The organism is Mesorhizobium tianshanense, assembly GCF_007830515.1.
GTDB lineage: Bacteria > Pseudomonadota > Alphaproteobacteria > Rhizobiales > Rhizobiaceae > Mesorhizobium > Mesorhizobium tianshanense.
Window position 1 is genome coordinate 56,168 of the sequence record NZ_VLKT01000016.1, and the last position, 56,133, is coordinate 112,300.

Here is a 56,133-nt window from a genome sequence, read left to right on the forward strand (position 1 = left end):
GTACGCGTGGGCTCGACGCATGGCAGATCGTGGGACGGGGTAGTGGTGATCTTGCTGAACTAAAAGCGGCCCTGCAGGCTAGGTTCGACGAGGCAGGCTCCCTTGGTCAATTCCTCAAGGACGCCACCGATGAGGACATTCGTGAATTGCTCCTGAAGCCAATACAATGGTCATGTGGGGAATTGGACTATGCCGACATTGTCGAACGAAATAGGGAAGACATAATAGAGGTCGGCCTAGCGCTTGGCGGCACCGTTGATCAGTCCGAGCGGGCCTTGGATACTCTCCTGCACGAGGTGCTTAACACAATCGTGCTAAATAAAGAGCGGAGGCTGACCTACGCGGGGCTAGCTAAGCTAGTTCAGGAAGCCAACACGATTCGGGTGCCAATAGCGCGTGCATTTAGCACGGGCGTAGATCTGGATATCACCGGCAGCTGGGTGCCGAGCGACTTAGCCTTGCCGGCAAAGCTGGCTCGCAGGTCCGCAAGCACCGCAGACGTGGCCGTGAACTTTCGCGAACGAAGGCGACTATGGCTACATGGCGCAAACGGAATGGGGAAGTCGACTTTGGCCGCACTGGTTGCCGGCGCACAAGGCGGCAATTGGCAAGCGCTTCGGCTTCGCGGAACTGCGGCAGGGGCGGCAGCCGAGCGCATCGCCGCAGCGCGTCAGGCGCTGGGGCGAATGCCAGATGTTTCGGGCCTGGTGCTTGACGACCTCACTGTTGATCACGAAACGCAGATCGTTGTGCCACTTCGCGCCCTAGGGACGACGCTCTCGCGCGAGGGATTGGCCTGCGTAATTTCGAGCAACAATCCGCCGGGTAGGGCGCTGAGAGAGGCGCTTGGCCTAGAAGCTATGGATGTCGTCGAAGCACCAGACTTCAGCGATGAGGACGCTGCCGAACTCGTTGCTCAATATGGTGGCAACCCGGCTACTTGGGCGAAGTTTGTGAAGTACGCCGGCGGCTTCGGTCATCCACAGCTGGTACACGTTGTCGTGGCCGGCATGGCAGCCCGTGGTTGGCCGGAAGACGAGCTGGAGACATGGCTTACAAAGGGTTTTGATAACCAAGATGTCGCGGCCGAGCGCCGAGCCACTCGGCGCCGGCTGCTTGAAGAACTCGGGGGCCAGGAGGTGGCGCTCCTTAGCCGCTTGGCAAAGGTCGGCGGCGCGTTTGACAGACAAGTCGTCGAAGCAATCGCATCCGTCGAGCCTGTGATTCAATCGGCCAAAATTACAGTCGAAAAGCTGTCGGGCTATTGGATTGAGCGAGTTGGTGACCACCGATTCCGCGTATCGCCTCTAGTCGCGGACTTGCCCAATCATCTTCTCGGAACCACGGAACAAAAGGCGCTTGATAGCGCTATCGGCAGGTCGATCATATTCCGCAACCCGCTTGCTGGCGACCTGCTGGACACAGGCTTCATGCACGCATTGGTGGCCAAGGACGACGCAGCCCTTAACCAGCTTGCGATCGCACTCACTCAGGCCCAAGGCGACGTGGTAAAGCTATTGTCCGGCGCAATGCCGTTCTTTCGAGATTACCTGTCTAGAATCGGGGAGGTAAGCTATCGGCCGCCCCCGATCATCGCTGCCTTACTTGGCATCGCTCGACATAGATTGCTGGTCACCCGTGGTGATCGCGGCGAACTCAATGAATCAGTCCGCTACATTCTTTCGCTTGTGGAACTTGCGGAAGCGGAAGCTGCAGGGGTACCATTGAAGTTCATGGCACTAAGCCAAATCCTGCACCCACAGGAGAGCCTTGGGTTGATTGATGGCTGGTTTAACCTGCTGCGTCAGATGGACAGCGAGCCCGCCGGAAGAATTGATCTCCAGGGCATTTTCGGCAGTTCTACAGCGGCGCTCGGGATTGATCCTATTAGTTTCCTATTCATGGCCCATGCTCTTCACCTACCAGGCCTGTCGGAACTTGAAACACTTTTCAGCACGTTGTCTGAGCTAACGGCGGCGGAGCGTCAAAGGTGGCTAAGCGCGACTAAGCATGACAGGGCCTGGTCTATGCTTATTGTCGACAACGCGTGGCTAAAGCATTTACAAGCCGGCACCTTAGATTGGAGCGTCGGCGCGAATACCTATGCCAATCTTGCAGACATCGCCTTAGCGTGGGGTGAGGACGACATTGCTGCCCGATGTTATCGGAATCAGGCTGTCCTCATCGACGAGTATGGACACGACCATTCTGCAGCGTTGAAAGCGCTCGACGCAGCAGATGCCCGTTTACCCCAGAACCTGGACCTTGCCCGACAGCGGGCAAAAATAGCTTGGCGGGCTGGGGAGTACGAAGCTGCTCTTAAGGGTCTTGCGGCGATTGAAGATTGGCTAAAGGCAGGTGACGCTATCGAAGCGGCCTTCGCGTTTAGAGAGGCGGCCATGAGTGCTGGCGAGTTGGGCCTATGGCGAGATTCTGAGAGCTATTTCCTCAAAGCGCACGATGCATTGCTCAAGGTTCAGACTGATCAGGAGGCGTTCAAGCTCGGTCTGCTAATCGACGCGATAGGCGTTAGGTATAAGTCCGGCGACACTGAGGGCGCCGTAAGAGGGATGGTCGATTTAGTTGGGCAGCTCGCGGAGCGCGGTGCCGGAAAGAGTCCGAAGGATCATGCCGTCGCGGCCCTGGGGCGGCACTTTGTGCTCTGGCTCAGGTCACAGAAACAACGCGATATCCAAATTGACGATCAGCCTGTGGTCTATTTCATTGGGGCAATCAGCAATCCCGAGCCTCACTCCGACCTTGAAAAGTGGCCAATCCCAGAACCCGCGTCGCTTTGGTTCTTGTTTGGATTGGTGGCCCTCGAAGAAGGTATCCCTTGGACCGAAATTGCAGGTTGGCAGGGGATCAAAGACCTTGCTAGCTATGCTGATCTTTATGTTCAGCTGCCGATGGGGCGACTTGAGCGAGCGGTAGCAAATATCGACCTCGACGAATTCACGGACGCAGCTCCAGAAGCAGCGGCTGCCATTGCTTACTTCAGCGAGGCGCGAAAGACAGACCCACGGCCTGATCCGGTCGCGCCAGCCAAGGTGAGTATGCCGCCGTTTGGTGCACATGTTTTGGGGAGTGATGCCGCCCGGCCATATGTCCGGGATGCGGCAATAGCATTTGCGATCAACTTAGCGACAGTCTCGCCGTTTCAAACTACGGAGCTAGAGAGGATCGCGGGATTGCTACCGGGCCTTGAGAGTTCGAGCCTTGTCCCGGAGTGGTTCGACGGCTCAATAATTCGCGATGATCTGCGTAGCCACGTCGCTTCTCTCGCTCTTGAGATGGCATGCGGTAAAGACTGTAGCTTGGATGAGACATTGCTGGCTCACCTGCGGCTTTGGGAGTGGTTGCAAGCTTCCCATTTCAAGAGAGCGTGTCTTGACAACATTTGCCGCTACGCTCGCGATTTTTGGGCCGGTGCCGTGGTAGCCCGACGATTTGAGATGAAGACCCCATATCTAGCAGTGCCGGAAATTGAAAGAGCATTGGCCGGCTATGAAGTATCCAACAAATGGTTGGCCACTCTCTTGTTGGCGGCACATCAGTCGACCCGCGTCTCCCTTGCTGCAGAGTATCGCACCTTGCTGGTGGAAGCCAAGGATTAAGGATTAAGACAACGTATTACGTTGAGCGAACGGCGACCTTCCACCGATACTGTTGAAAAAGTACGCGTCGCGGCTGCCCATGGCATTTGCGTAGAATGGCGTTCCGAGAAGATCCCAAAAGTGAATCCAGCCATGCAATGCGCCGGGGTGGAACGGGATTCTATTATCGGTGGCGACTTTGCGGTGCGTCGGACTTTTTCAACAATATCCACCCTTAGCCGGAATTCAAGCTGGTGGTTGGGCCGGATCGGGCTCGGGGCAGATAGGTTGGGGTTCTCAGACGGGGTTCATCTGATCTGAGATGCATGGTTGGGAGATCAGGCGTCGTCGCTCTTATCCGCCGCCTCTGAGTCCGGCCCCCTGGCGTCTGATTTTTCCCTACCGGGGGCGCTCTCTACGGTCGCCGCGTCGTGATTGCGGAGATACTGGGTGAGGCTTGGCGTCACGTCCTTCATGACTCTTTCAAGTCCGACAGTGCGAAGCAGGTTGTGCAGCGTGGAGACTAGGTTGGAATAGGAGCCGACGCTAATGTCGACGCCATCCAGCCTTTCAGCTTCCATATGTTCGAGTAGCGCCCTGACGAATGCTGCTCGCTCCAAGAGAGTGCGGCGAGCAAGGCTGATGGCGCTAGGGCCGCCCAACTCATCTACCATCGTCTGTAACCAGTGCTTGGCCCGCTGACCGGCGAGGTTGCGCATGTCAAGGTCGTCTAGGGTGCGCAGGGTGAGCTTCTTGGCTGTTGGGCCTTTGTAGACGAAGCTTCGCTGCCGTAAGCCTCTTGGGTCATTGATCTCCATAGCAGTGATGGGATCGCCCTTTCGTCTGGGAATAACCATTGTGAAACCTTATTGCGCCTTATTCATTTTTGAACTTGATCAACGGCAAATGCGGATTGTATAGTTATGTCAGTCTGTTAGCAACAATACTGGGTTTAAGCGCAACTTATTACGGCAGATTAAAGCTTGGTTGAAGAATGCTTGGCCACCGTCACCGCTTCATCGCCACTCACAATCCGTAAACCAATAAATATCTTCGTGTAAACAATTAAATCGCACCGTGTTCCGCAGATATCTTCCTGTCGCGCTAGGTTTACGTCCGATGATCGTCAATAAACAAGCAAACAAGCAAAACAAGGAAAACTCTATTGTGAGCCTAAGTCTAACTCTCACCTATGATTCGCTATCAGAGACCCTATTAGTTAGACTCAGTACAAGAGTTTTCCTTGTTTTGCCTGTTTTTGCCTGTTGTCCCTGTTTAAATCGGCGAAAAATCCAGCAGCTTCACGCCTAAATAGGCTGTGACCGGCTTGCCCTTGTCATTCTTCATTCTTTCAGAACGGAGCTTCGGGAACACGGCTCGCAGCTTCTTGGCGAATGATGCATCGCTGCCGGCCTTCCGTCCCGTGTCCTCGCACCACTGATTCCAGTTGGCAAAAAGCGCCTGCAATGTTTCAAACGGCTCGCCATATCCGTAAGAGGCCATCCGCGTGGCAAAGTCTATTTCGCTTTCATTCGACTGCCTCTCAAGCTTGGGTCTAGCAAGCCGCTCCTCCCGTTCCTCGAGGGTTTCGAAACGAAGATTTTCAGTGGCCCAGGTCGCGACCGGCTCAGCAATGCGTTCCATATCGGCGATGGATTCAGTGCCACTTTTCGGTTGTTCAAAGCGACCGCGCTTGCTGAGCGTCGCATAGCCCTCTACCGCCCAGTTCAAGATGCCGGGCAATTCGCCCATCAACCTCCTTTCAAGGTCGTGGTCTTCTCGGCCTAGGAAGCTCTCCGTCAGCGGCAGGACGATAAACCTGTTCGGCAGGCCGCCGCTCTCGTCTGGCAGGCTGGGGATTTCGGTCGCAAGGATCATGAACCGTACCGTCAGACGGCCTGTCCAGGCTGAGAGGTACTTGCGCGGCAGCGTACGGGGATCCTCTCCTGATACCGCGAGCAGCATCTCTGTGATGGCGCTGGCATCACTTTTATTGGTTATGCGGGCATCGCTGATCACCGCGAGCGATTTGCCGATCAGTTCCTGCGGACCATACTGAGTGCCGAAACTATGGAGCGTCGGCCCGATCACGCTTTCAGCGCCGAGCAGAGCCTTGGCGACGCGGCCGATCGTCCCCTTGCCCCCGCGCTTCGGTCCAATGACCAGCAGGACCTTTTGCAGCTTGGTATCTTGGCTCAGGAAGTACCCGAACCACTCTTTCAGAGCCGTGCTGGAATATGGATCGTCGCTCCAGATCGAATTCAGAAATGCGGTCCATTCGGGGCAGGTCGCTTTTTCGTCATACCGTACGTCCGAACCCGACAGACAGAAGAAATTCGGTGTTACCGGCAGCAGGCGCTTCGTGCTCAGGTGCAGGAGGCCGTTGGCGCATATGAACAGTTCGTTTGGCGGCGGCTGGTCGTCTTGTTCTTTGATCCAGAACGGCGGATCGCGGTCAGCAACCATGCACACCGATTGCAGGGCTTCGCAGACGTTGGCGACGATGTGCTTATTGGGCTTGAATGGGAGCGCCTTGTTGGCTTTGGCGTCCCAGCATTGCGCCCGGCCCAGATAGCGCCAGACGCGGTTCCGGATTTCCTCGTCATTCACCTGGCGATAGAAATTATTGCGAAACTGGTAGAAGGCTCCCTTGTGCCGCTGCATGAGACGATCGCCGGCTTCGTCTGTCATGGAACCAGCAACCAGTTTCTTGGCGATGGTCAGGGGATCGCTGGGATCGAGTATCTTGCTGATTTCTGGGTGCGGGACGAGCTTGCCCCGCTTGATGCCAGAGATGATGGTCCGGTACATGCGGCGCCAGTCATCGCGGTCGAGATTCCAGAAGCCGCGGATCGCATCTCGCAAGCTGTTTTTGGCGTCGTCCTCGTCAATCCAACCTCGTCCAGCCATCTGCCCAAGCCAGAAGGCGCGCTCGTTCAGCTTGTTGTTGCGATCGCCTTTGACGACCTGACGCAGTTCCTTGATATAACTTTGAAGGCGCTCGGCGGCGAATGCCTGCCCCTCGGCAATGGTGGTCTTGGGGGCGGTTTCGTGTCTTGTTAGATGGATGACGGTCTTAGGCTCGGCTGGCTGGGTGGGTGGAGCGTCGGCACCGAACTGAGCGACAGCTTCATCGAACTCGTCACCGGAAAGCTGTTTCATGGCGAGGTGGTCAATAGCCTCGTCTAGCGGCAGCCCTCTGCGATTGACGATGGCATATCGAGTCGACCTATCGCCGGCGAAATACGGTATATTGATCCAAGACCCGAAATCGTCGGCTTCGCGGATTGTCTGTTTGGGAAAGATTTCGCAACCGGTGAAACCGAGATGCGCAGCCAATCCGTTGAGCAGCTTCTGCATGGCGGCAGCGGGACGGGGCACCGCAATACTGCAATGCAGATGCGCGCCGCCGCTCTTTGAGCGAAACAGTGTCAGCGGCAGGTCGGCGATCTTCTCCGATAGGTCTTTAAGATCGATTTTGTACTGGTCGACGTCGATCACACCGAAACGGATGTTCACATCGTCATCTAGCAGAATATGAATGCCGACGCCGATCTTGCCGGCGAGATGGTCGTCCCAATCATGCTGCGCTAAGGGGGTCTTATCAGTCCATGACTTGGCTATCGCTTTGCCGTCTTCGCGATGCTTCCCGGTGGGTTCAGAATGCCCATGCGCCGTTGAGTACCCAACAAAGAAATCTGCTAAGGTCCGAACCGTTACGTGGATATTTTGAGCGGTTCTTGCATCCATCGTTTTAAATCCTGTACCGCCGCCCCGGAGCTTTAGTACTTCCGCCGCAAGCGCATCCTGCCCGTGGCCAGCAGACCGGCCTCGCGAGCGTCCTCAACAACACTCGCCCAGCGCTGCTGGAAGATGGTCGGGGCACGGCGGCGGAGTAGGCCTAAACAGATATCGCTAAATTCGTCGAAGGTTCGTGGAAGGCGTGGCATGGCGAAGGAGCCCTCCGCACAAATCACGTAGATGCGATCGCCGGCGAATTGGATGAAAAATTGTGGCCCCTTATTGGATGGGCCGAGGAATTCTACTTCAACCCGGGCGGGTTCTTTGTTTTCCGGTTTACAACCACTGGTAGTGTTGCTAGATTTGCGTTGACGCATTTGCCGATCTCCGGTTGCGTTCATGTTGATGGCCTGTTGTGAGGCTGTCGCGCTTTCATTGGGTTTTCTGGTCTCCTTCCCAATGGCACCTAGATAATCGCGAGCAGGTTCAGCTGGTGGCGGGGCCTGCTCCCGATTTCAATCTACTCGTCCAATCGAATGCCATGTTCGGCGCAAGCTTTCCGATAGAGCTCGATATATTCGCGTGACTCGTGATAGGTCCGCCTCGCCCAATGCTGCGACTTAGTCGCTGCAACATCGAGCGTGAAGCGTTTGCTTCCGTTCCTGACCCAGACGTCGCCGCCTATGATGCCGCCCCGCCAAAGGACGCCATTGTCGAAGGGCTTGCCGACGTATTTGATGCGATTGATCGAACGCACGCGGGCGTCGTCCGGCGGAGCGCTGCACACCGCTCACTCCGCCGGAAGCAGATGCCGTTGTCTACGCACGAACTCTTCCAAGTCCGGCGTCCAGTAACGAACCTTTTTGCGGTCCAATCGGATGAACGGTGGGCTGATCTCGGGATTTTTGATCCGGCGCCAAGATAGCGCCTCGTACGTCAAGCCAAGCAGCCTCGCCGCCTCGTACGCATTGACCAAGCGCGGTTTGCCGAATGAGATTTCAGACATTGCAGGATCAACCTCCGTTCGCCGTGTTGCGATGTGTGACAGCATGTTAACGGAAGTTGTTCCGTGTCCACAACAGGTAAATTGTCCTGTCGCCGAACACGTTTTATTAATACTATACGGAGCTATCCAGCATAGATTCGGCATAGGTATCCAGATACTGAACGACGCGTAGAGTAAAAATTGCCATCTGCTTTACAATCCCACGACATTCTCGGTCCAGTCCTGCTTCACTCCGCACAGGTCGGATAAGTAGTCGCATGTCATCTGTGCGGCTTTGAGCAGGGCGGGCATGTCCACAATGTTGTAGCCAGCCGTCACGTCCCTGCCGCTGCTGTGGTTGAGCAGGGCCTTTTGGTGCCAGACATGAACCCCGGCATTCGTGCTTGCGGTCAAGAAAGTGCGGCGCAGGGCATGGGGCGTCAGGAGCCGATTGAGCTTCTTCTTTCCCGTTTTCTCATCCACGACCTCAGCGGACATGCCGCAGGCGTCTGACAGCCGCCAAAACAGGCGGTCGATATCTTTGACCGGTTCGCCTTTCCGCCATCCGGGGAAGACGAAATCGTTCTCGCGTATCTGTTTGCAGGCGATCAAAACGTTGCGGACTTCACGGCTCATGGGAAGCACAAAGGGGGTCTTGGTCCGGTTGCCTGACTTATGGCGCTCCGGGGGAATGGTGATGGTGCCGATTTTGCCGAGCCGCTTCCGGTCCAGTAGGTCCGCTGGCTCATGGTTGAAATTGATGTCAGCCCAGCGCAGCGTCCGTGCTTCGTTCTTTCTCATTCCAGTGAACATCAGGAACCGAACATAGGCGGCATTGCTCGGTGCCTCACCGTCGAGCGCCGTGTACAAAGTGGCAAGCTTGTCGTCGGGAACGATTGTCGTTCGGCGCGGGATATCATGCCAGCTATCAGCGAGAATGAAACACGGGTTGGATGGCAGCGGGCTTCGCTTCTCCATAAAGAGCCAGATAGCGCGCAGAGCCACGAATGTATCATTGGCGGTTGTGGGGCCACGCTCCTCGGTCATCGCCCAGAATTTGTCTTCAACCATCATGCGCGTGATCTCGCACATCGGCTTGTGGCCCCAGCCGAGGTATCTGACAGCGCGACGGTACTTGCTGATCGACCCATCGCGCAGCTTCGTCTTGGCTTTGAGATAGCGTTCCAATCCCTGCTCCAACGTGACAGGGGCCTCGTCTTTTTCCTCGGCGATTTTGCGTGGCTTGGGGTCAATCCCCTGCCGCATTTGCAGCAGCATCAATCCCGCGACTTCGCGTGCCTTGTCGAGCTTGAGTTCATTCACATGGGCGACAGTGCGACGCACGGTGCGGGCGAAGATGTCTTTTTGCACGATGTAGATTTTGCTGACTGTGAGGCCCGACAACTGAACCCCGAACCCAGGTAGGCTTTCGTCGAACAGAACCTTCTGCTTCCCATCCTCCGTTGGGGCGACCAGCTTGTCGATGAAACGCTGGGTGAAATGGTGGCGATTGGACTTTCTCTGGTTCACGATATGTTCTCCTTCTGAATAAGGTAATCCGGCCTTATTCGCACGTCGATTTCGTCAGCAGCCCGTTTTAGTTAAAACGGCTCAGCGGTAATTTGCAAGCCAGATCAGTCACTTACTATGACTAGCACGTCGTCGCACGTCACCGCACATTTCTACATAAAGTAACCCGCCCTTAAATCGCCGCATCTACTCTTCACCCCGAACGCCATAGGCATCGGGATAGACAGCACAGCGCATGGCGAACCGCAGAGACAACCGCATCGAACCCAGCTTCGAGGGGCCGCCACGGGCGAAATCCTCGGCCGGTTTTTCGGTGAGCGAGGAGGATCGCGTCGTGCCGAGCAACCGCAAGACCTCTGCAAAGCGCCAATCGGCCAAGACAAAATCATCGCGCCGTGGGCGTGGCAAAAGCCGGCGCGGCCTGTTTGGCGTGCTCGGCCGTTTGTTCTACTGGTGCTTCGTGCTGGCGATCTGGGGCGGAATCGCCACCGCCGGCATCGTCGTCTATTACGGCGCGAAAATGCCGGCGGCCACCACCTGGGCCATCCCCGACCGCGCGCCCAACATCAGGATCGTCTCCGTCGACGGAAAGCTGCTCGCCAATCGCGGCATGAGCGGTGGCGAAGCCGTCGGCCTGCATGAAATGTCGACCTATATTCCCGAGGCTGTCATCGCCATCGAGGATCGCCGCTTCTATTCTCATCTGGGCATCGATCCCATCGGTCTGTCCAGAGCCATGGTGGCCAACGTTCTCGGCGGCCGTTTTTCGCAGGGCGGCTCGACGCTGACCCAGCAATTGGCGAAAAACCTGTTCCTGACGCCAGATCGCACGCTGGAACGCAAGGTGCAGGAAGTGCTTCTGGCGCTGTGGCTCGAGCACAAGCACACCAAGGACCAGATCCTCGAAATGTATCTCAACCGGGTCTATTTCGGCTCCGGCGCCTATGGTGTCGAAGCGGCCTCGCGCCGCTATTTCGGCAAGCGCGCGCGCGATGTCACGCTGCCGGAGGCCGCACTCCTGGCTGGCCTGCTGAAGGCGCCGTCGCGACTGTCTCCTGCGCGTGACCCGAAGGCGGCCGAGCAGCGCTCGCAGCTTGTTCTCGCCGCCATGCGCGACGAAGGCATGGTCAGCGCCAAGGACCTGACCGCGGCGATGAGCGCGCCGGCAACGCGGGTGGCATCCTACTGGACGGGCTCGGAAAATTATGTCGCCGACACGATCATGGAAGAACTGCCCGACCTGATCGGCGACGTGCGCGGCGACATCATCGTCGACACCACCGTCGACCTCACGCTGCAGAAGCTCGCCGAGCAATCGATCCGGCGGCTGATCGACGGAAGCGGCAAAAAGCTCAATGCCAGCCAGGGCGTGCTGGTGTCGATCGACAATTCCGGCGCGGTACGTGCCATGGTCGGCGGCTATGACTATTCGACCAGCCAGTTCGACCGTGCCTCGGAGGCGCGCCGCCAGCCGGGCTCGGCGTTCAAGCCCTTTGTTTACATGGCGGCGCTGGAAGCCGGCCGCACGCCCGACAGCGTGCGCAATGACGCGCCGATCAGAATAGGCAAATGGACGCCGACCAATTACGGCGGCAAGTATTTCGGCAAGGTGACGCTTGCGACGGCGCTGGCGAAATCGCTGAACTCGGTGGCCGCCCAGCTGACCATGGAAGTCGGGCCTGACGCCGTCATCGAGGCGGCGCATCGCATGGGCATCCAAACCGACCTCACGGCCAACACCTCGATCGCGCTCGGCACCTCCGAAGTGACGCCGCTGGAATTGACGTCGGCCTATGTCCCCTTCGCCAATGGCGGCTACCGGCCGGAAGTCCATTTCATCCGCCGAGTGACGACAGCCAGCGGCAAGGTGCTCTACGCCAACAATGGCGGCGGCGCCCCGCGTGTCGTCAAACCCGACGTCGTCGGCATGATGAACTCGATGATGACCGGCACGGTCGAAATCGGCACTGCCAGGAAGGCGGCTTTTGCCTGGCCGGCCGCTGGCAAGACCGGCACCAGCCAGAATTCGCGCGATGCCTGGTTCATCGGCTATACAGCCAATCTCACCACCGGCGTCTGGTTCGGCAATGACGATGGCAGTCCGATGAAGAAGGTCACCGGCGGCGCGCTGCCGGCGCAAGCCTGGCATGAGTTCATGGTCGCCGCGCATGAAGGCGTGCCGGTGCGGCCGCTGCCGGGGACATGGAGGTCGACGCCTGCGGATACGATCGTCCAGGACGAAATTCCGTCCGCCGCAGCGCAGCCGGCGCCGCCCGCTTCGGTCGGCCAATCCGCGCCGTCCGCCCAAAAGGCGTCGCCGGCTCGCGCCGCGCGTCCCGCCGAAACGGTCGATGCCGGCGGCTTCGGCATGCCGGGCGGTGATGGAACCACCGCATCGATCAAGCATCCGGTGCCGCCCGGCGATGTCGGCGGGCCTGTCAAGAAGCGGCAGACCTCGATCCTCGACATCCTCACCGGCGGCTGACCCCTCGCCACCGCGACAGTGTTCCGCTACATCTCCAGTTTGGAGACCGCGACATGGCCGAGACCGACACCAGAAAGACCATCGTGCTGACCGGCGCCAGCCGCGGCATCGGCCATGCCACGGTCAAGCGCTTCTCGCGCGAAGGCTGGCGCGTCATCACCTGCTCGCGCCAGGCCTTTGCCGAGGACTGCCCGTGGCCGGCCGGTCCGGAGGACCACATCAAGGTCGATCTCGTCGACCAGGAGGATGTCGGCATCGCGATCTCGGAAATCCGCCATCGGCTGGAGGCGCATGGCGGCCAGCTTCATGCGCTGGTCAACAATGCCGGCATCTCGCCGAAGCTCGAGGGCGACAACAGCCGCATGAATTCGATCGATACGCCGATGCACGTCTGGCGCGACGTGTTCCAGGTCAATTTCTTCGCGCCGATCATGCTGGCGCGAGGGCTGTTCAGGGAACTGGCGTCTGCCAAAGGCTCGATCGTCAACGTCACCTCGATCGCCGGCACCCGCGTGCATCCCTTCGCCGGCACCGCCTATGCGACGTCGAAGGCGGCACTCGGTTCACTGACGCGCGAAATGGCGCATGATTTCGGCCCGCATGGCATTCGCGTCAACGCCATCGCACCCGGCGAGATCGACACGGCGATCCTGTCACCGGGCACGGAAAAGATCGTCGAGACTATCCCGCTGCGGCGGCTGGGCACCACGGCCGAAGTCGCCGACATCATCTTCTTCCTGTGCTCGCAGCAGGCGTCCTATGTGACCGGTTCGGAAATCCACATCAATGGCGGCCAGCACGTGTGAGCGAACGCTGGCGAGTTAAGTAACCGGCGCGTTCGGCTCTGCCCCGCCTTCCATCACCTCTTCCACAATCCCACGGGCGATCTCGCGCTCACCCATGATCACCGTATCGGCTCCGAGCCCCTTGAGATGCTCGACCTCGGCATCGGAATGGGCGCGGGCGATGACGTTGATCTTCGGGTTGGCGGTGCGGGCGCGCAGCACGATCTGCCCCGCCTCGAAGGCGTTGGGAATGGCCAGAATCAGCCGCTTGGCGCCCTCGGGATTGGCTGCGGCGAACACCTCGCCGTTCGCGGCGTTGCCGGACACGGTTTCGATTCCGTCGGCCTTGAGCTTCGCCAGCGTCTTGTCGGCATCCTCGATGACGAGGAAGGGCAGAGCGGCCTCCTTCAACGACGCGCCGACGAGGCTGCCGACACGGCCATAGCCGATCAGGATGGTGTGGCCGGTGAGCGTTGTCCTGGGAAGTGGGCCGTTCTCTTTCACTGGTGCCGCAACCGAAGCCAGTTGACCTGGCTCCGTCGCGGGGCCGATCGGCTTTGCCTCGTCGAGCGACGCCGTCTTGCCGGCGCGCCTTTCCAGCGGCGGTTTCATCCAGTCAACGGCAAAGAACATCAGCGGGTTGAGGACGATCGACAGGATAGCACCGGCGAGGATGAGGTCGCGTCCTTGTTCGGGCAGCAGCTTCAGCCCGACGCCGAGTTCGGCCAGGATGAACGAGAATTCGCCGATCTGGCGAGGCTTGCCGAAATCATCAACGCGGTCGCGATCGGATAGCGGAAGGCGACGACGATGACGAAGGGCGCCAGCGACTTGCCGATGACGATGATGGCCAGCGTCGCCAGGACCGGCCAACCATTGCTGATCAGGCTGAAGGGGTCGAACAGCATGCCAACCGAGACGAAGAACAGCACGGAAAAGGCGTTGCGCAGCGGCAGCGATTCCTCGGCCGCCCGGTGGCTGAGTTCGGATTCGCTCATGATCATGCCGGCGAAGAAAGCGCCCAGCGCCAGCGAGACGCCGAACAGCTTGGCCGCGCCGAAGGCGACGCCGAGCGCGATGGCGAGCACGGCCAGCCGGAACAATTCACGCGATCCAGTGTGGGCGACGTAGTGCAGGATCCAGGGGATGACACGGCGGCCGACCACCAGCATGACGACGACAAAGGCCGCGACCTTGGCTAGCGTGATGCCGATGACACCCCAAACGCCGTAGCTCGCCGGCAGCGACAACAGGCCGCTGGAGTGGCCTCCACCTGCTCCTGACCACCCAGCACACCGGCCAGGCCGGCAGCAATACCAGCGCCAGCACCATGGCCAGATCCTCGACGATCAGCCAGCCGACGGCGATGCGGCCACGCTCGGTTTCGATCAGCCGCCGCTTCTGCAGCGCGCGCAACAGCACCACGGTCGAGGCGACGGGAAGCGCCAGCCCGAACACCAGCCCCGCGCCCATCGACCAGCCGAGCATCCAGGCAAGGCCGGCGCCGAGCGCCGTTGCGAAGCCGATCTGCGCGACCGCGCCGGGCACGGCGATGGCGCGGACCGACAACAGATCCTTCAACGAGAAATGCAGGCCGACGCCGAACATCAGCAGGATCACGCCGATCTCGGCCAGTTCAGTGGCGAGGCCGGCATCGGCGACGAAGCCCGGCGTGTTCGGCGCGACCAGAACGCCGGCGATGAGGTAGCCGACCAGTGGCGGGATGCGGAAGCGATTGGCAATTGCGCCGAAGACGAAAGCCAGCCCCAAACCGGCGACGATGGTGGCGATAAGGGGCGTGTCGTGCGACATGGTCCATGGAGCGCCTTTCAAAATCACGATGTCGGATATGCGCCGCCAAAAGAGCCGTCGCGTTGGCAATGGGGGCTCGGGTAGCCGCGAGGCAACCCGCAATGCCAAGAAATCGATGACAAAGATGGCAGGAGGCGAGCCGCCTCGGGGCTGGCAATGGGTATTGCGCGCCTGGTGCGTGCTATCAGGCCGCCTGCAGCAAGTTTTCGATGTCGACGATGGTGTGGTTGGTCAGCGTCTTCGGAATTTCCAGGGTGATTTTCTCGGCAACTTCCTTGTGCAGTTTTCTGCGGATCTCGCCAAGCACTTGCGGTGGCGCGATCAGCACCATCTCCTTGAAGGCGCCGCGATGCGCGAGCTTGTACAGCCGCTCGGCAATTTCGTCGGCGAAACGCTCTTTGCCGAGACGATGCCAGTCAGTGTCCTCGACTGCGCTGCGGTGGATGGAAGGGCCGTCGCTGTAGCGGCCGGGGCGGTCCGAGCCTTGCTCTCGCGTCGCCGGGTTCACCTGCTCCATCTCCTGCACGACCTGAAGGTCGGGATATTGCGTGTCCCCACGGTTTTCGAGGAATAGCGCTTTCTCGCCGTCGGCCACCACGATCCACAGTCCACGTTTCAGCTTGAGATTGTTCACGGAGCGCTCCTTTTTCCTGATTTTCTTCATGGTTTCCGGGCCCATCCCAGGAGCCGTTGCCGCAGCCGAACAGCCAGGCTCGGGTTCGCATGGCAAACGCGCGCCGAGGCAGGAATGTTCCGGTGACGACAAGAACAGCGAGCAAGCCAGCCAACTAACCGGGGATGACGGTGTTCAGTGCATGGTAGCTTTAATCTACTAGATTAGTAGAATTTAGAAAAAAGTGTTTTGTGATACACCTCGATTGCCGCTAGAACGGCCGCAGATTAAGGCCCGCAACAGCGGCTTGGGTCCGCTCCACTCGTGGGTGTGGAATTTTTTTCTCCTGCCTCTGGTGCTTGGGGAAAAGCGATTGCTTCGCACGAAGCGATGCGCGAGTGCGTTCCTTCTGCTTTTTCGCGCTAGCGCGTAGAACCGACAGCGTACTTTAGGATTCCGCTCGCCCATGCCGCAGGCTACCTCCAAGCTCAACGCCTTTCCCGTCTTCATGCGGGTCGAGGGCGAAGCCGTGGCCATCGTCGGCGGCGGCCAGGAGGCACTGGCCAAGGCGCGGCTGATTGGCCAGTCGAGTGCTGTGCTGCGCATCATCACCGATGCCGCCGAGGCCGAGTTGCTGGCCTTCATCGCCGCGAATGGCGCCATTCACATCGCTGCCGCCTACGACGCCGCGCATCTCGAAGGTGCCGTAATGGTGTTTGCCGCCAGCGGCGATGAGGCGCTCGACCGCCGCGTTGCCGAGGATGCGCGTCGGCTGGGTATTCCGGTCAATGCCGTCGACCGGCCGGACCTGTGCGATTTCTTCACCCCGGCGCTGGTCAACCGCGCGCCGGTCGCCATTGCCGTCGGCACGGAAGGGGCCGGCCCGGTGCTTGCCCAGATGCTGCGCGGCAAGATCGACCGCATGCTGTCGCCGTCGCTCGGGCCGCTTGCTTCGCTTGCCGCGTCGTTGCGCGGTGCCGAGAGATTGCTGCCGAAAGGCAATGCCCGGCGACGCTTCTGGAGCGACTTCTTCGGCGGCGCACCGGCCCGCGCCATGGAGGCCGGCCAGCTTTCGCAGGCGCATGATGCCGCCGTCGACCTGTTGCTCTCGAATGCGCCGTCGTCGGGCCACATTGCCCTGGTGGGGGCAGGCCCGGGCGCCGAGGACCTGCTGACGCTGCGCGCCCACCGCCTGCTGATGGAAGCCGATGTCATCGTCCATGACGCGCTGGTGCCGGAGGCGATCGTCGCCATGGGCCGCCGCGACGCCGAGCGTCTGCCGGTCGGCAAGCGCAAGGGCTGCCACACCAAGAGCCAGGCCGAGATCAACGCGCTGCTGATCGAACTCGGCCGTGACGGCAAGCGCGTCGTGCGGCTGAAGTCCGGCGATCCGCTGGTGTTCGGGCGCGCGGGCGAGGAAATGGCAGCGCTCCGCGACGCCGGCATCGCTTATGAGGTGGTTCCGGGCGTCACTGCGGCCTTCGCCGCCGCCGCCGATTTCGAGCTGCCGCTGACGCTGCGCGGCGTGTCGTCGTCGATGGTGTTCACCACCGGGCACGACCTCAAGGGAAATTCGCTGCCCGACTGGGCCAAGCTCGCCATTTCCGGCGCCACGGTCGCCGTCTATATGGGCCGCTCGGTCGCGGCCGAGGTTGCCGGCCGGCTGATCGAGGCGGGCCTGTCGCCGGATACGGCGGTCGCCGTGGTCGAGAATGCCAGCCTTGCCAACCGCCGCCGTTTCCACGGCACGCTCGCCGACCTGCCGTCGCTGGAGGTCCGCGCCGACCTTGCCGGCCCGGTCATGACGATCATCGGCGATGCAGTCGCCGGCGCCAACTTTGAACGTTCCGAGCCGCTCGCGGCACACAGGCATGAAGGCGCGGCCCAAACAGCCGCCGAAGGAGCCAAACGATGAAAGTTCTGACCGCAAACCGCCTCGCCGACGGCGAAGCCGTCTGGTACGCCAATGGCGGCTGGGCCGAGATCATCGACAATGCCGATCTCGCCGACGACAAGGCGGCCGAAGACCGGCTGGAGGCGATCGGCGCCACGGCCCTTGCTAACAATGAAGTGGTCGACGTCAATCTGATCGACGTGACTGTCGCCAATGGTGTGGTCGTTCCGGTTCGTCTGCGTGAAAAGATCCGGGCCGCCGGCCCCACCAACCGCAACGACCTGGGCAAGCAGGCCCGCCCGGAAGCTGCCCGGGCGGCGTAGATCGCGACATTGATTTAAGCGGGGGGACGCGCCCGGAAAGACCAGACATGTACCGTTACGATGAGTTCGATCACGATTTTGTCCAGGCCCGCGTCGCCGAGTTCAGCGATCAGGTCGCGCGGCGGCTTGCCGGCGAGATCACCGAGGATCAGTTCCGGCCGCTGAGACTGATGAACGGCGTCTACCTGCAGCTCCACGCCTATATGCTGCGCATCGCGGTGCCTTACGGCACGCTGAACAGCAAGCAGTTGCGCATGCTCGGCCACATCGCCCGCAAATACGACAAGGGCTATGGCCATTTCACGACGCGCCAGAACATCCAGTTCAACTGGCCGGCGCTGTCGGATATCCCGGCGATCCTGGCCGACCTGGCAAGTGTGGAAATGCACGCCATCCAGACCAGCGGCAACTGCATCCGCAACGTCACCGCCGACCACTTTGCCGGTGCCGCCGCCGACGAGGTCGCCGACCCGCGCCCCTATGCGGAAATCCTGCGTCAATGGTCGTCGGTGCATCCGGAATTCTCGTTCCTGCCGAGAAAATTCAAAATCGCGGTGACCGGCGCCGAGCGCGACCGCGCCGCCATTCAGACGCATGACATCGGCCTGCACTTGAAGAAGAACGCGGCCGGCGAACTCGGTTTCGCCGTCTATGTCGGCGGCGGCCAGGGCCGTACGCCGATGATCGCCAAGAAGATACGCGACTTCCTGCCCGAGGCCGATCTTCTGTCCTACTGCACGGCGATCCTGCGCGTTTACAACCTCTACGGCCGCCGCGACAACAAATACAAGGCGCGCATCAAGATCCTCGTCCACGAGACCGGCGTCGAGGAGATCACTCGCCAGGTCGAGGCCGAATGGCAGGAACTGAAGGATGCGGATCTGAAGCTGCCGGAAGCCGACATCCGCGCCATCGATGCCTACTTCGCGCCGCCGGCGCTGGTCGAACGGCCGGAAGGCGACGAAGCGGTCAAGCTTGCCCGCCTCGATTCGAAGCGTTTTTCGGAATGGCTCGACCAGAACGTGGTGACCCATCGCCATCCCGATTATGCCGCCGTGACCATCTCGCTCAAGGGCATTGGCGAAGCGCCGGGCGATGCCTCCGACAGCCAGATGGAAGCAGTCGCCGACCTTGCCGAAAAATATGCCTTCGACGAGTTGCGCGTCAGCCATGAACAGAATCTGATCCTGCCGCATGTCGCGCGTGCCGACCTCAAGGCGGTCTATGACGCTCTGGTCGACATCGGATTGGCGACGGCCAATTCAAACCTGATCACCGACATCATCTCATGCCCCGGCCTCGACTATTGCGCGCTGGCCACGGCGCGCTCCATTCCGGTGGCGCAGGAAATCTCGAACCGCTTCGCTTCGCTCGAGCGCCAGCGCGAGATCGGCGAATTGAAGCTGAAGATCTCCGGCTGCATCAACGCCTGCGGCCATCACCACGTCGGCCATATCGGTATCCTCGGCGTCGAGAAGAAGGGCGCCGAACTCTATCAGGTCACGCTTGGCGGCTCGGCCGACGAGAACACCTCGGTCGGCGAGATCATCGGCCGCGGCTTCAGCTCGGAAGAGATCACCGATGCCATCGAGCAGATTGTCGAGACCTATCTCGGCCTTCGGCTCGACAGAAACGAAAAATTCATCGACGCCTACCGCCGTGTCGGTCCCGCGCCGTTCAAGGAGGCGCTCTATGCTGGCGAAACCAAGGCCGCTTGACCGTATCGTCGACGTCGAGGCCGGCGTTGCCGCCGAAGCGGCGGGGCTCGATGCGCTCTATGGTCATCTGAAGCCGCTGGAGATCATCGAGCGGTCGGCCCGGGAATTCTTTCACGATGAAATCGCCGCGGTTTCGTCCTTCGGCGCGGATTCGGCGGTGCTGCTGCACATGATCGCCAAGATCGACCGGACGCTGCCGGTAATCTTCCTTGACACCGGCAAGCATTTCGAGGAGACGCTCGGCTATCGCGACGCGCTCGTCGCCGATTTCGGGCTAACTGATATCCGGGTGATCACGCCCGACGAGGCGGCTCTCGAACGGATCGATCCGACCGGCAATCTGAACGAGACCGACACCGACGCCTGCTGCGATGTCCGCAAGGTCGAGCCGCTGGCGCGCGGCGTCGAGCCGTTCCGCGCCTGGTTTACCGGCCGCAAGCGCTTCCAGGCCTCGACGCGGGCAGCGCTCCCGGTGTTCGAGGCGGTCGGCTCGCGCATCCGCATCAATCCGCTGGCGCATTGGACGACCGCCGACCAGGCCAACTACATGCGCGCGCATGCGCTGCGTGAAAATCCGCTGGTCGCTTATGGCTATCTGTCGATCGGCTGCTTTCCGTGCACGCAGCCGGTGCAGCCGGGCGAGGACGCGCGCAGCGGCCGCTGGGCGGGGCATGCCAAGACCGAGTGCGGCATCCATCTGTCGGGACTGGAGAAGTCGCTGACCGACGCATCGCTTTAGGAATCTTTTTGATGACAGAACTGACGCCGGAGATTGCCACCCGCCTCTGGACCCCGACGGGCTTTCGCGAGGACGAGTGGACCCATGCCGAAAGTGCCGATGCGCTGTCCGGCAATGGCCGTTTCATCCTGCCGCTGCAGGCGTTTCTCGACCTCGACCCGGCGGTCCGCCGGTCGGCGAAGGAACGTCTTGGCGTGCTGCTTCAGCCCGGCGACCAGCTTGAAAAGATCGCAGACCTGCTCGACCAGGTATCGTTGGTGGCGTTGGCCTTCCCGGCCTTCAGTGACGGCCGTTCCTTCTCCAAGGGTGAACTGCTGCGCAGCCGCCATCATTTCGAAGGCGCGATCCGCGCCACCGGGCAGGTTCTGGTCGACCAGTTGCCGCATATGCTGCGTCTCGGCTTCGACGAGTTCGAAGTGTCGCATCCGGTGCTTTTGAGACGGCTCGAGGAAGGCCGCATCGGCGGTCTGCCGCTCTCCTATCAGCCGACCGTGAAGCCGGAGGCTAAGGGCCTCAAATATTCCTGGCGGCGGGTGCGCGCCAGCTGATCGCCTCCACGGAGCAGATCGCCGAATCTGGTCGGACCAATTTCCAGATTCGGTCTTTTATTTTCACCGTCCCGCCCTTAGGATAGGCGTATTATTTCGCGATCCGAAATAAATATCGCCACCAAGGGAGGAACCGGGAATGGCTGGTAAGAAGATATTGATGCTCGTTGGCGAGTTCAGCGAGGAATACGAGATTTTCGTCTTTGAACAGGCCATGCATGCGGTTGGTCACACTGTCCATGTCGTGTGTCCCGACAAGAAGGCGGGCGACATCCTGAGGACCTCGCTTCACGACTTCGAGGGCCACCAGACCTATACGGAAAAGCTTGGCCACGACTACATCCTCAACAAGACCTTTTCCGAGGTGAACCCGGCCGAGTACGATGCCGTCTATGCGGCGGGCGGACGCGGGCCGGAATACATCCGTATCGATAAGCGCGTGCAGGCGCTGGTGCGGCATTTCCACGAAACCGGCAAGCCGATCTTCACCATCTGCCACGGTGCGCAGATTCTGATCGCGGTCGACGGTGTCGTGCGTGGCAGGGAAGTCGCGGCGCTCCAGTATTGCGAGCCGGAAGTCACGCTGGCCGGCGGCACCTACATCGATGTCTCACCGACCGGCGCCCATGTCGACGGCAACCTGGTGTCGGCCAAGGGCTGGCCGGGCCTTGCCGCCTTCATGCGCGAATGCCTGAAAGTGCTCGGCACCGAGATCCAGCACGGCGAGATCCTGATGCGTGACGAACGCAAGGCGGCTTGAGCCACGCCTTGCAAGCACCGCCGCACCTGTGGTGCGGCGGGGTGTTTTTACGCAGCCATCCGCGCTTCGCGGAACGACACCAGTTTCCTGCGGTTCTCGTCCCACAGCGCCAGCCTGACGCAGCGCAGGCTCTCGACAAGCGTGACGCGGCCGATTTCGCGCAGTTCCGGGTAATCCCTCAGCACTTCCTGCAGCCGGTAGCATGGCACCTTGGCGGAGAGGTGGTGCACGTGGTGGACGCCGATATTGCCGGTGAACCAGTTCAGCACCGGCGGCAGGTCATAATATGAGGAACCGTGCAGCGCCGCATGCTGGAATTCCCACTCGGAATCCTTTGCCCACTCGGTCTCCTCGAACTGGTGCTGGACGTAGAACAGCCAGATGCCGGCCGAACCGGCGAGGATGACGATCGGCAAGTGCACGACCAGGAAGGCGCCAAGGCCGACGAACCAGATGAGGATCGCGGCGATAAGCGCGATGGCGAGATTGGTGGCCATGGATGACACCCAGGGCGTCAGGCCGCCCCGCATCATGCCGACCGGCAACCTCTGCTCGAAAATGAAGAGCCATATGGGGCCAAGTCCGAACATGACCAGGGGATGACGATAGAGACGATAGGCAAGGCGGCCTTGCCAGGGCATCTGCCGGTATTCGGCGACGGTCAGCGTCGTGATGTCGCCCATGCCGCGTTGGTCGAGGTTGCCGGCGCTGGCATGATGGGTTGCGTGAGCGCGCCGCCAGCAGTCATAGGGCGTCAGCGTCAGGACGCCGAGGCTACGGCCAATCCAGTCGTCGACAGTGCGATTGGCGAAGAAGGAGCCATGGCCGCAATCGTGCTGGATCATGAAGATCCGCACCAGAAAGCCAGCCGCCGGAAGGATGAGGATCAGCCCCCACCAATGGCCGTAGGCATAGGCAGCCGAGGACAGTGCCCATAGCGTGGCAAAAGGGATGAGGGTGATGGCAAGTTCAATGGCGCTGCGTCGCCGGTCCGGCGTCTTGTAGCGCGCCAGGATCTTCAACCAGGCACGTTTGCTGTTCGCCACAGCTTCGGGGGAAATCATGTTCATCAGAGAGCATAGACGGGCCCTATCGCTGTCGCAAGGCAAGGCTCACGCAAAGTTACTGCGCGTAATTGTCGCGCGATACGCAAGGTGCCGCAATGCGGAAAGACATGCTTGGGTTCCGGCGGCACGGAACGACGAGCGCGTGTGTCCGTCTATTGCCGGCGGCTATTGGCGGCGACGCTGCTCTCGATGCCGTCCAGGCGGTCGAGCAATTCCCTGAAACGATCGGGAATGTCGTTCTCCGTCCGGAATGCCGGCAACGCGCGCATAAAGCGCATCGTTGCCTCGGTGCCGAACTGGTGCTTGACGCCGGTCGCGAGCCTTTCACGTCTTTCGTCATTGTTGCGGGCGCCATTCTTGTTGCGGTCGCCGTTTTTGCGGGTCGTCATTTCAAAATCCTGTGTCGGCTTCGAAACTCCCCCAGTAGGCGAATGGTTCCACATCGTGGCATCTTGGCAAGCAAAGCCGGCGGTTACAGTAAAATTTGAATTAATATCGAAAGGTCTTCATGATGCGTCGTCAAAGCGCGAGCGGCTTCTTCGGTATCGCTTGCCCCTTGATTTTTGGCCGCCAAACCTCGATATCGGGCACAAATCCACATCATTCGAAATGACGGGAAATGGCGATGAGCGACCAGGCAAAAGACGAACGCGCGCCCGATGAAGCCGAGACGGCCGAGGCTGTCATCGAACACACGGAGGGCAGCGTCGACGGCGACTATGAAGCGCTTGTGCGGCTGCTGAAGGAAAACGACGAGTTGAAGGACCGCGCGCTCCGCGTCGCGGCCGAGATGGAGAATCTGCGGCGCCGCACCGCGCGCGACGTGCACGACGCGCGTGCCTATGCGGTTGCCAATTTCGCCCGCGACATGCTGTCGGTGTCGGACAATCTGCGCCGCGCGCTGGATGCGATCCCGGCAGAGGCCAAGGCGTCGGGCGATGCCGGCTTCAAGGCGCTGATCGAGGGCGTCGAGATCACCGAGCGCGCCATGCTATCGGCATTGGAGCGGCATGGGGTGAAGAAGCTCGAGCCGGAAGGCGAGAAGTTCGATCCGAATTTCCACCAGGCGATGTTCGAGGTGCCCAATCCGGAGGTGCCGGCCAACACGGTGGTGCAGGTCGTGCAGCCGGGCTATTCGATCGGCGAGCGGGTGCTGCGGCCGGCCATGGTCGGTGTTGCCAAGGGCGGTCCCAAGCAGGTGGCTGGTGAAGCGCCGGTCGAGCCAGGGCCGGTGAACGAGCAAGCTGAGAAGGATGCGTAAGTAAGGGAATAGGGGAGTAGGGCAAAGAGCCGTACCATTCGCGCGGCTTCGTGCTATTTATGCTTACCTAGTCCCCTACTCCCTTACTCCCCTATGCCCTTGAACCCGATCGAGCTTCTCGACTATGCCGGCGTCGCGGTCTTCGCGGCGACCGGTGCGCTTGCCGCTTCGCGCAAGCAACTCGACATTATCGGCTTTCTGTTCCTGGCCAGCGTCACCGGCATCGGCGGTGGCACGTTTCGTGACGTCATTCTCAATCTGCCGGTCTTCTGGATCGCCAATTCCGGCTACGTTCTGATCTGCGCGGTGGTGGCGATGCTTGTCTTCTTCGGGGCGCACCGTCTCGAATCCCGCTGGAAATTACTGCTCTGGCTCGACGCTGTTGGCCTCGCCGCGTTTTCGGTGATGGGTGCCGCCAAGGGCCTGGCCGTCACCGGGTCGCCGGTCGTGTCCGTCGTCACCGGCGTGCTCACCGCCACGTTCGGCGGCATCTTGCGCGACCTGCTGGCCGGCGAACCGTCGGTGCTCTTGAGACCAGAAATCTATGTCACTGCCGCCCTTGCGGGCGCCACCCTGTTTACAACAGGCGATCTCGCCGGACTGCCGCCGCTCGCATCGGGCCTGGCGGGCTTTGCCGCGGCATTTCTGGTGCGTGGCGGCGCGCTCAAGTTCGGCTGGGCCTTTCCATCCTACAAGAGCCGCCCCGGTCGGCGGCCGGAAGATATTCCGTGAGTGGCGAATAGTGAGTAGTCAGTAGTGAGGCTTGGATGTCGTGATGTAGCTCTCACTACTCACTACTGCCTTCATGCGGCAAAACGCTGGGCTTCCCCGCCATAATAGTTGACGTAGCGGGCGCCGATCTCCTTGACCGGCATCACCACGAACACGTCGACCGTCGAGAATTCGCGGTCGATGACGCAGCCGTCGCCGATGCGCGCGCCGACGCGCAGATAGCCCTTGACCAGCGGTGGCATTGCCGCGATCGCGGCCTTGGCGTAGACCGCCTCGATCGGCATCAAATCCATGGAACAGTAGCGCCCGGCGACCGCGCGCACGTCCCAGGCCGAGTTCGTGCGGCAGTGATGGGCGAGATAGGTCAGCGCTTCGGCATGCGCCGCCGGCACGGTGCCTTGGAACGAGGCGCAACCGGTCATCACGCCGATCCCGTAATGGTTGATATAGGCCCAAATACCTTGCCAGAGCGCCTCGATGGTGCGCTTCGAGCGGTATTCCGGCAAGACGCAGGAGCGGCCGAGCTCGAGGAAACGCTGGCCGGGATGACGGGCGATGAGCTTGGTCAGCTCGAATTCGCCCTCGGAATAGAAGCCGCCGGCCGCAGCCGCGATTTCCTGCCGCAGCAGGCGGTAGGTGCCGACAATGCGGCGATGCTCGGGACCGGATAGCGAAGTGTCGAAGACGAGCAAATGATCGCAGAGCGGATCGAAGCGGTCGGCATCGCGGCAATCCTGCGCCTGGAACAGGTTTTTCCTGGCGCCAAGCTCGTCGTAGAATACCCGGTAACGCACTTCTTGGGCCGCGGCGATCTCAGCCTCGTTGAGGGCGAGCCGCACTTCGAGGTTGCCGATGCGACCGAGTGATGTGCCTTTTATGACGGCATCGACGTTCCGCCCGACAAGCAATGCGCTGCTGGCGTTCGGCCGAGTGTCACATTCCGGCATAACTGTATGCACGAGTGATTCTCCTTCGAGCCATCCCTCTTGGCACGGGGATACGGTGTAGGTGCAACAGGATTGTGACAGTACCGTGATACGGCGTTACGGGCAATACTTCGCCGGCTGGGTAATGCCTGCAACCGGCTATGCAATGTAAGGAAAGGGCGCGACTCGCGGCTCAGGCCGCCACCTGGCCCTCGACCGCTTGGACAAGCGCGTCGGGATCGAGCGGCTTGGTCACGAAGCCGCTGGCGCCATGGGCGAGCACGGCGTGGCGGGTCTTTTCCTGGCTGTCCGCCGACAGCACCATGATCGGAACCGGCGGTATGGCGGTTTCCTCCTCGTGCCGGCGGATGGCGGCGATGGCGTCCAGCCCGTCCATCACAGGCATGTGCAGGTCCATCAGCACCACGTCGAAGCGATGCTTGTGGCCGGTTCCGATGACGGCCTCGACGGCGGCCTTGCCGTTGCCGACCACTTTCACCCGATGCCCGGCCTTCAGCAGCGTGGCGCGGGCAAGCATGGCGTTGATGTCGTTGTCCTCGGCAATCAGCACGGACAGGCCCTGCTGGCGGAGCCCAATGGCGCGGACCGATGGCGCGCCGGGCTTTTCCGGCTGCGGTTGGGAGAGGGTGGGTACGCCGCTGGCCAAAAGCACGCGCAGCAACGTCTCGCCGCGCACCGGCCTTGCCAGGAAGGTGGCGTAGCCGCTGGCGCGGAACTCGCCCAGCATGCCGCGGTCGGTCGGCGCGATCAGCGTGATCGCCTCGCAATCGGCAAAGCCGCTCTGACGAAGGCGCTTGAGCAACCTGCCGTCGCTGTCTTCCATGGCCGCGTCGACCAGAAGCACGTCGCAGCCTTCGGCGAAGGGGGCTGCCTGGGCGGCGGTCGCGGCCAGATCGACCATACCGCCATTGGCGCGGATGGTGCGAGCAATGGCATCCGCCTCGATGGCGTTTCTCGACAGGATCACCGCGCGCCGACCCGACAGCGCGCTCTGGCGGTTCTGCGACGCTTCGATGGCCGATATTGCGGGGATTTCGAAGACGAATTCCGAACCCTGGCCGAGCCGGCTCGACACCGAAATCGTACCGCCCATGGCAATCGCCAGGCGCTTGGAAATGGCAAGACCGAGGCCGGCGCCACCATGCACGCGGGTCGACGTGCCGTCAGCCTGTTCGAATTCGTCGAAGATGCGCTCCATGTCGTTCTCGTTCAGGCCGGGACCGGTGTCGGTGACCGTAAAGCATATGTGATCGGTGGTTTCGGTGCGGGCGCGGGCGATGCTCACCAATACGCCGCCGCTGTCGGTGAACTTGATGGCGTTGCCGATGAGGTTGAGCAGCACCTGCCTGACCTTCCCCGGATCGGCGGTGATCATCTGCGGCACGTCGTGGTCGACATGGCAGCCAAGGCCGATGGCCTTGGCGAAGGCGCGCGCCGCTAGGAGTTCGACGACGTTGTCGGCGATCTCGCGCACCGACATTGGCTGCGGTTCGGGATCGAAGCGGCCGGCCTCGATCTTGGAATAGTCGAGCAGATCCTCGATCAGTGCCAGCAGCGCGCTGGCCGAGGTCGAGACGGCGCCGACATAGGTCCGTTGTTCGGGCGAGAGACTGGTATCGGCCAACAGCCTGGCCATGCCCATGATTCCGTTCATCGGCGTGCGGATCTCGTGGCTGACGGTGGCGAGGAAGCGCGATTTGGCCTGGCTTGCATATTCGGCTCGCTCACGGGCGGTGATCAGCGACGATTCGGCTTGCTTGCGGGCGGTAATGTCGCGGGCGATGGCGCGATGCGAGTCAGCGCCGCTCTCCTTGTCGCGCACGGACAGTTCGATCCATGAGAACCAGCGCGGGCCGCTCGGCGTGCTAATGGCGACGTCGGTGGAGCTCAGGCACTCGTGGTCGGAAAAAGCGGCATCGGGAACGATGCCGACGTCGATGCCGAGTTCGGCCAGGGTCCTGCCGGCAAGGTCGCGCTGTTCGGTTCCGACAAGATCGGCGAAAACCTTGTTGGCGTACACTATGTGGCCGTCACGATCGCGATGGACGACGAGATCGCCGAGCGCGTCGATCAGCCCGCGAAAGCGTTCCTCGCTCTCCTGCATCTCCCACATGCGGTCGGCCAGTGTCTCGATCTGGGCGCGGCTGCGAGCCGCGGTCTCGTCGAGCAGAGCGGCTGTGCGGCGCTCAGTGCGCTTGGCGCGCAGGTGCATGGCAAGACCGGCCATGCCGGTCGCCAAAAGGCCAACGGTGATGAAGATCGGCGCTCCGGTCAGATGCGACAGGCCTGCCAGCACCACGACGGCGACGAGCGTCAGGAACGGCAGGCCTTCACGATTGGCGGCGGGCAGTTCCGGCGCCCGCGGCGGCGCGGCGACAAGCTGCCGCCTCGGCGGCTCCGGGCCGATCCCGTCGACGCTTTCGGCGTTCTCCGTTTCTCTGATGCCGGATTCCGTGACCATACGAAATCCTTGCCAGACAGAGATTATGGAAAATTGCGGCTGATCGTTCGAATTTTAGCGGTCGCGCGGTTTTGGCTTTGTTTCGTGCAAAAACTGCAGACGACGGAGTTCACATGTCCACCACCACGCGACCGCGGATCTTGCCGTCGACGATGTCGTGCGCGGCGTCGATGATGCCGTCGAAACCGATGGTCGTGGACAGGCTGGCAAGCTTGTGGAGGTCAAGGTCCGTACCGATGCGGCGCCACGCTTCCAGGCGGACCGCCTTCGGCGCCATCACCGAATCGATGCCGAGCAGCGAAACGCCGCGCAAGATGAACGGCGCGACGCTCGTCGGCAGATCCATGCCGCCGGCCAGGCCGCAGGCGGCGACGGCGCCGCCATAGGAGGTCATCGAAAGGACGTTGGCCAGCGTATGGCTGCCGACCGCGTCGACGCCGCCGGCCCAGCGTTCCTTGGCGAGCGGCCTTGCCGGCTGGGCAAGCTCGTCACGCGCAATCACTTCCGCGGCGCCCAGGTCGATCAGATAGGGGCTTTCGGCGCTGCGGCCGGTCGAGGCGATGACATGGTAGCCGAGGCTGGACAGGATCGAGACCGCGACCGAGCCGACGCCGCCGGCAGCCCCCGTCACCACCACCGGGCCGCGATCGGGCACGATGCCATGCCGTTCCAGCGCGATGACGCAAAGCATGGCGGTGTAGCCAGCGGTGCCGATCGCCATGGCATCATGCGGGCTCATGCCCTGGGGCAGCGGCACCAGCCAGTCGCCCTTGACGCGGGCACGCTCGGCATAGGCGCCAAAATGCGTCTCGCCGACGCCCCAGCCGTTCAGAATGACCTTGTCCCCCTTGCGCCAGTCGGCATGGGAGGACGAGACGACCGTGCCGGCGAAATCGATGCCCGGCACCAGCGGCCAGCGGCGGATCACCGGCGCCTTGCCTGATATGGCGAGGCCGTCCTTGTAGTTCACCGTCGTCGCCTCGACGGCGACGGTGACATCGCCTTCCATCAGGTCGTCCTCGGTGAGGTCGGTCACCGCGACCGACTGCTTCTTCTCGGTGTCGCGCGAAACGAGGATGGCTTTGAAGGTTTCGGGCATGTTTTCTCCTCGGGCTTTTCGAATGGGCACTGTATGGCGGTGGAAGGTCAGGTCAATCGCTTGAGGGCTTGGCCTCGCGCCGCCAACCGATGAGTTCGTCGAAGACGACCAGCACCGCGCCGACCGCGATGAACGCGTCGGCGAGGTTGAAGATGGCAAAGGACCATACCGGAGTATGGAACAGGATGTAGTCGATCACGTGGCCATAGGTGGCGCGGTCGAGCAGATTGCCGAGCGCGCCGCCGACGATCAGTGCAAAGCCAATGCGGGTAAGCACGTGGCCGGGCGGCGTGCGGGCCGCGAGATAGAGCACGAAAGCGACGACGAAAGCGGCGATGACCACCAGGCCGGTGTCGCCGAACGACGAAAACATCGAGAAGGCAATGCCGGTGTTGTAGGTGCGATACAGTGCCAGGAACGGCACGAGATCGACCTTTTCCTGAAAGGCGAGGCCGGTCTCGACTAGGTGTTTCACCCACTGGTCGAGCGCTATCGCCGCAGCGACCAGCAGGGCGTAAGGGAACCATGATTTTGCCGTTTGGGATTTCACCATTTGGGATGTCACGGTTTGGCGTCCTCCGGGGCAAGTTTCAGCGCATCGCGCCGGATCTCGAACAGCATGATGCCGGTGGCCACCGCGAGATTGAGCGAATCGGCGCGGCCGGCCTGCGGAATCCGCAGCAGCCTGTCGCAGCTTTCGGCCAGGCTGTCGGGCAGGCCCTGCTGTTCGTTGCCCATCATCAGCAGCACCGGGCCTCTGGAAAAATCGACCGAACGGTAGTCGACCGCGCCCTTCAGATGCGTGCCGGCGACGAGGCCGGGAAAGCTTTTTCGCCATGCGAGGAAGGTGTCCGGCGTCGCCCTGGCGACCGGCACGGCGAAGATCGAGCCCATCGTGGCGCGCACGGTCTCCACTGAAAACGGGTCGGTGGTCTCGCCGACCAGGATGACGCCCTTGGCGCCGACGGCATCGACGGTGCGGATGACGGTGCCGAGATTGCCAGGGTCGCGCACGCGGTCGAGCGCCACCCAGACATCGCTTTTCTGAGCACGGATGTCTTTCAGCGGCAGGAACTTCTGCGAAAAGATGCCGACCACCATTTGCGGGTTGTCGCGACGGGTGATGGCGACGAGCACTTTTTCCGAAACTTCGAGCACGGTGCCGCCGGCGGCAACCGTGCGCGCCGCGACCTTTTCGACCGCCGCATTGCCGCGTCCGGCCTTGGCGAAGACCAGCGTCCTGATCGACCAGCCGAGATCGAGCGCGTCGATCACCAGCTTCAGCCCCTCGGCCATGAAGGCGTTCTGCTGGTCGCGGAATTTCTTCAGCGCGAGCGCCTTGATGTCCTTGACCAGCGGGTTGGCAAGGCTGGTGACCTCTTTCACTTGCCCTGGCGAGCCGGCGTGCCGATCGCTCATTCAGGCCACCCAGCGCGAGAACAGCGACGTGGACAGCGCCCGGCCGGCGGATTTCTCGCGGATGATCAGTTCGCCGGATTCGACCCTGCCGCCCATGCCGGCGAACGTGTCGCGCATCAAGGCATGGATGGCGAAGAAGGAGGCGCGGATCGAATAGGCGGTCAGCACCACGGCAAGCGGCTTCGGCGTCAGGATCGAGCGGCAGAGGTCGGTCAGATCAGGCAGATCCTCGAACAACTGCCAGACCTCGCCCTTCGGGCCACGGCCATAGGCGGGCGGATCGAACAGGACGATGTCGTAGCGGCTGCCGCGGCGTTCCTCGCGCTCGGCGAATTTCATGGCGTCGTCGACGATCCAGCGGATCGGCTTTTGCGACAGGCCCGCGATCTCCTGGTTCTCCCTGGCCCAGCCGATCGCCTTCTTGGATGCGTCGACATGGGTGACCTCGGCGCCGGCGCGAGCCGCCACCAGCGAGGCAAGGCCGGTGTAGCCGAACAGATTCAGCACCTTGACCGGCCGCTTCGCCGCCGCGATCAGCCCGGCCATGTGATCCCAGTGCGAGGCCTGTTCGGGGAAGACGCCGACATGGCGAAACGAGGTGAAGCGGCCGAGATAGTCGATGCCGTCATGCTTCATCGGCCAGGTCTCGCCGAGCGGCGTCCTTGGAAAGCGCCAGCGGCCGATGCCTTCCTCGTCGGTGTCGCCGGTGAAAATGGCGTCGACGCGATCCCAGTCCTTGGCCGGCAACGCTTTTTGCCAGATTGCCTGGCCCTCGGGCCGGACGATGCGATAGGGGCCGTACTGTTCGAGCTTCTGCCCGGCGCCGCTGTCGAGCAGCGCATAGTCGGCGTTGGGCGTCACTTCGAGGATTACCGGAAGACGTTCGGCGGGCAGGGCGCCGTCGCGGCGGGAAAGGACACGCGGCGCGGCCTTTGGTTCGGAACGGTCCCTCGTCTCATGCCCCTCGCCCGGTTTTGCATCCGGCCTGGCCGCTGCGCGACCATCCCGCGGGCGCGTCTGTTCTGCTCCGCTTTTCGTGAACTGCGAGCGGCTATCGCGGCGTTTGTCGCGAAAAGGTTTCAAGACGGAGCATCTCCGGACGGCTGCTTGGCCCGCTTCTGCCACAGCACATCCGGCGGCGCAACAAAGGCGGTTGCCGGACGACATCCGGAATGGTCAGCCGTGCCTGATGGAAAGCAAGCCGACAATCAGCGAGATGAAGCCTGCGGTCTTGATGCCGGCCACGACCATATGGCCGGTTTCCCAGCGCAGCCGGATCGCTTCGAAGTTTTCCGGGATCGGTCCAGGCACCCAGGTGGCCAGGATATCATTGGCCGGTTTGACGAGCACAGACCACGCTGCAAGCGACGCCGCAAAAAGCGCAGCCGCGGCCGACACGAACCAAAACGCCGGGCGATCGTCACGCAACATCCATGCGAGAAGCCCCGGACAACCAATCGCTGCCAGGTCCAGTGGCGCGCCAATGACCAAAAATAGCAAGAACTGGCCGTTGAAGACGGTGGTTTCGCGCCACAGAGAAGGCGACCACTTCGTCAGCCGAGGCAGCGATTCCAGGACATGAGCGAAGGATGGGCCGAGGCTGAGCGCTGCGACCGTGGCGGTCAGGATCGACCAGAACAACAGAAACCCGCGTATCTCCGTCATCTGCGAACAACGAGGCGCGGCAAAAGGGGTTCCCGTCAAGGCAGAAGGGGAGTAAGAGAGTAAGGCATTACTGCCGTACTGCCCTATTCCCTTACTCCCCTACTTTGAGCGCCTTGTAGACGGCAATGCCGGCGGCGAGATCCTCCAGAGCCGCGCCGACCGATTTGAACAGCGTGATCTCACCGGGGCTTTGCCGGCCCTTCTTCTGGCCGCGCGCCAGTTCATGTAGGTCGGCGACGATGGCTTGCGCCTTCAACACGCCCGAGGCCAGTGGCTGGACGATGTCGCCCGCCTCCTTGGTGGCGCCGGCGCGGGTGTCGACGTAGACATGGGCACGCGAAATCGCATCGTCGTCGCTTTCGCGCATATCAGGCGTGAAGCCGCCGACCAGATCGACATGGGTTCCCGGCTGCAAAAGTGCGCCTTTGATCAGCGGGGTGGTCGTGATGGTTGCCGACGACACGATATCGGCTTGGCCGAGCTCGGCGTCGAGATCGTTCGCGGCGGTGGCCGCAAACCCCTCGGCACGCAATTGCGCCGCAACCTTTTCGGCATTGGCCGACGTGCGGTTCCAGATGCGGATGGTTTTGATCGGCCGCACCGCCGAATGCGCCTTGGCCAGGAACGGCGACAGCGCGCCGGCGCCGACCACCAGCAGCCGCGAAGCGTCCTCGCGGGCCAGATAGGAAGCGGCCAGCGCCGAGGCGCAGGCCGTGCGCCACTGCGTCAGCCGCTGGCCGTCGATCATGGCTTCGGGCTCGCCGGTCGCACCGTCGAGCAGGAGGTAAAGGCCCATCACCGCGGGTTTGCCTACGGCGTTGTTATCGGGCGACACAGTGACGATCTTGACGCCGATATGGCCGCCGTCCGACGTGCCGGCCGCATTGAAGTCGGTCCAGGCTGGCATCAAGAGCAGGGTCGAGGCCACGCCGTCCGGGCGTTCGACCGTATGGTGGTGCCTGACCGGTTGTACCGCTCCATCGCGAAAGGCCGCGCGCAGTGTCTCGACCAATCCGGGAAAGGTCAGTGCACGATCGACCTCGGCGGCCGAAATGGTCAGCATGAGAAGCTCCGCAGAGTGAACCGGCGACCCGGCAGTTCAGTTCGTCGGCTTCGGCAGCACCGGGCCTTGTGGCGCGACCGGAGCGCGGCTGACCGCCTGGCGCAGGTTCTCGGCCTCCACGCGGCGCTGGCGCGCCAGCTTGCGGTAACGGCCCTGCTTTACCCATGTCGCCAGGCTGCCGACGATCATGCCGATGGCGAGAGCCAGGAACAGGAAGATGAAAAGCGGCAGCGTCATCGTCAGCACCGGGTTGCCGGGGTTGAACGGGTCCAGGGTGAAGGCAACCGGATCGCGGTTGGCGACGGCCAGCGCGATCAGGATGATGGCCAGCGGCACGAAGACCAAGATGAGCAAGAAACGATTGAACATGGAATTTCCTGTCGAAAGCGGGCTCTATCGAAGACCAGCCCTCCTGGAAAGGCCGGCACATGAACCCGCGCGGCGCTTATTTGCCGCCGTTCAGCCTTTCGCGCAATTCCTTGCCGGTCTTGAAAAACGGCACCCATTTCTCCTCGACCTCGACGGATTCGCCGGTGCGCGGATTGCGGCCGGTGCGGGCGGGGCGGTTTTTCACCGAGAAAGCGCCGAAACCGCGCAGCTCGACCCGGTTGCCTTCGGCAAGCGCGTCGGTAATCTCGTCGAAAATCGCGCCGACTATGTTCTCAACGTCGCGCAGGAAGAGGTGCGGGTTGCGTGTGGCGATGATCTGCACAAGTTCGGATTTGATCATGAGAAGGCTCCCCGTGAAAACACTACCGTCAAAATTATGAGGATGATTTTATTTGCTTTTTTCACTCGTCTCAAGGGTGCCAGACGGAAACGAGACCGTCAAGAAACAAGCGGTCGGCACCAAGTTCGTGAATGATGTCGCCGCCATAGTCGGGCAGGCCGAGCGCACTGCCGATGGTTCGCGCCATCGCCTTCGACAACAGGAAGCTGTCGCCTTCCGTATCCTTCCACTCGACCACCTCGAGCTTGGCGTCGACGCCCTTGGTTGCGAGCCAGTCGATCGCTTCGGTCTCGCCGCCGACCGCGTCGACCAATTTGTTGGCAACAGCTTGCCTGCCGGTGAAGATCGACCCATCGGCCAGCGCCAATGCCTCCGGCTTGGTCATGTTGCGGCGCTCGGCGACGACGCCGACGAACCAGTCGTAGCTGTCGAGGATGAGCTTGCGGACCATGGCGCGTTCGTCGTCATTGGCCGGTCTGAAGGGCGACGGCGAGGCTTTCAACGGCGAGGATTTCACTTCCTCGAGCTTGATGCCGAGCTTGTCCATAAGGCCGCTGACGTCCGGATACTGGATCAGCACGCCTATCGAGCCGACGATCGAGGACTTGCGCGCGACGATATGATCGGCCGCGGTGGCGATCATATAGCCCGCCGATGCGGCCAGCGTGCCGACTTCGGCCACCACCGGCTTTTCGGCGGCCAGCTTGCGCACTTCCTCGTAGATCGATTCACCACCGACGGTGGTGCCGCCCGGTGAATCGATCGACAGGATCACAGCTTTCACCCTCGATGATTGACGGATGGTTTCCAGCCGTTTGATCAGCTCGTCGTCTTCGGTGATGGTGCCTTCGATCTTGACCTTGGCGATATGGTCGACCGCCGCGCCAGTGAAGTCGTCACCGTAAATCCAGGTCGAAAGGGCAACCAACCCGGCTGCTGCGACAACAAGCGCTGCAACGCGCCAAAATGTCAGCTTGCGGCGCAAGCGGCGGCGGTCGATCAGGTCGTCGGCTCTCAGTGCCATGGTCCAGCCTCATAGTCGGTGGGAGAAATGCTTTTAAAGCAACCATCCGCGCCCGGCTACCGATTCCTGACGCGCTTGCGCCACAGACGACGTCTTCAACCTTCGCGGGCCGGCGTTTCAGGGAGACTTCAAGACCAATCCACAGGCCCTAACGCTGTCCGCCTGTATCTGGTATGATGTAAAAGTTGTGCCGGTTTCATTTTCGTTTGTACAACAGCAATCGTCACATTTTTGCGGTTTTCCTCCGCTTGTGCTTGCTTGAGGGCGTCGGCATCCCACCTATAGGGTGCTTGGCGGCAGGGGTTTAAAAGAAAGCAGTCATGTTAGCGCGACCGATCGAACCGACCAACACCGAGACGGAGTTGGCCCCCCCGGCCGTAGGCCCGGCGCGGGCCGACGCCTTCGGCATTGCCCAGCGCCATTCGCGCCGCGTCCGTGTCTTGAAGCTTGCGGTGCCGCTGGTCGCTGCCGCGATCGCGGTCGCTTTCCCAGTCTATTCGTATCTCGCGGCGCCTGTCTCGGTCCAGGTCCAGGCCGATGGCAGCGCCTTCGCCAATGGCAAGCTGGTGATGGCCAACCCCAAGCTCAACGGGTTCACCAAGCAGAAGCTACCCTATTCCATGACAGCCTTGCGCGCCATACAGGATGTGAGCAAGCAAGGCATCATCGATCTGGAGGGCATCGACGCCAAGCTCCCGATCTCGGCCGACAATGTGGCGGCGGTCAATGCCTCGCACGGCATCTACAATCGCGACGGCAACACGATGAGCCTGACCAGCGATGTCACCATAACCACCACCGATGGCTTGGAGGCAAAGTTCAAATCGGTCTTTCTTGACATAGCCAAAGGCACTATGAAGACGGATGACCCGGTCGACGTCAGCCGCGGCGGGTCGCGGATCACCGCAGATTCGATGTCGGTCCAGGACAACGGCAAGATCGTGGTTTTCGAAAACAGAGTGCGCGTCAACATCGACCCCGCCAGCTTGAAAGCGGCAGAGGCAAAGAGCGGAGAATCCCATGCGGCTCACTAGTTCGATACAGCTCGTAGCCGCGACCTCGGCCCTGCTGGGCCTGGGGCTGTTCCTGGGGGTAAAGCCGTCCCTGGCGCAGTCCAACACCACCAGCCAATTGTCCGGCCTCAAACTGTCCGGCGACAAGCCCATCCAGATCGAAAGCGACAAGCTCGAGGTACGCCAGGCGGACAGCATCGCTGTATTCACAGGCAATGTAAGCGTCGTCCAGGGGCCGACCGTGCTCAAGTCCGGCAAGATGACGGTCTACTACGTCAAGGATGCCGGCGCTGCCGCCAAGGGCGCGGAGGCCGCAGGTGCCGCGATGACCGGCTCGGCCGACATTGACCGTCTGGAGGTCGACAACAAGGTCTATATAAAATCGGACGATCAGGTCGCCACCGGCGACCGCGGCAGCTTCGACATGAAGACGGAAGTGCTTGTGCTTTCAGGCAGCAAGGTCGTGCTTTCGCAAGGCGACAATGTGCTGGTCGGCTGCAAGCTCACCGTGCAGATGAAGAGCGGCCTGGCGCAGGTCGATCCCTGCGGGGATGGGCGCGTCATGATGTCGATCACGCCACCGAAGTCGAGAACGGCGAAACCCTGATGGTCGACGTAGCATCGCTGAGGGCGCTTCTTCCAGGACGCGCCGCCAGCAAACTTGCGGCACCGGCCACGGTCACCGTCGATACGTCAAAGTTCAAGGGGACCCTGATCGCGAAGGGCCTGACCAAGAGCTACAAGGGCCGCAAAGTCGTCAGCGGCGTGACGATCGGCGTGCGCGCCGGCGAGGCGGTCGGGCTGCTCGGTCCCAACGGTGCCGGCAAGACGACCTGCTTCTACATGGTCACCGGCCTTGTGCCGGTCGACGAAGGCACAATCGAAATCGATGGCTTCGACGTCACCTCGATGCCGATGTACCGCCGCGCCCGCCTTGGCATCGGCTACCTTCCGCAGGAAGCGTCGATCTTTCGTGGCCTGAGCGTCGAGCAAAACATCCGTGCCGTGCTCGAAGTGGTCGAAAAGAGCCGCAAGGAGCGCGAGCGCAACCTCGACGAACTGCTCGAGGAGTTCCACATCAGCCATCTGCGCAAGGCCCCGTCACTGTCGCTTTCCGGCGGCGAGCGGCGGCGCCTTGAAATCGCACGCGCACTGGCGACCCGCCCCGCATACATGCTGCTCGACGAGCCTTTCGCCGGCATCGACCCGATCGCCGTCGCTGATATCCAGCAACTTGTGCGCCACCTGACGGCGCGGGGCATCGGCGTGCTCATCACCGATCACAATGTCCGAGAAACGCTCGGACTGATCGACCGCGCCTATATAATCCATGCCGGCCAGGTGCTGACCCATGGCCGGGCCGACGAAATTGTCGCAAACCCGGATGTGCGGCGGCTTTATCTCGGTGAGGGCTTTACACTCTGAGGTTGAGAATTCCTGTTCGAGAGCGATTTTTTGGCGCGGGACAGGTCCTTTTCTCCGATTTCTCGTCCGAATAACGCACCGACAGGCGAGTTTTGATCGCCGTCGCCTTGACAAGCAAAAGCCGGGCCAGTTCTTATGCTTGACTGGGAAAATCCTTCCGGCGGTCTGGATGCGTAGTAGACTCCGGATGCGTAGACAGGGCGTTTGAAACCAAACCATGGCATTGGCGGCAAAACTACAGCTACGGCAGTCCCAGTCGCTGGTGATGACACCTCAGCTCATGCAGTCGATCCGGCTGCTGCAGTTCACCCATGTCGAGTTGGAACGCTTCATCGACGACGAGATCGAGCGCAATCCTCTGCTCGAACGCGCCGAGCCGCAGGACGATGCTGCCAGCGACCAGGCGCAGAAGATCGACGCCCCGCCGGAAACGGCGACCAGCGGCGACTGGTTCGAGACGGAAACGGCATGGAGCGCCGAGGCGATCTCGGAAAAGCTCGATGCTTCGCTGGAAAATCTGTTCCCCGACGATCCCGGCACGAGCGAGCGGCTCGGTCCCGACCTGACGGCCCAGTGGAAATCGGCCTCCGGCGGCAGTTCCATGTCCTCGTCCGACGGCTTCGACGTCGGGGACATGGCGGCGGCCGCCATCACGCTGCGCGAGCATGTCGGCGAACAGGTCGCGCTTGCCTTCACCGACCCGGCGGCCCGCCTGATCGCCGGCGAGCTTGCCGATGGCCTCGACGAGGCCGGCTATATGCGCGCCGACATGGCGGAAATCGCCGCCCGTCTCGGCACCGACAGAGCAGCGGTGACGAATGCGCTCGCGGTCTGCCAGACATTCGAGCCCTCCGGCATCTTTGCCCGCGACCTCGCCGAATGTCTGTCGCTGCAGCTTGCCGTCCGCGACCGGCTCGATCCGGCAATGAAGGCTTTGATCGCCAATCTCGAACTCCTGGCGCGGCGCGACTTCCAGACCCTGAAACGGATTTGTGGGGTCGACGAGGAGGATTTACTCGACATGCTGGCCGAGATACGTGCGCTCGATCCGCGCCCGGGGATGGCGTTTTCGGGCGGCGTAAGCGACGCCATCATCGCCGATGTCGAAGTGCGGGCCGCCAATGACGGGAGCTGGGTGGTCGAACTTAACGCCGAAACGCTGCCGCGCGTGCTGGTCGATCATATCTATTTCGCCCAGGTGTCACCGCATGCGAAGAACCAGACGGAAAAGGACTTCTTGGCGGAATGCCTGCAGAATGCCAACTGGCTGACGCGCAGCCTCGACCAGCGGGCGAAGACCATCCTCAAGGTCGCCTCGGAAATCGTGCGCCAGCAGGATGCTTTCCTCGTCCATGGCGTGCGCCACCTGAAGCCGCTCAACCTGCGCATGGTGGCCGACGCCATCGGCATGCATGAATCGACCGTCAGCCGGGTCACCGCGAACAAATACATGCTGACCCCACGCGGCGTGTTCGAACTGCGCTATTTCTTCACCGCCTCGATCGCTTCGTCGGGCGGCGGCGACGCGCATTCGTCGGAAGCCGTGCGCGATCGCATCAAGCAGCTGATCGACGAAGAGAAGCCTGTCGACGTGCTTTCCGACGACGCGATTGTGGACATGTTGCGGGAAAACGGCGTCGATATTGCCAGGCGCACGGTCGCCAAGTACCGGGAGAGCATGAATATTCCCTCGTCGGTGCAGCGGCGGCGTGAAAAACGCGCCTTGGCCAGCGCCGGGCGTTGATCTCCGCGGAATTTCCACAGCTTTCGTGCTTCATTGACAAGCTGTAACGAAGTGGCTAGAAGCCCGCCCGCATGAGACGGGCTACTGCCCGCATGCGGATGGTCCGCCACGACGTTGGCCACGGACGGTCAAAAAGGCGGATTGTGATCAACCGGAAAGTTCGGATTTAAAATCGGCGCAAGTGACGCCGCAAAGCTTGTGCGCACAGACCACGGGTATAAACTCGGGACAGTTTGAAGCCTGAGCAAGGAAGGTCAGTTTTCAGATGACACTGCGCATATCGGGAAAACACATGGATATCGGCGATGCGTTCCGTACGCGCATCAACGAACGTGTCGGGGAAGTGATCGGGAAATATTTCGATCGGGGCTTTTCGGGGCAAATCGTAGTCGTCAAATCGGGGTCGCGCTACACGGCCGATTGCATGATCCGGCTGGATTCCGGCGCTTCACTGCAGGCGACCGGTGAAGCCCAGGACCCGACGCTCGCTTTCGAGGCCGCGGCGGATCGCCTCGAAACCCGCCTTCGGCGCTACAAGCGTCGGCTGAAGTCGCATAATTCAGGCAATGCCAATGGCGAACCCACCGACGTCGCCTATACGGTGATGGCGCCGCTTGCCGACGATGATGAGGACATACCGGAGAATTTCGCGCCGGCCATCGTCGCCGAATCAACCATGACGCTGCGGACCATGTCGGTGGCGTCAGCCGTGATCGAGCTCGATGCCAAGGACAGCCCGGTCCTCGTCTTCCGCAACGCCGGAAACGAGCACCTCAACATCGTCTATCGCCGGCCGGACGGAAATATCGGCTGGATCGACCCGTCTACGACCAAGGTCGCGCAGGGATGACGGCCAAGGCCGCACTGGGATAAGGAACCAGCCGCACGCGAGAGCGAGGGCTGGCGACGGCAGGCGAACAAGGGATTTCAAGTATGGATCTGAGCGATCTTATCAACGTTCCGGCGATTTTGCCGGCGTTGAAGGCGAACTCCAAAAAGCAGCTGCTGCAAATGCTGTCCGAAAGGGCGGCGGCGATTTCCGGCATTCCGGAACGGGAGGTGTTCGACACCATCCTGCAGCGCGAGCGGCTGGGCTCGACCGGTGTCGGCAATGGCATCGCCATCCCGCACGGTAAGCTGGCCGGAGTCAAGCGGATCGCCGGGGTTTTCGCCCGGCTGGAGACGCCGGTCGATTTCGAGGCGCTTGACGACCAGCCGGTCGATCTGGTGTTCCTGCTTTTGGCGCCCGAAGGCGCCGGCGCCGACCACCTCAAGGCGCTGTCGCGCATTGCGCGGGTGCTGCGCGACGCCGACACGGTGGCCAAGATCAGGGGCACACGCGACGCCGCCGCGATCCACGCGCTTCTATCGGACACGCAGGCCTCGCACGCGGCCTGAGCTTTCTTGATTAGACCCGTTGAAAGGGTCGCCGTGAGCGGCCCTGTCCGTTTCCAACCAGATCGATGTGCCGCTCTGTCAGTGGATGGCGACGGTGGTCAGGTCGTTTTCCATGGCGCCGGCCAGCGCCCGGTCGCGGGCGTCCGAAAGCAGGATCGGCTGGCCATTGGCGGCAAACAGCGCCCACAGTTCCAGGCCGGGCGCGATTTCGCCGAGGCCTGGGAAACGGCCGCGCAGATCGTCGCTTGACACTTTCCTGAGATAGGCGACCGAACCTTCGCCGAGATGGGCGAATTCGCCACTGGTCATGATGAGATTTTCGTCAGTTCTGGTCATTTCAAGCCTCCTTGGCGCGAGGACGCCGCTCAAGGCCGCCTCGCATGAGAGCCATCGCAAAAATCAGTCTTTCACCGATATGTTTATTTTCCGTACCAGCCGTTCGGACTCGGGCCGATCGAGATCGATCGACAAAAGGCCGTTCTTCAGCTCCGCCGCGATTACCCGCATGCCGTCGGCCAGCACGAAACAGCGCTGGAACTGACGCGCGGCAATGCCGCGATGAAGAAATTCGCGCTCGGTGTCGTCGTTCTGACGGCCGCGCACGACCAACTGGTTCTCCTCCGTGGTCACATCGAGATCGTTTTCCGCGAAACCGGCGACAGCGAGCGTGATTCGCAGCCTTTCGGTCTTGCCGTCGGCACCGCTGAGGCGCTCGATGTTGTAGGGAGGGTAGCTGTCACCCGACTTCGCCAGACGCTCCAGGGTCTTTTCCATGGCGTCGAAACCCAGGAGAAGCGGGCTGGAGAAAGGCGTCATTCGGCTCATGTTACACTGTCCTCTCAAGAGCGACATAAAGTGGAAAAACCCGGATGGCATTTTTCCCGATGGCCTTGATATGGTCCGCCCCGCGGTCAAGTTCAAGCCGTCAAAAGCCCCGCCCAAAAAGACTCCCCAAACAAGGAATTGAAATGCCCCAATCCCGCAAGATCATCATCGACACGGATCCCGGCCAGGATGATGCCGTCGCCATATTGCTGGCGCTCGGCAGCGCCGAACTGGAGATCGTCGGCATGACCGCAGTTGCCGGCAACGTGCCGCTGAGGCTCACCGAAAAGAATGCACGCAAGATATGCGAACTGGCCGGCAGGCCTGACATGAAGGTCTATGCCGGCGCCATCCGGCCGCTGGCGCGTGAACTCGTCACCGCCGAGGAAGTGCATGGCGAGACCGGCCTCAACGGACCGCAATTGCCCGAACCGACAATGAAGCTGCAGGACCAGTACGCGGTCGATTTCATCGTCGAGACGCTGATGAAGGAAGAGAGCGGCACGATCACGCTCTGCGCGCTCGGGCCGCTCACCAACGTCGCGCTGGCGCTGATTCGCGAGCCGAAGATCGCGGCGCGCATCAAGGAAGTCGTGCTGATGGGCGGCGGCTTCTTCGAGGGCGGCAATGTCACCCCGACCGCCGAATTCAACATCTATGTCGACCCGCATGCCGCCAATGTCGTGTTCAAATCCGGCATCCCGATCGTCATGATGCCGCTCGACGTCACCCACAAGGCGCTGACCACGGCCAAGCGCACCCAAGCCTTCCGCAAGCTCGGCACCAGGGTCGGCACGGCCACGGCGGAGATGCTGGAATTCTTCGAGCGCTTCGACGAGGAGAAATACGGCACCGACGGCGGTCCGCTGCACGACCCCTGCGTCATCGCCTATCTGCTGAAGCCGGAGCTGTTCAAGGGCCGCAACTGCAACGTCACCGTGGAAACCGCCTCCGAACTCACCATGGGCATGACCGTGATCGACTGGTGGGGCGTGACCAAGGGGCCGAAGAACGCCATGGTGATGCGCGACATCGACCACGATGCGTTTTTCGCGCTGCTGCTGGAAAGGCTCGGGCGGCTTTAGGGCCGCTCACTTACTTATTGAGCAGTTGGTATGTTTCGGCACCATTGCGACGGTACTGCCGCTCGATCGAAACTTCTGATCCGATGGTTCGCGGCGTTGCTGCGTCACCATACACGAATGCCAGGAGGTCATTTTCGTTGAGACGGATTCCGTACTGGTAGCGGAATCCTCTTCCGATCCAAGCTTCGGGGCTCGAAGGAGCATTGAGGACGTTGACCGCAGTGCCTGTCACGCGCTCCACATCGACGATGGGGCTGCTCCGCCTTGCAATCAGTGCGCCGATTGCCAGAATGCAGACGCCTACCACAAGGCTGGTGATGACGATGCCCCGGAGGTTTTCCCGCAGGAGCATGAAGGTGAGGGAGAACCGCGCTTTTGCCATATGACTCAGTTGGCAAAACGGTAAGAGACAGAACCATTGTCGCGTGTAACGCGCTCAAGTCTGACATCTGAGCCGATCAGATGCGGTCGATCGTCGTTGATGAGAACCGGCGAACCGTTCTCGAGAAAAAGTACATAAACGGTGCCGTGTCCTTTACCCCACTGAACACTTTTGATCGTGGCGTCGATCGGGTCAACCGACCGGATGGGGCTTGCGTCATTCGCCCATTTGTTCAGAGCCGACGGAACCATCACCGCGAACAAAGTGATGAGCAGGATCACGCCGAACGCGTTCCTTTTCAAATCCGCATAAGTCCACGGCATAGACATGAATCCCTCAGCACGAATTCATGTGGTAGCCGGCAGGCTGACTTTCAATCAACCGTCCTCAGCTTCGAGGGTACGCAGTTTTGCGTGTTGCGGGGCTCGCGGCTGCTGCCGTGTTACTTCGCCTTTGAAAACGCCAGCCACAGGCCGCCGCCGACCAGGAAACTGCCGCTGATCCGCGACAGGAGCTTGACGCGGCCGGCCGACAGCAGGCGTCCGGCACGCCCGGCGGCCAGCGCGTAGGTCGAATCCGACACGGCGGCGAAGATCATGGCGGTGAGACCCATGACGCCGATCTGCAGCGCGTAGTTGCCTTCAGGGGCGATGAACTGCGGAAAGAAGGCGCCGAAGAACACCAGCGTCTTGGGATTGCTGATCGCCACCAGCAGCCCCTGCAGGAAGAAGCCGCCGCGCGGCGTCTTCGCCGATCCGTCGGCGTTCAGCTTGCCCTTGGAGCGGAACATCTGCACGCCCATCCAGATCAGATAGGCGGCGCCGATCAGCCTGACCCATTCGAACCAATGGCCCATTCCCGCGATCAGCGAGGTCAATCCGATGCCGACAATGGCGATCATGATCGCCAGCCCGGCCTGGGTGCCGGCGACGTTGGCGAGGCCGGCGCGGGAGCCATGGCGGATGCTGTTGGCGATGATCAGCGTGACCGTCGGTCCGGGCACCAGGATGATGACGAGGCAGGCGACAAGATAGGTGGCATAGAGTTCCAGCGACATGGCTATCCTCGATAGATGGGGTCTTCCTCGATAGAATGCCGCTTTGCGACGCGGCCGACCGCGATCAATGCATGGCGTCAACGCGGGTGCAAGCCGATATGTCGCTGGCAGCCTTGACCTGGATTAGGCTCCGGCCTGCCACGGTAGCGTCGTCTCATAGGCCGCCGCCGCTCTCAGCACGGCCATGTCGCCGCGCGGCTGCCCGATCAATTGCATGCCCATTGGCCGGCCTTTGGGGTCGAAGCCCGCCGGCACGTTGACCGCTGGGCAGCCGCCCAGCGTGGCGAACGCTGAAACCTGCATCCAGCGGTGGTAGCTGTCCATGGCCCGGCCTGCCACTTCCCTTGGCCAGTGGGTGAAGACATCGAAGGGAAAGACCTGCGCGGTTGGCAATGCGACGAGATCGAAACGCTCGAAGAGCGACAGCAGCATTCGATGCCAGGACGAGCGCCTCACGGTGGCGGCATGGATCTGTGGCGCCGTGAGGCGCAGCGCATGTTCCACCTCCCACACGGCCTCCGGCTTCAGAAGACTGCGTTTCAGGGAATCGTCGTAATGTGCCTTGAGCGCGCAGCCGCTGCTTGCCTGGCGCAGTGTCACAAAGGCCTGCCACAGCGCTTCGAAGTCGAAATCCGGCACCAGTGCTTCGGTCTGAAAGGATGCGTCCGCAAACCGGCCGAGAGCGGTCTCGCAAAGATCAAGGACACCTGTTTCGACCGGCAGATGGCCGCCAAGATCGCCGAACCAGGCGATGCGGCCGCCGGCTGCTGGCGTTTCCAGCCCTTGGAGGAACGAGCCTTGCTTGTGATGCGAGAGCGGTGCGCGAGGGTCGTAGCCGGCCTGCTCGTCGAGCAGCAGCGCCATGTCGCGCACGCTGCAGCCCATTGGCCCTTCGACGCCCATCTGTGCGTGAAAGACGTCAAGGTCGGGGCCGGCCGGGACAAGTCCCTGCGACGGACGGAAGCCATAGACATTGTTGTAGGCGGCCGGGTTGCGCAGCGAGCCGCCAAAGTCGCTGCCATCGGCGACCGGCACCATGTCGAGCGCAAGCGCGACCGCCGCGCCGCCGCTCGAACCGCCGGCGGTCAAGGCCGGGTCGAACGCGTTGAGCGTCGGGCCGAACACGGTGTTGTAGGTGTTGGAGCCAAGCCCGAATTCGGGAACGTTGGTCTTGCCGATGATGATGGCGCCGGCCTTGCGGATGCGTTCGACGAAGAAATCATCCTCCTGCGGAACGAAATCGGCGAAGATTGGCGAGCCGAAGCTGGTTTTGAGGCCCCTGGTCTGCGCGAGGTCCTTGATAGCGATCGGCAGGCCGAATATGGACCCGGCATCTCCTGCATGTGCCAGATGGGTGTCTGCCTTGTCGGCGTCGCGCAAGATGTCGGCACGGTCGCGCAGCGAGACGATGGCGTTGACCAGCGGGTTCACTGCGTCGATTCGGTCGAGGAATGCCGTCACCACCTCGCGCACGGAAAGCTGCCGGCGCCGGATCGCGTCGGCAAGGTCCACGGCAGACCGGCGGCAGATATCGCCGGCAGGCGGCACGGCGTGTTTCGTGGCAGGACGCATGGCTGTTATCCCACTCTAGCCGGCAGATTTGTGCAAGGCGGCATCGACATCCTTGGCCAGCGGGATCGCCGGCTGGGCGCCGGGCTTCAGGCAAGCGAGCGAACCGGCGGCTGCGGCACGGGCGAGCGCCTCTTCGAGCGGCAGGCCGGATGACAGCCCGGCGGCGAAATAGCCGCAAAACGTGTCGCCGGCGCCGACCGTGTCGACCGGGGTGATCTTCAGCGCCGAAACCATCAGAAGATCGGCTGGCGTGGCAGCCAGAACGCCGTCACCGCCGAGCGTGACGACGATTGTGCGGCCGGTCTTCGCGGCGTAATCGCGCATCCGCGCCGGGCGATCGCGGCCGCTCAGCGACAGCGCCTCGCCATAGAGGTCGAATTCGGTTTCGTTGGCGACGACATAGTCGGCCTTGCCGAGAAAGGCCACCGCCTCGCCGCGGAACGGTGCCGTGTTGAGCACGGTGACCGCGCCTGCCGTCCGTGCCGCGTCCAGTGCTGCATCGACGGCCTGCAGCGGGATTTCCTGCTGCAGGAGCACGACATCGCCCTTCTTCACAAACGCCTTGGAAAGGTCGCCTGTCACGACCGAATCATTGGCGCCTGGCACCACGGCGATGACGTTCTCGCCGTCGGCGTCGACCATGATCAATGCCGTACCGGTCGAGGCGAAGGTTTCACCGACGCCGGACAGGTCGATCTTGCCCTCTCTTAACAGCGCCAGCGCTTCCGCCGCGAAATTGTCCTTGCCGACCGCACCGACCATGCGCACCTTGACGCCGGCGCGCGCGGCGGCCAGCGCCTGGTTGGCGCCCTTGCCGCCAGGCGCGGTGGTGAAGCCGGAGCCCCGAACCGTCTCGCCTGGTGCGGGCAAGCGGTCGACATTGGCGATAAGGTCGAGGTTGATCGAGCCGATGACGATGATCAAGGAATGCCTCCTGCTGATTTGGCGGGAAGCTACTCCGTAAGGCCGCTGCTTGCCAGACCGCGCGAGATGAACGCGCGCTGATGGCCCGACCCTATGGGCGTATCATCAGGATCCGATCTGTCCCGCTTCCCAGCCAAGGATGGCGCGTTTGCGGGTCAGGCCCCAGTGGTAGCCGGTGAGCGCGCCGGACTTGCCGAGAGCCCGATGGCACGGCACCACGAAAGACATCGGATTGGCGCCGACCGCGGCACCCACCGCCCGGCTGGCGCTTGGCGCGCCGATGCGGGCGGCGATCGAGGAATAGGTGCAGGCCTTGCCCATCGGGATGCGCAGCAGAGCCTCCCAGACGCGGACCTGGAAATCGGTGCCGATCATGACGACGCGCAGCGGCTGGTCGGCGCGCCACAGCGCCGGATCGAAGATGCGCGCGGCATAGGGCGCCGTCGCCGCCATGTCCTCGACATAGGTTGCGTTCGGCCAGCGACCGGACATGTCGGCGAACGCCGCGCGCTCGCCGCCGGCATCGCTGAAGGCGAGGCCCGCAAGCCCACGGTCGGTGGCCATGATCAAGGCGATGCCGAAGGGCGAAATATGGTAGCCGTAGCGGATCGTCAGCCCGGCGCCGCGCGTCTTGTAGTCGCCCGGCGACATCGCCTCGTGGGTGACGAAAAGGTCGTGCAACCGGCCGGGCCCCGACATGCCGACCTCGAAAGAAGCCTCGAGCAGCGGCATGCCGGAATCGAGCAGTTTGCGCGCATGGTCGAGCGTGACCGCCTGGAGGAAGGCCTTGGGCGACAGGCCGGCCCAGCGGGTGAAGAGTTTTTGCAGGCCGGTCGGCGTCTCGCCGACTGCCTCGGCCAGGACCTCGAGCGAGGGCTGGTCGCGGTAGTCGAGGCTGATCTTCTCGATGGCGTGACGGACGATTTCGTAGTCGCTGCCTTCGGGCGTGATGTCTTTTTCCAGAATAGCTGTCTGTGCGTTCATAGGACTATCTCCTTGACCGTGAATATCGTCCTTCATGGCTCCGGTCACCACCCGAAACTTGCCTTCTCGATGCATATACCCGGATAGAGGTCGGCTTTGGGAAAAGAGCCGATCATGGCTGGTGAAAAGGGTGCATCTCACCAAGGAGAAGCAGGCGCTGCTGATTACCGTCTACGCGCTGGAGAGCCGGTTGGCTGCTGAGAGACCATTTCGTGGGTGAGGCACCGGCTCGACGCCGAATGGGCTGGTTCGCAAACGTGTATGGGCTTTTAGCGCGCCTTCGCGATCGCCAGTGCCCGCGAAAAGGCTGTGGCAAAACTCTCTCGATCGTCGGGATTGAGGAAGCCGCCGATCGGCACATTCTGGCCTTGCGCTTCAACCGCCATCCTGGTGATGCCGATCTCGGCGTGGCGGGCGACCGAAAAACGCGCCCAGAACGGATTGAAGCGATGCGCTTCCGACTTGCCGGAGGGTGCGGTCTTGCGGATGTCTAGGCTGGTGCGTGAGACCGACACTTCCTCGCGGGCGCGGGCGGCACGATAATTGGCGCGGAAGGCGATGTAGACGGCAATCACGTCGAGGCCGAGGAAGCCGAACACCGGCCAGGCGCCGCGCGACAGGAAAAACGCTCCGGTCACCAACGAGCCGAACAGCAGAGCGCCCATCAGGATGGCAAAGCCGGTTTTGCCCAGCGACCGATGTGGTGTCAGCAACGCCTGGAAGAATGGCTCGTCGGCCTGAAATGAGGCGTTTGTGTCGCTCATGGCGGGATATTATAGGAAGGGGATGACGAGCCCCAAGCCCAAAAATTCCTCCGCACTCAAAAATGAACTGCTGCCTGGCCGACGTGATGGCTCAAATGCCAAGCCGCGTGCCCGGCCGGTGCGGTCCCATTCGCTCTACAGCCCGGCCGAGGTGCACGAGATTTTCCGACGCTTTTCGGTTCAGCGGCCCGAGCCGAAGGGCGAGCTCGAACATGTCAACGCCTTCACGCTGCTGGTGGCGGTGGTACTTTCGGCGCAGGCGACCGATGCCGGTGTCAACAAGGCGACTCGGGCGCTGTTCAAGATCGCCGACACGCCGCAAAAGATGCTGGCGCTCTGCGAGGCCAAGGTCGGCGATTATATCCGCACCATCGGGCTCTGGCGCAACAAGGCCAAGAACGTCATCGCGCTTTCGGAAGCGCTGATCCGCGACCATGACGGCGAGGTGCCTGACGATCACGATCAACTGGTCAAGCTGCCGGGCGTCGGGCGCAAGACCGCCAATGTCGTGCTCAACATGGCCTTCGGCCAGCACACGATGGCGGTCGACACGCATATCTTGCGCATCGGCAACCGGCTCGGGCTGGCGCCTGGCAAGACGCCGGAACAGGTCGAGCAGGGGCTGTTGAGGATCATTCCAGACGAATATATGCGCCACGCGCATCATTGGCTGATCCTGCATGGGCGCTATGTCTGCAAGGCGCGCAAGCCGGATTGTCCGGCCTGCGTCATCGCCGATATCTGCAAGGCTGACGAAAAGACGACCGATGTGCCGGCGCCGCTGGTCGAGATCGCGCCGCTCGGGCCGGTGGACGAAATTCAGTAGCCGTAGCCGCGCGCCATCGCCGCCGCGAAGACCGGGATCAGCAGGAAGATGAACGCTTCGGCGCGGACATAGGTTCGAACGGATGCGAGTTCCACCGCCGGCACCTGAAAGCCGGGGCTGGCCGTGGCCTGCCTGTTCCAGGACACGAAGCGGACAGTCGGGATGATCGACAGCAGGCCGACGATGGCGAAAGTCGCCATCTTTGCCCAGAACACCCAGTTGTAGACGTAGAATTCCCAGCCCTTCAGACCATAGATGACGCGGCCGATGCCGACGATGATGATCAACATGGCGATGATGCCGTAATGGCGATCGATGCCGACAAGCCGCCGGAGGGTCGCGGCGGGCAGATCGCCGCGGATCAGGACAAATTCGGCGCCGATGATGCCTGCCAGTGAAAACACCAGGAGATGATGAAAGATGGCAAGCACGAGATCGGTGGTATCCATGCCCTTTTCCCTCCGTCGGACGGCACAGCGGACGTGCTGAATCAGCTACTGGTGAAAAGTAGCACCGCTGGGCAGGATTCACATTGGGCTGGAAGGTGATCTGCACAGCCTTTGGCTCTTGTTTAGCGCAGGCGATTTTGATCTCTGTCTTTCGCCTGTCGCCAAACCGCCGAGCACGCTCGGGTCAAGCCAAGGGCAGGCTTCTTGGGCGACATGCGTTAGGCACAGGCAACACAACCGAGGCATCCATGGATAATCCGCAGGCGGTCGTCGCTCCCGTCATCGAAACGCCGCGCACCATCCTGCGGCCACACCAACGCGATGATTTCGATGCCTATGTCGCCATGTGGGCCGATCCGGCCGTCACCCGCTTCATCGGCGGCAAACCGCGCACGCGGGAGGAAAGCTGGATGCGCTTCCTGCGTCATGCCGGCCTGTGGTCTCTGCTGGGCTACGGCTTCTGGGCGATCGAAGACAAGGCATCAGGCCGCTTCATCGGTGAGGCCGGCTTTCACGATCTGAAGCGCGACATGGTGCCGTCGATCGAAGGCGTGCCGGAAGCCGGTTGGGCACTGGTCTCGAGCGCACATGGCCAGGGGCTCGCCAGCGAAGTCGTCGGACGGGTTCTCGCCTGGCGCGACGAGGCATTCGAGCGCGTAAGGACCGTCTGCATAATCGATCCGGAAAACACCGCTTCACTGAACGTCGCGGCAAAATGCGGCTACAGGGAAGTGTTGCGAACCACCTATCATGACAATGCGACGATCCTGCTGGAACGGCAGCCTTGAGGGTGCTGCTTGCCATCCTGAGGTTCTGGCTGTGGTTCCGGTCAGGCCGCACCGAGGCTTTCTACGCCTTCCGCTTCGGCACCGGCTTGGCGGGCCGCCTGTTCGAGCGTCGAGGCGTCTTCGCCGAAAGCGCGGGTGGCGCGCGCGGCAGCCTCGAGCAGCGGACTTTTCATGCGTTGGAGAAAGGCCGCGTCGACGCGTGTGCTCGGGCCGGACAGCGTCAATGCGCCGAGCAACGTGCGCCCCGGTCCGAACACCGGTGCCGAGACGCCCGCCGTCTCGGGGTCGCGATCGCCCACCGACAAACAATGATAGGTTTTGCGGATCGTCTGGTAAGGCTCGCCTTGCTGACCGGAAAACGCCGCAAGCACGCGACCGCCGGAGCCGGCCAGCAAGGGCAGCACGTCGCCTTCCCGGATCGTGTAGCGGATCGGATGCTTGGACTCGACGCGGTAGAGACAGGTACGCACGTCACCCGAACGGACATAGAAAGCGACGCTTTCCCAGCTTCGGTCGCCGAGATCGCGCATGATCGGCAGCAGGATGTCGACCGCTACGACCGAACGCTGGTATAGGGCGCCCAGCCGGAAGGTGGCAGGGCCGACGCGATAGCGGCCATCGTCGAGACGCTCCAGCAACTGCCCGCGTAGCAACGAGTTCGCCAGCCTCAGGATCGTGCTCTTGTAGAGGCCGGTCCGCGCCGCGATTTCGGCGAGGCTGAGCGACCGGTCGGCGGTGGTGAAAGCGTCGAGGATGGCGATGGCGCGGTCGAGCGCTGCAACGCCATCGGCCGAGGCGGGCTTGGATTGTGTTACGGTCATCTGTTTGACCACGTCGTTCTGTTCCCACTTGGACAGAAGGGCCATCGGAACAATTGTGCCGCATGCAGGCCGTTCTGTCCAGTAGAATAGCGTTCCTGTTGACAGAATGAAGCAAAGACTGCATGAATTTTTCCCGAGCGGGTCTGAATTCAGGCTACGTTGCTGGCAGGCACCGGAGGAGGTGTCGTGATTGGAGGAATCCCATGCTGAACAGACGCAGATTTTTAATGAGCACCGCCGCTGCCGGCGCCGCCGGTTTCGCGGCGTTGCACCTTTCGCCCGCTTTCGCGCAGGATGCACCGCAGATCCAGATCTTCGTGCCGGCAGCGCCCGGCGGCGGCTGGGACCAGACGGCGCGCACTATGGACCAGGTGCTGCGCAGTGAGAAGCTGATCTCCGGTTCGCAGATCACCAATGTCGGCGGCGCCGGCGGCACGGTCGGCCTGCCGCAGTTCATCAGCCAGTGGAACGGCAAGGGCAATTCGCTGATGGTTGGCGGCATGGTCATGGTTGGCGCCATCATCGCCAACAAATCGGCCAATAATCTCACCGAAGTCACGCCGATCGCCCGCCTCACCGGCGAGTTCGAGGCGCTTGTGGTGCCGGCGGCCTCGCCGTTCAAGACCGCAGCGGATTTCGTCGCCGCCCTCAAGGCTGACCCGACCAAGGTTCCAGTGGCTGGCGGTTCGGCCGGCGGCTCGGACCACATATTGTTCGGCCTCATCGCGAAGACGGCCGGTGTTCCGGCAAACGAACTCTCCTATGTGCCGTTCGCCGGCGGCGGCGAGGCGCTGTCGGCGCTTCTCGGCAACCAGGTCGCGGCCGGCATCTCCGGCTTTGGCGAGTTCTCCGAACAGGTCAAGGCAGGTGCGCTTCGGCTGCTCGCCATTTCCGCGGAAAAGCGCCAGGAAGGCATCGACGCACCGACGCTGAAGGAAGTCGGCATCGATGTCGAACTGTTCAACTGGCGCGGCGTCTTCGCACCGCCCGGCGTTTCCGACGCCGACAAGGCGGCAATGATCACGCTGGTCGAGACGATGGCCAAAAGCGATGCCTGGGCCACTGAATGCAAGAACCGCAACTGGACGCAAATCCTGCTCACCGGCGACGACTACGCAAAATTCCTCGCTGAAGACACGACCCGGATCGAGGCCATCCTCAAGGATCTCGGCCTTGCCTGATGCCTTCGGAAAGGGGCGGCCTGCGCCGCCCTTTTCCGATGTTCGCCCAGCCGCATGGACATACGATCCAGAGCGAGTGAAACTGCGGTGAGGTCGGCTTTGGGAGACCGGCTGGCTATCCAGGGAGGACGATCATGAGCACCAGCGAGCAGCAGGCGGCGCGGCCGCGCCTTGCCGTGCCCGAATTGCTGATCGGCATCGGGCTTCTCGCCTGCGCCGGCGCGGTAGCCTGGCAGACGCTGGCGATTCCGGTGTCGCCGCTCTACTCCAAGGTCGGCCCGACCGTCTTTCCCTACATTACCATGATCGGCATGACGATCCTTTCCCTCCTGCTGATCGTCGCCGCCGTGCGGGGTGGCTGGCAACCGGAGGAAGAAAAGGAGACGCCGACCGACTGGAAGGCGATGGGCATCGTCGCCGTCGGACTGGTCGCGAACCTCGTGCTGATCCAGCCGCTTGGCTTCACCGCGGCCTCGGTGATCATGTTCGTTCTCATCTGCCACGGGTTTGGCAGCAGACATCCGCTGCGTGACGTACTGCTCGGCCTGATCCTGGCGCTTGCCGCCTATTTCGGCTTCGCCAGGGCGCTTGGCGTCAATATCGGCGCCGGCTTCATCGAGAACCAGCTGAACACGGTCCTCGATTCGATCATCCGTATGTTGAGGGCCTGAAGCCATGGAAACGCTTGGCCATCTCGCGAACGGATTTTCGGTCGCCTTTACGCCGGTCAATCTCATGTGGTGCCTGCTCGGCACGACGCTGGGGACCGCGATCGGCGTGCTGCCCGGCCTCGGGCCGGCGCTGACCATCGCCCTGCTTTTACCGATCACCTATCAGGTGGCGCCGGAAGCGTCCTTCATCCTGTTTGCCGGCATCTATTACGGCGCCATGTATGGCGGTTCGACGACATCGATCCTGCTCAACACGCCGGGTGAAAGCGCTACTATCGTCACGGCGCTGGAAGGCAACAGGATGGCCCGTTCCGGCCGCGGCGGCGCTGCACTTGCCACGTCGGCGATCGGCTCCTTCGTCGCCGGCACGCTCGGCACGGTGGGGGTCGCGTTCCTGGCGCCGGTGGTGGTCAAATTCGCGCTGTCTTTCGGCCCGGCCGAATATTTTTCGCTGATGGTGCTGGCCTTCATCACGGTTTCGGCGGTGCTCGGCTCGTCGTCGGTGCGCGGCCTGACCAGCCTGTTCGTCGGCTTCGTCATCGGCATGATCGGCGTCGACCTGCAGACCGGCCAGCCGCGCTTCACCTTCGGCATGAGCCAATTGCTCGACGGCGTCGACGTGATCGTCGTCGCCGTCGGCCTCTTTGCGGTCGGCGAGACATTCTACATGGCGTCGCGCCGTTACGCCGGCAAGGACGAGATCGTGCCCTTGAGGGGATCGCTCTACATGACGGCGGCCGAATGGGCCCGCTCGTGGAAGGCTTGGCTGCGAGGCGCCCTGCTCGGCTTCCCGATCGGCGCCCTGCCGGCCGGTGGCGCCGAGATCCCGACCTTCCTGTCCTATGCGATCGAGAAGAAGCTCTCCAAACACAAGGAGGAGTTCGGCACGGTCGGCGCCATCGAAGGCGTTGCCGGCCCGGAAGCCGCCAACAACGCATCGGCCGCCGGCGTGCTGGTGCCGATGCTGACGCTCGGCCTGCCGACCTCGGCGACGGCCGCGATCATGCTGTCGGCCTTCCAGAGCTATGGCATCAATCCCGGGCCGATGCTGTTCATGACGCAGGCCAATCTGGTCTGGGGGCTGATCGCCAGCCTGTTCATCGCCAACGTCATCCTCGTCATCCTCAACCTGCCGCTGATCGGGTTGTGGGTGCGGCTGCTGAAAATCCCGGCGCCGCAGCTCTATGCCGGCATCCTGGTGTTCGCCACGGTCGGCACCTACGGCATTTCGCAGTCGCCGACCGACCTCGTCATCCTCTATCTGCTCGGCGGGGCCGGTTTCCTGATGCGGCGCTTCGATTTCCCGACGGCGCCGGTCATCATCGGCATGATCCTCTGGCCGCTCGCCGAAACCCAGTTCCGCCGCGCGATGACCATCTCGAACGGCGACTGGTCGGTGTTCTATAAGCACCCGCTGTCGCTGACGCTGCTGACGCTGGCGTTCATCGGACTGATTGGACCGCATATCTGGGCTTACGTCGAGCACAGGCGCAGGCGCGGGCCCGAGCATGTGCCGGGCGATGCCTGAGCTGTTTGTGACATCATGACCGATCTGCTGTCCGGCATCCGCGTCCTCGACCTGACCAATGTTCTGGCTGGCCCTTATTGCGCCTATCAACTGGCGCTGCTCGGGGCCGATGTGATCAAGGTCGAGGCGCCGCAAGGTGGCGATCTGGCGCGCCAGCTCGGCGGTTCGCCGGAACTCAACAGCACCGGCATGGGCGCTTCGTTCCTGGCGCAGAACTCGGGCAAACGATCGGTGGTGCTCGATCTCAAGAAAGAGGCCGATCGCGAACGCTTCCTCGATCTGGTCGCTTCCGCCGATGCGCTGGTCGAGAACTTCCGCCCCGGCGTGATGGACCGGCTGGGGCTCGGCTACGCCAAGCTGAAAGAGATCCGCCCCAGCCTTGTCTATTGCGCGATTTCGGGCTTCGGCCAGACGGGGCCGATGCGCGACAATCCTGCCTACGACCAGATCATCCAGGGACTGTCCGGCATCATGAGCATCACCGGCACGCCGGAGACCGCGCCGCTGCGTGTCGGCTATCCGGTCGCCGACACGCTGGGCGGGCTGGTCGGGGCGTTCGCCATCACTGCTGCACTTGTGAGGCAGAAGACCAGCGACGAGGGCGCCTTCCTCGACGTGTCGATGCTCGAATGCACGCTCTCCGCGCTGGGCTGGCCGGTCTCCAACTATCTGACGGCTGATGTCGATCCGCAGCCGATGGGCAACGAGAACATGACGGCAGCACCTTCCGGTACGTTTCGCACCGGCGACGGCTTGCTCAACATCGCCGCCAACAAGCAGGAGCAGTTCGTCACGCTCTGCCGGCTGATTGGGCTGCCGGAACTGGCGTCGGACCCGCGCTTTGCCGAGCGTGAGACGCGCAAGCGCAACCGCATCGCCTTGAAGGCGCTGATCGAGGACGCACTGGCGAGCGGCTCGGCCGCGGCGTGGGAGGAGACGCTCAATCGCGCGGGCGTGCCGGCGGGCAGGGTGCTGACGATCCCGCAGGTGCTGGCCGAGCAGCAAGTGATCGGGCGCGACATGACCACCCGCTTCGATGGCGTGTCGAAGATGGACCGGCCGCTGACCGTCGTGCGCGGCGGGTTCATTGTCGATGGCGCGGCACCCTTGCCGACTAGGCCGCCGCCAACATTGGGCGAGCATATGGATGAGGTATTTGCCAGTCTGCCGCCCCGAGCAAACAAGAGGGCGCGGGCATGAGCGGCGCCGAGAAGAAGATCGGCCGCGAGTGCGGTGAGGAATGGTGGCAGACCGGCATCATCGAAATGCGCCCCGGCGTCATCCGGCTGCGCGGCTACGAGATCCAGGATCTGATCGGCCGCGTCAGCTTTCCGGCGATGATCTGGCTGATGCTGCGCGGCGAACTGCCTGGTGAGGAACAGGCGGCGCTGCTCGGCATTGCGCTCGGCGCCGCCGTCGACCATGGGCCGCAGGCGCCGTCGATCGCCATTGCCCGCATGGCGGCCACCTGCGGCGTCGGCATCAACAGCGCCATGGCCTCGGCCATCAATGTGCTTGGCGACGTGCATGGCGGCGCCGGCGAGCAGGCGCTTGCCTTCTATGGCGACATCGCCGCGGCATTGGACGGAGGCACGACGCTTGCCGATGCCGTCTCGGTGCGGCTCGATCGTTTCTTCGCCGAGGAAGAATCTTATGTGCCAGGGCTCGGCCATCGCTTCCATCCGGTCGATCCACGAGC

General features: G+C 62.2%; 56 protein-coding genes and 1 pseudogene (2 of these 57 only partly in view). 25 read left to right on the forward strand and 32 right to left on the reverse strand.

The window, feature by feature from the left end; translation table 11 throughout:
* A protein-coding gene (locus IQ26_RS14535; protein ID WP_145718314.1) for a hypothetical protein crosses the window boundary here: on the forward strand, positions 1–3,617 show its 3' portion. Its footprint begins 412 nt before the window's first position; only the last 3,617 of its 4,029 coding nucleotides appear in the window; the start codon falls outside the window, past its left edge; it ends in the stop codon at positions 3,615–3,617.
* A gap of 317 nt (positions 3,618–3,934) precedes the next feature.
* Here IQ26_RS14535 and IQ26_RS14540 read toward each other — a convergent pair whose 3' ends face one another.
* From IQ26_RS14540 to IQ26_RS14565, 6 genes are all read right to left on the reverse strand, one after another.
* Positions 3,935–4,453, reverse strand: a complete 519-nt coding sequence (locus tag IQ26_RS14540) for a hypothetical protein (protein ID WP_145718316.1) — start codon at positions 4,451–4,453, stop codon at positions 3,935–3,937.
* 418 nt (positions 4,454–4,871) lie between these two features.
* The gene (locus IQ26_RS14545) at positions 4,872–7,346 is read right to left on the reverse strand and encodes a phage/plasmid primase, P4 family (protein WP_145718318.1); all 2,475 of its coding nucleotides are present in this window, start codon (positions 7,344–7,346) and stop codon (positions 4,872–4,874) included.
* Positions 7,347–7,378: 32 nt separating this feature from the next.
* Positions 7,379–7,738, reverse strand: coding sequence for a hypothetical protein (locus IQ26_RS14550; RefSeq protein ID WP_145718320.1), 360 nt, complete (start codon positions 7,736–7,738; stop codon positions 7,379–7,381).
* A gap of 119 nt (positions 7,739–7,857) precedes the next feature.
* Positions 7,858–8,124 (reverse strand): hypothetical protein, encoded by a 267-nt coding sequence (locus tag IQ26_RS14555; protein ID WP_145718322.1) that lies wholly within the window; start codon positions 8,122–8,124, stop codon positions 7,858–7,860.
* Between the two features lie 3 nt (positions 8,125–8,127).
* Entirely contained in the window at positions 8,128–8,343 is a 216-nt protein-coding gene (locus IQ26_RS14560; RefSeq protein ID WP_145718324.1) for a hypothetical protein, read from the reverse strand.
* 192 nt (positions 8,344–8,535) lie between these two features.
* A complete protein-coding gene (locus tag IQ26_RS14565) occupies positions 8,536–9,852 on the reverse strand; it encodes a tyrosine-type recombinase/integrase (protein WP_145718326.1) in 1,317 nt (438 codons plus the stop codon).
* A 235-nt stretch (positions 9,853–10,087) separates the two neighbouring features.
* On the opposite strand from IQ26_RS14565, the gene IQ26_RS14570 reads away from it, so the two are divergent.
* The gene (locus IQ26_RS14570) at positions 10,088–12,337 is read left to right on the forward strand and encodes a transglycosylase domain-containing protein (RefSeq protein ID WP_145718328.1); all 2,250 of its coding nucleotides are present in this window, start codon (positions 10,088–10,090) and stop codon (positions 12,335–12,337) included.
* 53 nt (positions 12,338–12,390) lie between these two features.
* A complete protein-coding gene (locus tag IQ26_RS14575; protein ID WP_145718330.1) occupies positions 12,391–13,143 on the forward strand; it encodes an SDR family NAD(P)-dependent oxidoreductase in 753 nt (250 codons plus the stop codon).
* A gap of 15 nt (positions 13,144–13,158) precedes the next feature.
* Here the strand turns inward: IQ26_RS14575 and IQ26_RS14580 are convergent.
* Positions 13,159–14,934: pseudogene (locus IQ26_RS14580) on the reverse strand (cation:proton antiporter domain-containing protein).
* Positions 14,935–15,118: 184 nt separating this feature from the next.
* Positions 15,119–15,568 (reverse strand): baeRF12 domain-containing protein, encoded by a 450-nt coding sequence (locus tag IQ26_RS14585; protein ID WP_145718332.1) that lies wholly within the window; start codon positions 15,566–15,568, stop codon positions 15,119–15,121.
* 445 nt (positions 15,569–16,013) lie between these two features.
* Here IQ26_RS14585 and cysG point away from each other — a divergent pair, with 445 nt between their 5' ends.
* The 6 genes from cysG (at position 16,014) to IQ26_RS14615 (ending at position 21,529) form a co-directional block, all read left to right on the forward strand.
* Positions 16,014–17,462: a siroheme synthase CysG gene (gene cysG / locus IQ26_RS14590; RefSeq protein WP_145718334.1), complete on the forward strand. Its 1,449-nt coding sequence runs from the start codon at positions 16,014–16,016 to the stop codon at positions 17,460–17,462.
* On the forward strand, positions 17,459–17,764 hold the full coding sequence (locus tag IQ26_RS14595; protein ID WP_145718336.1) for a DUF2849 domain-containing protein: 306 nt from the start codon (positions 17,459–17,461) through the stop codon (positions 17,762–17,764). Before cysG ends, IQ26_RS14595 begins: the two co-directional genes overlap by 4 nt.
* Positions 17,765–17,811: 47 nt before the next feature.
* Positions 17,812–19,482, forward strand: a complete 1,671-nt coding sequence (locus IQ26_RS14600) for a nitrite/sulfite reductase (RefSeq protein ID WP_145718338.1) — start codon at positions 17,812–17,814, stop codon at positions 19,480–19,482.
* On the forward strand, positions 19,457–20,221 hold the full coding sequence (locus IQ26_RS14605) for a phosphoadenylyl-sulfate reductase (RefSeq protein WP_145718340.1): 765 nt from the start codon (positions 19,457–19,459) through the stop codon (positions 20,219–20,221). Before IQ26_RS14600 ends, IQ26_RS14605 begins: the two co-directional genes overlap by 26 nt.
* A gap of 11 nt (positions 20,222–20,232) precedes the next feature.
* Positions 20,233–20,769: a DUF934 domain-containing protein gene (locus IQ26_RS14610; protein WP_145718342.1), complete on the forward strand. Its 537-nt coding sequence runs from the start codon at positions 20,233–20,235 to the stop codon at positions 20,767–20,769.
* A 139-nt stretch (positions 20,770–20,908) separates the two neighbouring features.
* On the forward strand, positions 20,909–21,529 hold the full coding sequence (locus IQ26_RS14615) for a DJ-1/PfpI family protein (protein ID WP_145718345.1): 621 nt from the start codon (positions 20,909–20,911) through the stop codon (positions 21,527–21,529).
* Positions 21,530–21,576: 47 nt separating this feature from the next.
* Here IQ26_RS14615 and IQ26_RS14620 read toward each other — a convergent pair whose 3' ends face one another.
* Both IQ26_RS14620 and IQ26_RS14625 read right to left on the reverse strand, forming a co-directional pair.
* Entirely contained in the window at positions 21,577–22,599 is a 1,023-nt protein-coding gene (locus IQ26_RS14620; protein ID WP_145718347.1) for a fatty acid desaturase, read from the reverse strand.
* Between the two features lie 149 nt (positions 22,600–22,748).
* Positions 22,749–22,985, reverse strand: a complete 237-nt coding sequence (locus IQ26_RS14625; protein ID WP_145718349.1) for a hypothetical protein — start codon at positions 22,983–22,985, stop codon at positions 22,749–22,751.
* 236 nt (positions 22,986–23,221) lie between these two features.
* On the opposite strand from IQ26_RS14625, the gene grpE reads away from it, so the two are divergent.
* Both grpE and IQ26_RS14635 read left to right on the forward strand, forming a co-directional pair.
* Positions 23,222–23,857, forward strand: a complete 636-nt coding sequence (gene grpE / locus IQ26_RS14630; RefSeq protein ID WP_145718351.1) for a nucleotide exchange factor GrpE — start codon at positions 23,222–23,224, stop codon at positions 23,855–23,857.
* A gap of 99 nt (positions 23,858–23,956) precedes the next feature.
* Entirely contained in the window at positions 23,957–24,589 is a 633-nt protein-coding gene (locus tag IQ26_RS14635) for a trimeric intracellular cation channel family protein (RefSeq protein WP_145718353.1), read from the forward strand.
* 71 nt (positions 24,590–24,660) lie between these two features.
* Here the strand turns inward: IQ26_RS14635 and olsB are convergent, their stop codons facing one another.
* The 11 genes from olsB to sppA all read right to left on the reverse strand — a co-directional run bounded on the left by olsB (position 24,661) and on the right by sppA (position 34,997).
* Positions 24,661–25,536 carry a l-ornithine N(alpha)-acyltransferase gene (olsB, locus tag IQ26_RS14640; protein ID WP_162457957.1) on the reverse strand — a complete coding sequence of 292 codons (876 nt, stop codon included), beginning with the start codon at positions 25,534–25,536 and terminating at the stop codon, positions 24,661–24,663.
* Between the two features lie 172 nt (positions 25,537–25,708).
* Complete coding sequence (locus IQ26_RS14645) at positions 25,709–27,997, reverse strand: hybrid sensor histidine kinase/response regulator (protein WP_145718357.1); 2,289 nt, start codon at positions 27,995–27,997, stop codon at positions 25,709–25,711.
* Between the two features lie 109 nt (positions 27,998–28,106).
* Entirely contained in the window at positions 28,107–29,096 is a 990-nt protein-coding gene (acuI, locus tag IQ26_RS14650; protein WP_145718359.1) for an acrylyl-CoA reductase (NADPH), read from the reverse strand.
* Between the two features lie 52 nt (positions 29,097–29,148).
* On the reverse strand, positions 29,149–29,649 hold the full coding sequence (gene lspA, locus IQ26_RS14655; protein ID WP_145718361.1) for a signal peptidase II: 501 nt from the start codon (positions 29,647–29,649) through the stop codon (positions 29,149–29,151).
* A gap of 8 nt (positions 29,650–29,657) precedes the next feature.
* Complete coding sequence (locus tag IQ26_RS14660; RefSeq protein ID WP_145718363.1) at positions 29,658–30,515, reverse strand: TrmH family RNA methyltransferase; 858 nt, start codon at positions 30,513–30,515, stop codon at positions 29,658–29,660.
* Positions 30,516–31,598 (reverse strand): RsmD family RNA methyltransferase, encoded by a 1,083-nt coding sequence (locus IQ26_RS14665; RefSeq protein WP_145718365.1) that lies wholly within the window; start codon positions 31,596–31,598, stop codon positions 30,516–30,518.
* 93 nt (positions 31,599–31,691) lie between these two features.
* A complete protein-coding gene (locus tag IQ26_RS14670; protein ID WP_145718367.1) occupies positions 31,692–32,180 on the reverse strand; it encodes a DUF1772 domain-containing protein in 489 nt (162 codons plus the stop codon).
* 91 nt (positions 32,181–32,271) lie between these two features.
* Positions 32,272–33,243 carry a bifunctional Delta(1)-pyrroline-2-carboxylate/Delta(1)-piperideine-2-carboxylate reductase gene (lhpI, locus tag IQ26_RS14675; RefSeq protein ID WP_145718369.1) on the reverse strand — a complete coding sequence of 324 codons (972 nt, stop codon included), beginning with the start codon at positions 33,241–33,243 and terminating at the stop codon, positions 32,272–32,274.
* A gap of 36 nt (positions 33,244–33,279) precedes the next feature.
* Complete coding sequence (locus IQ26_RS14680; protein WP_145718371.1) at positions 33,280–33,612, reverse strand: LapA family protein; 333 nt, start codon at positions 33,610–33,612, stop codon at positions 33,280–33,282.
* A gap of 76 nt (positions 33,613–33,688) precedes the next feature.
* Positions 33,689–33,973: an integration host factor subunit beta gene (locus IQ26_RS14685; protein ID WP_006200394.1), complete on the reverse strand. Its 285-nt coding sequence runs from the start codon at positions 33,971–33,973 to the stop codon at positions 33,689–33,691.
* A gap of 70 nt (positions 33,974–34,043) precedes the next feature.
* Positions 34,044–34,997 (reverse strand): signal peptide peptidase SppA, encoded by a 954-nt coding sequence (gene sppA, locus IQ26_RS14690; protein ID WP_145718373.1) that lies wholly within the window; start codon positions 34,995–34,997, stop codon positions 34,044–34,046.
* Between the two features lie 320 nt (positions 34,998–35,317).
* Between sppA and lptC the strand changes: the two genes are divergently transcribed.
* From lptC to ptsN, 6 genes are all read left to right on the forward strand, one after another.
* Positions 35,318–36,031: an LPS export ABC transporter periplasmic protein LptC gene (gene lptC / locus IQ26_RS14695; protein ID WP_145718375.1), complete on the forward strand. Its 714-nt coding sequence runs from the start codon at positions 35,318–35,320 to the stop codon at positions 36,029–36,031.
* Positions 36,018–36,617, forward strand: coding sequence for an LptA/OstA family protein (locus IQ26_RS14700; RefSeq protein ID WP_145718377.1), 600 nt, complete (start codon positions 36,018–36,020; stop codon positions 36,615–36,617). Before lptC ends, IQ26_RS14700 begins: the two co-directional genes overlap by 14 nt.
* Positions 36,617–37,435 carry an LPS export ABC transporter ATP-binding protein gene (gene lptB / locus IQ26_RS14705; RefSeq protein ID WP_145718379.1) on the forward strand — a complete coding sequence of 273 codons (819 nt, stop codon included), beginning with the start codon at positions 36,617–36,619 and terminating at the stop codon, positions 37,433–37,435. Before IQ26_RS14700 ends, lptB begins: the two co-directional genes overlap by 1 nt.
* 217 nt (positions 37,436–37,652) lie before the next feature.
* Positions 37,653–39,179 carry an RNA polymerase factor sigma-54 gene (rpoN, locus tag IQ26_RS14710; protein WP_145718381.1) on the forward strand — a complete coding sequence of 509 codons (1,527 nt, stop codon included), beginning with the start codon at positions 37,653–37,655 and terminating at the stop codon, positions 39,177–39,179.
* Between the two features lie 265 nt (positions 39,180–39,444).
* Positions 39,445–40,029 carry a ribosome hibernation-promoting factor, HPF/YfiA family gene (gene hpf, locus IQ26_RS14715; RefSeq protein WP_145718383.1) on the forward strand — a complete coding sequence of 195 codons (585 nt, stop codon included), beginning with the start codon at positions 39,445–39,447 and terminating at the stop codon, positions 40,027–40,029.
* A gap of 83 nt (positions 40,030–40,112) precedes the next feature.
* Complete coding sequence (gene ptsN / locus IQ26_RS14720) at positions 40,113–40,577, forward strand: PTS IIA-like nitrogen regulatory protein PtsN (RefSeq protein ID WP_095488401.1); 465 nt, start codon at positions 40,113–40,115, stop codon at positions 40,575–40,577.
* 78 nt (positions 40,578–40,655) lie between these two features.
* Here the strand turns inward: ptsN and IQ26_RS14725 are convergent, their stop codons facing one another.
* Together IQ26_RS14725 and IQ26_RS14730 are read right to left on the reverse strand one after the other, a co-directional pair.
* The gene (locus IQ26_RS14725) at positions 40,656–40,913 is read right to left on the reverse strand and encodes a BQ00720 family protein (protein ID WP_126034689.1); all 258 of its coding nucleotides are present in this window, start codon (positions 40,911–40,913) and stop codon (positions 40,656–40,658) included.
* A 63-nt stretch (positions 40,914–40,976) separates the two neighbouring features.
* Complete coding sequence (locus IQ26_RS14730) at positions 40,977–41,402, reverse strand: Hsp20 family protein (RefSeq protein ID WP_145718386.1); 426 nt, start codon at positions 41,400–41,402, stop codon at positions 40,977–40,979.
* Between the two features lie 143 nt (positions 41,403–41,545).
* Here IQ26_RS14730 and IQ26_RS14735 point away from each other — a divergent pair, with 143 nt between their 5' ends.
* Positions 41,546–42,487, forward strand: coding sequence for a nucleoside hydrolase (locus IQ26_RS14735; RefSeq protein WP_145718388.1), 942 nt, complete (start codon positions 41,546–41,548; stop codon positions 42,485–42,487).
* Between the two features lie 10 nt (positions 42,488–42,497).
* Here the strand turns inward: IQ26_RS14735 and IQ26_RS14740 are convergent, their stop codons facing one another.
* The 7 genes from IQ26_RS14740 to IQ26_RS14770 form a co-directional block, all read right to left on the reverse strand.
* Positions 42,498–42,869 carry a hypothetical protein gene (locus IQ26_RS14740; protein WP_145718390.1) on the reverse strand — a complete coding sequence of 124 codons (372 nt, stop codon included), beginning with the start codon at positions 42,867–42,869 and terminating at the stop codon, positions 42,498–42,500.
* 5 nt (positions 42,870–42,874) lie between these two features.
* Entirely contained in the window at positions 42,875–43,192 is a 318-nt protein-coding gene (locus IQ26_RS14745; RefSeq protein ID WP_240547121.1) for a hypothetical protein, read from the reverse strand.
* A gap of 119 nt (positions 43,193–43,311) precedes the next feature.
* On the reverse strand, positions 43,312–43,926 hold the full coding sequence (locus tag IQ26_RS14750; RefSeq protein WP_145718394.1) for a LysE family translocator: 615 nt from the start codon (positions 43,924–43,926) through the stop codon (positions 43,312–43,314).
* Positions 43,927–44,049: 123 nt separating this feature from the next.
* Positions 44,050–45,498, reverse strand: coding sequence for an amidase (locus IQ26_RS14755; RefSeq protein ID WP_145718396.1), 1,449 nt, complete (start codon positions 45,496–45,498; stop codon positions 44,050–44,052).
* Between the two features lie 15 nt (positions 45,499–45,513).
* Positions 45,514–46,422, reverse strand: a complete 909-nt coding sequence (locus tag IQ26_RS14760; RefSeq protein WP_145718398.1) for a ribokinase — start codon at positions 46,420–46,422, stop codon at positions 45,514–45,516.
* 105 nt (positions 46,423–46,527) lie between these two features.
* Positions 46,528–47,406: a methylated-DNA--[protein]-cysteine S-methyltransferase gene (locus IQ26_RS14765; protein ID WP_145718400.1), complete on the reverse strand. Its 879-nt coding sequence runs from the start codon at positions 47,404–47,406 to the stop codon at positions 46,528–46,530.
* A gap of 269 nt (positions 47,407–47,675) precedes the next feature.
* Positions 47,676–48,170 carry a DUF2244 domain-containing protein gene (locus IQ26_RS14770; RefSeq protein WP_145718401.1) on the reverse strand — a complete coding sequence of 165 codons (495 nt, stop codon included), beginning with the start codon at positions 48,168–48,170 and terminating at the stop codon, positions 47,676–47,678.
* A 22-nt stretch (positions 48,171–48,192) separates the two neighbouring features.
* Here IQ26_RS14770 and nth point away from each other — a divergent pair, with 22 nt between their 5' ends.
* Positions 48,193–48,996, forward strand: a complete 804-nt coding sequence (gene nth / locus IQ26_RS14775; protein ID WP_145718403.1) for an endonuclease III — start codon at positions 48,193–48,195, stop codon at positions 48,994–48,996.
* On the opposite strand, the gene IQ26_RS14780 is transcribed toward nth, so the two are convergent.
* Positions 48,990–49,445 (reverse strand): DUF2214 family protein, encoded by a 456-nt coding sequence (locus IQ26_RS14780; RefSeq protein WP_145718405.1) that lies wholly within the window; start codon positions 49,443–49,445, stop codon positions 48,990–48,992. The genes nth and IQ26_RS14780 overlap by 7 nt on opposite strands.
* 248 nt (positions 49,446–49,693) lie before the next feature.
* Here IQ26_RS14780 and IQ26_RS14785 point away from each other — a divergent pair, with 248 nt between their 5' ends.
* Entirely contained in the window at positions 49,694–50,233 is a 540-nt protein-coding gene (locus IQ26_RS14785) for a GNAT family N-acetyltransferase (RefSeq protein WP_145718407.1), read from the forward strand.
* A 41-nt stretch (positions 50,234–50,274) separates the two neighbouring features.
* Here the strand turns inward: IQ26_RS14785 and IQ26_RS14790 are convergent, their stop codons facing one another.
* Positions 50,275–51,054, reverse strand: coding sequence for an IclR family transcriptional regulator (locus tag IQ26_RS14790; RefSeq protein ID WP_145718410.1), 780 nt, complete (start codon positions 51,052–51,054; stop codon positions 50,275–50,277).
* A 203-nt stretch (positions 51,055–51,257) separates the two neighbouring features.
* On the opposite strand from IQ26_RS14790, the gene IQ26_RS14795 reads away from it, so the two are divergent.
* The 5 genes from IQ26_RS14795 to IQ26_RS14815 all read left to right on the forward strand — a co-directional run.
* Positions 51,258–52,235, forward strand: a complete 978-nt coding sequence (locus IQ26_RS14795) for a Bug family tripartite tricarboxylate transporter substrate binding protein (RefSeq protein WP_145718412.1) — start codon at positions 51,258–51,260, stop codon at positions 52,233–52,235.
* Positions 52,236–52,369: 134 nt separating this feature from the next.
* Positions 52,370–52,906: a tripartite tricarboxylate transporter TctB family protein gene (locus IQ26_RS14800; protein WP_145718415.1), complete on the forward strand. Its 537-nt coding sequence runs from the start codon at positions 52,370–52,372 to the stop codon at positions 52,904–52,906.
* Between the two features lie 4 nt (positions 52,907–52,910).
* Positions 52,911–54,434 (forward strand): tripartite tricarboxylate transporter permease, encoded by a 1,524-nt coding sequence (locus IQ26_RS14805; RefSeq protein WP_145718417.1) that lies wholly within the window; start codon positions 52,911–52,913, stop codon positions 54,432–54,434.
* A gap of 15 nt (positions 54,435–54,449) precedes the next feature.
* Positions 54,450–55,634 carry a CaiB/BaiF CoA transferase family protein gene (locus tag IQ26_RS14810; RefSeq protein ID WP_145718419.1) on the forward strand — a complete coding sequence of 395 codons (1,185 nt, stop codon included), beginning with the start codon at positions 54,450–54,452 and terminating at the stop codon, positions 55,632–55,634.
* Positions 55,631–56,133 carry the 5' portion of a citryl-CoA lyase gene (locus IQ26_RS14815; RefSeq protein WP_145718421.1) on the forward strand. Its footprint extends 349 nt past the window's final position, so the window shows 503 of its 852 coding nt (coding positions 1–503); the start codon lies at positions 55,631–55,633; the stop codon falls past the right edge of the window. Before IQ26_RS14810 ends, IQ26_RS14815 begins: the two co-directional genes overlap by 4 nt.

What these genes read in the sequence shown, in the direction of transcription:
- IQ26_RS14795 (WP_145718412.1), top strand. Translation starts at nt 51,258, where the DNA reads ATGCTGAACAGACGCAGATTTTTAATGAGCACCGCCGCTGCCGGCGCC.
- IQ26_RS14750 (WP_145718394.1), bottom strand. Translation starts at nt 43,926, where the DNA reads ATGTCGCTGGAACTCTATGCCACCTATCTTGTCGCCTGCCTCGTCATC.
- IQ26_RS14560 (WP_145718324.1), bottom strand. Translation starts at nt 8,343, where the DNA reads ATGTCTGAAATCTCATTCGGCAAACCGCGCTTGGTCAATGCGTACGAG.
- IQ26_RS14785 (WP_145718407.1), top strand. Translation starts at nt 49,694, where the DNA reads ATGGATAATCCGCAGGCGGTCGTCGCTCCCGTCATCGAAACGCCGCGC.
- IQ26_RS14550 (WP_145718320.1), bottom strand. Translation starts at nt 7,738, where the DNA reads ATGAACGCAACCGGAGATCGGCAAATGCGTCAACGCAAATCTAGCAAC.
- IQ26_RS14615 (WP_145718345.1), top strand. Translation starts at nt 20,909, where the DNA reads ATGGCTGGTAAGAAGATATTGATGCTCGTTGGCGAGTTCAGCGAGGAA.
- IQ26_RS14745 (WP_240547121.1), bottom strand. Translation starts at nt 43,192, where the DNA reads ATGCCGTGGACTTATGCGGATTTGAAAAGGAACGCGTTCGGCGTGATC.
- IQ26_RS14755 (WP_145718396.1), bottom strand. Translation starts at nt 45,498, where the DNA reads ATGCGTCCTGCCACGAAACACGCCGTGCCGCCTGCCGGCGATATCTGC.
- IQ26_RS14740 (WP_145718390.1), bottom strand. Translation starts at nt 42,869, where the DNA reads ATGGCAAAAGCGCGGTTCTCCCTCACCTTCATGCTCCTGCGGGAAAAC.
- IQ26_RS14805 (WP_145718417.1), top strand. Translation starts at nt 52,911, where the DNA reads ATGGAAACGCTTGGCCATCTCGCGAACGGATTTTCGGTCGCCTTTACG.
- IQ26_RS14575 (WP_145718330.1), top strand. Translation starts at nt 12,391, where the DNA reads ATGGCCGAGACCGACACCAGAAAGACCATCGTGCTGACCGGCGCCAGC.
- sppA (WP_145718373.1), bottom strand. Translation starts at nt 34,997, where the DNA reads ATGGCACTGAGAGCCGACGACCTGATCGACCGCCGCCGCTTGCGCCGC.
- IQ26_RS14610 (WP_145718342.1), top strand. Translation starts at nt 20,233, where the DNA reads ATGACAGAACTGACGCCGGAGATTGCCACCCGCCTCTGGACCCCGACG.
- IQ26_RS14735 (WP_145718388.1), top strand. Translation starts at nt 41,546, where the DNA reads ATGCCCCAATCCCGCAAGATCATCATCGACACGGATCCCGGCCAGGAT.
- IQ26_RS14540 (WP_145718316.1), bottom strand. Translation starts at nt 4,453, where the DNA reads ATGGTTATTCCCAGACGAAAGGGCGATCCCATCACTGCTATGGAGATC.
- nth (WP_145718403.1), top strand. Translation starts at nt 48,193, where the DNA reads ATGACGAGCCCCAAGCCCAAAAATTCCTCCGCACTCAAAAATGAACTG.
- IQ26_RS14645 (WP_145718357.1), bottom strand. Translation starts at nt 27,997, where the DNA reads ATGGTCACGGAATCCGGCATCAGAGAAACGGAGAACGCCGAAAGCGTC.
- IQ26_RS14770 (WP_145718401.1), bottom strand. Translation starts at nt 48,170, where the DNA reads ATGAGCGACACAAACGCCTCATTTCAGGCCGACGAGCCATTCTTCCAG.
- IQ26_RS14570 (WP_145718328.1), top strand. Translation starts at nt 10,088, where the DNA reads ATGGCGAACCGCAGAGACAACCGCATCGAACCCAGCTTCGAGGGGCCG.
- IQ26_RS14545 (WP_145718318.1), bottom strand. Translation starts at nt 7,346, where the DNA reads ATGGATGCAAGAACCGCTCAAAATATCCACGTAACGGTTCGGACCTTA.
- IQ26_RS14810 (WP_145718419.1), top strand. Translation starts at nt 54,450, where the DNA reads ATGACCGATCTGCTGTCCGGCATCCGCGTCCTCGACCTGACCAATGTT.
- lhpI (WP_145718369.1), bottom strand. Translation starts at nt 33,243, where the DNA reads ATGCTGACCATTTCGGCCGCCGAGGTCGATCGTGCACTGACCTTTCCC.
- cysG (WP_145718334.1), top strand. Translation starts at nt 16,014, where the DNA reads ATGCCGCAGGCTACCTCCAAGCTCAACGCCTTTCCCGTCTTCATGCGG.
- grpE (WP_145718351.1), top strand. Translation starts at nt 23,222, where the DNA reads ATGAGCGACCAGGCAAAAGACGAACGCGCGCCCGATGAAGCCGAGACG.
- rpoN (WP_145718381.1), top strand. Translation starts at nt 37,653, where the DNA reads ATGGCATTGGCGGCAAAACTACAGCTACGGCAGTCCCAGTCGCTGGTG.
- IQ26_RS14800 (WP_145718415.1), top strand. Translation starts at nt 52,370, where the DNA reads ATGAGCACCAGCGAGCAGCAGGCGGCGCGGCCGCGCCTTGCCGTGCCC.
- lspA (WP_145718361.1), bottom strand. Translation starts at nt 29,649, where the DNA reads ATGGTGAAATCCCAAACGGCAAAATCATGGTTCCCTTACGCCCTGCTG.
- IQ26_RS14670 (WP_145718367.1), bottom strand. Translation starts at nt 32,180, where the DNA reads ATGACGGAGATACGCGGGTTTCTGTTGTTCTGGTCGATCCTGACCGCC.
- IQ26_RS14595 (WP_145718336.1), top strand. Translation starts at nt 17,459, where the DNA reads ATGAAAGTTCTGACCGCAAACCGCCTCGCCGACGGCGAAGCCGTCTGG.
- IQ26_RS14765 (WP_145718400.1), bottom strand. Translation starts at nt 47,406, where the DNA reads ATGAACGCACAGACAGCTATTCTGGAAAAAGACATCACGCCCGAAGGC.
- lptC (WP_145718375.1), top strand. Translation starts at nt 35,318, where the DNA reads ATGTTAGCGCGACCGATCGAACCGACCAACACCGAGACGGAGTTGGCC.
- IQ26_RS14600 (WP_145718338.1), top strand. Translation starts at nt 17,812, where the DNA reads ATGTACCGTTACGATGAGTTCGATCACGATTTTGTCCAGGCCCGCGTC.
- IQ26_RS14790 (WP_145718410.1), bottom strand. Translation starts at nt 51,054, where the DNA reads ATGACCGTAACACAATCCAAGCCCGCCTCGGCCGATGGCGTTGCAGCG.
- IQ26_RS14700 (WP_145718377.1), top strand. Translation starts at nt 36,018, where the DNA reads ATGCGGCTCACTAGTTCGATACAGCTCGTAGCCGCGACCTCGGCCCTG.
- hpf (WP_145718383.1), top strand. Translation starts at nt 39,445, where the DNA reads ATGACACTGCGCATATCGGGAAAACACATGGATATCGGCGATGCGTTC.
- IQ26_RS14660 (WP_145718363.1), bottom strand. Translation starts at nt 30,515, where the DNA reads ATGAGCGATCGGCACGCCGGCTCGCCAGGGCAAGTGAAAGAGGTCACC.
- IQ26_RS14725 (WP_126034689.1), bottom strand. Translation starts at nt 40,913, where the DNA reads ATGACCAGAACTGACGAAAATCTCATCATGACCAGTGGCGAATTCGCC.
- olsB (WP_162457957.1), bottom strand. Translation starts at nt 25,536, where the DNA reads ATGCCGGAATGTGACACTCGGCCGAACGCCAGCAGCGCATTGCTTGTC.
- ptsN (WP_095488401.1), top strand. Translation starts at nt 40,113, where the DNA reads ATGGATCTGAGCGATCTTATCAACGTTCCGGCGATTTTGCCGGCGTTG.
- IQ26_RS14620 (WP_145718347.1), bottom strand. Translation starts at nt 22,599, where the DNA reads ATGAACATGATTTCCCCCGAAGCTGTGGCGAACAGCAAACGTGCCTGG.
- IQ26_RS14685 (WP_006200394.1), bottom strand. Translation starts at nt 33,973, where the DNA reads ATGATCAAATCCGAACTTGTGCAGATCATCGCCACACGCAACCCGCAC.
- IQ26_RS14730 (WP_145718386.1), bottom strand. Translation starts at nt 41,402, where the DNA reads ATGAGCCGAATGACGCCTTTCTCCAGCCCGCTTCTCCTGGGTTTCGAC.
- IQ26_RS14780 (WP_145718405.1), bottom strand. Translation starts at nt 49,445, where the DNA reads ATGGATACCACCGATCTCGTGCTTGCCATCTTTCATCATCTCCTGGTG.
- IQ26_RS14680 (WP_145718371.1), bottom strand. Translation starts at nt 33,612, where the DNA reads ATGTTCAATCGTTTCTTGCTCATCTTGGTCTTCGTGCCGCTGGCCATC.
- IQ26_RS14625 (WP_145718349.1), bottom strand. Translation starts at nt 22,985, where the DNA reads ATGACGACCCGCAAAAACGGCGACCGCAACAAGAATGGCGCCCGCAAC.
- lptB (WP_145718379.1), top strand. Translation starts at nt 36,617, where the DNA reads ATGGTCGACGTAGCATCGCTGAGGGCGCTTCTTCCAGGACGCGCCGCC.
- acuI (WP_145718359.1), bottom strand. Translation starts at nt 29,096, where the DNA reads ATGCCCGAAACCTTCAAAGCCATCCTCGTTTCGCGCGACACCGAGAAG.
- IQ26_RS14605 (WP_145718340.1), top strand. Translation starts at nt 19,457, where the DNA reads ATGCTGGCGAAACCAAGGCCGCTTGACCGTATCGTCGACGTCGAGGCC.